The 56,206-nt window shown below is 63.5% G+C and carries 54 protein-coding genes, 1 tRNA gene and 1 pseudogene (2 of these 56 only partly in view); 30 read left to right on the top strand and 26 right to left on the bottom strand.

The features are described from left to right. A protein-coding gene (ypfJ, locus tag JN280_RS16320) for a KPN_02809 family neutral zinc metallopeptidase (RefSeq protein ID WP_202313557.1) crosses the window boundary here: on the bottom strand, positions 1-729 show its 5' portion. It extends 192 nt beyond the left edge of the window; the window shows 729 of its 921 coding nt (coding positions 1-729); its start codon is at positions 727-729; its stop codon lies off the left edge, out of view. Between the two features lie 3 nt (positions 730-732). Between ypfJ and JN280_RS16315 the strand changes: the two genes are divergently transcribed. Continuing rightward, positions 733-960: a hypothetical protein gene (locus tag JN280_RS16315; RefSeq protein WP_202313556.1), complete on the top strand. Its 228-nt coding sequence runs from the start codon at positions 733-735 to the stop codon at positions 958-960. 302 nt (positions 961-1,262) lie between these two features. Here the strand turns inward: JN280_RS16315 and JN280_RS16305 are convergent, their stop codons facing one another. Then, positions 1,263-2,474 (bottom strand): MFS transporter, encoded by a 1,212-nt coding sequence (locus JN280_RS16305; protein ID WP_202313555.1) that lies wholly within the window; start codon positions 2,472-2,474, stop codon positions 1,263-1,265. A gap of 112 nt (positions 2,475-2,586) precedes the next feature. Here JN280_RS16305 and JN280_RS16300 point away from each other — a divergent pair, with 112 nt between their 5' ends. Then, positions 2,587-3,411: an AraC family transcriptional regulator gene (locus tag JN280_RS16300; RefSeq protein ID WP_202313554.1), complete on the top strand. Its 825-nt coding sequence runs from the start codon at positions 2,587-2,589 to the stop codon at positions 3,409-3,411. A gap of 10 nt (positions 3,412-3,421) precedes the next feature. Here JN280_RS16300 and JN280_RS16295 read toward each other — a convergent pair whose 3' ends face one another. Together JN280_RS16295 and JN280_RS16290 are read right to left on the bottom strand one after the other, a co-directional pair. Next, positions 3,422-4,510, bottom strand: coding sequence for an AbrB family transcriptional regulator (locus tag JN280_RS16295; protein WP_202313553.1), 1,089 nt, complete (start codon positions 4,508-4,510; stop codon positions 3,422-3,424). An 85-nt stretch (positions 4,511-4,595) separates the two neighbouring features. Next, positions 4,596-5,375: an SDR family NAD(P)-dependent oxidoreductase gene (locus tag JN280_RS16290; RefSeq protein WP_202313552.1), complete on the bottom strand. Its 780-nt coding sequence runs from the start codon at positions 5,373-5,375 to the stop codon at positions 4,596-4,598. A 218-nt stretch (positions 5,376-5,593) separates the two neighbouring features. Here JN280_RS16290 and JN280_RS16285 point away from each other — a divergent pair, with 218 nt between their 5' ends. Together JN280_RS16285 and JN280_RS16280 are read left to right on the top strand one after the other, a co-directional pair. Beyond that, a complete protein-coding gene (locus JN280_RS16285) occupies positions 5,594-6,712 on the top strand; it encodes a multicopper oxidase domain-containing protein (protein ID WP_202313551.1) in 1,119 nt (372 codons plus the stop codon). After that, a complete protein-coding gene (locus JN280_RS16280) occupies positions 6,709-7,905 on the top strand; it encodes a ZIP family metal transporter (RefSeq protein WP_202313550.1) in 1,197 nt (398 codons plus the stop codon). The genes JN280_RS16285 and JN280_RS16280 overlap by 4 nt, the downstream gene beginning before the upstream one ends. 10 nt (positions 7,906-7,915) lie before the next feature. Here JN280_RS16280 and JN280_RS16275 read toward each other — a convergent pair whose 3' ends face one another. From JN280_RS16275 to JN280_RS16265, 3 genes are all read right to left on the bottom strand, one after another. Then, the gene (locus JN280_RS16275; protein ID WP_202313549.1) at positions 7,916-10,105 is read right to left on the bottom strand and encodes an anthranilate synthase; all 2,190 of its coding nucleotides are present in this window, start codon (positions 10,103-10,105) and stop codon (positions 7,916-7,918) included. A gap of 410 nt (positions 10,106-10,515) precedes the next feature. Next, entirely contained in the window at positions 10,516-11,892 is a 1,377-nt protein-coding gene (locus JN280_RS16270) for an FAD-containing oxidoreductase (RefSeq protein ID WP_202313548.1), read from the bottom strand. Next, positions 11,889-12,353: a DUF4126 domain-containing protein gene (locus tag JN280_RS16265; protein ID WP_202313546.1), complete on the bottom strand. Its 465-nt coding sequence runs from the start codon at positions 12,351-12,353 to the stop codon at positions 11,889-11,891. The genes JN280_RS16270 and JN280_RS16265 overlap by 4 nt, the downstream gene beginning before the upstream one ends. Before the next feature lie 149 nt (positions 12,354-12,502). Between JN280_RS16265 and JN280_RS16260 the strand changes: the two genes are divergently transcribed. The 6 genes from JN280_RS16260 (at position 12,503) to JN280_RS16235 (ending at position 17,217) form a co-directional block, all read left to right on the top strand. Next, a complete protein-coding gene (locus tag JN280_RS16260; RefSeq protein ID WP_202313544.1) occupies positions 12,503-13,216 on the top strand; it encodes a DUF1868 domain-containing protein in 714 nt (237 codons plus the stop codon). 231 nt (positions 13,217-13,447) lie between these two features. Next, on the top strand, positions 13,448-14,221 hold the full coding sequence (locus JN280_RS16255; protein ID WP_202313542.1) for an amino acid ABC transporter substrate-binding protein: 774 nt from the start codon (positions 13,448-13,450) through the stop codon (positions 14,219-14,221). A gap of 174 nt (positions 14,222-14,395) precedes the next feature. After that, positions 14,396-15,076, top strand: coding sequence for an amino acid ABC transporter permease (locus tag JN280_RS16250; RefSeq protein WP_202313540.1), 681 nt, complete (start codon positions 14,396-14,398; stop codon positions 15,074-15,076). Beyond that, positions 15,073-15,846 (top strand): amino acid ABC transporter ATP-binding protein, encoded by a 774-nt coding sequence (locus JN280_RS16245; protein WP_202313538.1) that lies wholly within the window; start codon positions 15,073-15,075, stop codon positions 15,844-15,846. The genes JN280_RS16250 and JN280_RS16245 overlap by 4 nt, the downstream gene beginning before the upstream one ends. Positions 15,847-16,128: 282 nt before the next feature. Then, the gene (gene rnk / locus JN280_RS16240) at positions 16,129-16,542 is read left to right on the top strand and encodes a nucleoside diphosphate kinase regulator (RefSeq protein WP_202313536.1); all 414 of its coding nucleotides are present in this window, start codon (positions 16,129-16,131) and stop codon (positions 16,540-16,542) included. 147 nt (positions 16,543-16,689) lie between these two features. Next, a complete protein-coding gene (locus JN280_RS16235) occupies positions 16,690-17,217 on the top strand; it encodes a nucleoside-diphosphate kinase (protein WP_244743355.1) in 528 nt (175 codons plus the stop codon). Positions 17,218-17,345: 128 nt separating this feature from the next. Here JN280_RS16235 and JN280_RS16230 read toward each other — a convergent pair whose 3' ends face one another. From JN280_RS16230 to JN280_RS16195, 8 genes are all read right to left on the bottom strand, one after another. Beyond that, positions 17,346-17,837 (bottom strand): GNAT family N-acetyltransferase, encoded by a 492-nt coding sequence (locus tag JN280_RS16230; protein WP_202313535.1) that lies wholly within the window; start codon positions 17,835-17,837, stop codon positions 17,346-17,348. Then, the gene (locus JN280_RS16225; protein WP_202313534.1) at positions 17,834-18,124 is read right to left on the bottom strand and encodes a type II toxin-antitoxin system TacA family antitoxin; all 291 of its coding nucleotides are present in this window, start codon (positions 18,122-18,124) and stop codon (positions 17,834-17,836) included. Before JN280_RS16225 ends, JN280_RS16230 begins: the two co-directional genes overlap by 4 nt. Before the next feature lie 253 nt (positions 18,125-18,377). Then, positions 18,378-20,057, bottom strand: coding sequence for a formate--tetrahydrofolate ligase (locus JN280_RS16220; RefSeq protein ID WP_202313533.1), 1,680 nt, complete (start codon positions 20,055-20,057; stop codon positions 18,378-18,380). Positions 20,058-20,289: 232 nt separating this feature from the next. Next, complete coding sequence (locus tag JN280_RS16215; protein ID WP_202313532.1) at positions 20,290-21,465, bottom strand: DUF2333 family protein; 1,176 nt, start codon at positions 21,463-21,465, stop codon at positions 20,290-20,292. Between the two features lie 78 nt (positions 21,466-21,543). Then, the gene (locus tag JN280_RS16210) at positions 21,544-22,836 is read right to left on the bottom strand and encodes a DUF6638 family protein (RefSeq protein WP_202313531.1); all 1,293 of its coding nucleotides are present in this window, start codon (positions 22,834-22,836) and stop codon (positions 21,544-21,546) included. A 69-nt stretch (positions 22,837-22,905) separates the two neighbouring features. Then, the gene (locus JN280_RS16205) at positions 22,906-24,816 is read right to left on the bottom strand and encodes an AAA family ATPase (protein ID WP_202313530.1); all 1,911 of its coding nucleotides are present in this window, start codon (positions 24,814-24,816) and stop codon (positions 22,906-22,908) included. Positions 24,817-24,834: 18 nt separating this feature from the next. Then, positions 24,835-25,980, bottom strand: a complete 1,146-nt coding sequence (locus tag JN280_RS16200) for a hypothetical protein (protein ID WP_202313529.1) — start codon at positions 25,978-25,980, stop codon at positions 24,835-24,837. A 106-nt stretch (positions 25,981-26,086) separates the two neighbouring features. Next, a complete protein-coding gene (locus JN280_RS16195) occupies positions 26,087-27,175 on the bottom strand; it encodes a hypothetical protein (RefSeq protein WP_202313528.1) in 1,089 nt (362 codons plus the stop codon). A gap of 226 nt (positions 27,176-27,401) precedes the next feature. Here JN280_RS16195 and JN280_RS16190 point away from each other — a divergent pair, with 226 nt between their 5' ends. Continuing rightward, the gene (locus JN280_RS16190; protein WP_202313527.1) at positions 27,402-28,601 is read left to right on the top strand and encodes a GGDEF domain-containing protein; all 1,200 of its coding nucleotides are present in this window, start codon (positions 27,402-27,404) and stop codon (positions 28,599-28,601) included. A gap of 49 nt (positions 28,602-28,650) precedes the next feature. Here JN280_RS16190 and JN280_RS16185 read toward each other — a convergent pair whose 3' ends face one another. Continuing rightward, a complete protein-coding gene (locus tag JN280_RS16185; RefSeq protein ID WP_202313525.1) occupies positions 28,651-29,265 on the bottom strand; it encodes a thymidine kinase in 615 nt (204 codons plus the stop codon). 223 nt (positions 29,266-29,488) lie between these two features. On the opposite strand from JN280_RS16185, the gene choX reads away from it, so the two are divergent. The 9 genes from choX (at position 29,489) to JN280_RS16140 (ending at position 37,648) form a co-directional block, all read left to right on the top strand. Continuing rightward, positions 29,489-30,424: a choline ABC transporter substrate-binding protein gene (gene choX / locus JN280_RS16180; protein ID WP_202313523.1), complete on the top strand. Its 936-nt coding sequence runs from the start codon at positions 29,489-29,491 to the stop codon at positions 30,422-30,424. Positions 30,425-30,544: 120 nt separating this feature from the next. Then, positions 30,545-31,399, top strand: coding sequence for a choline ABC transporter permease subunit (gene choW, locus JN280_RS16175; RefSeq protein ID WP_202313521.1), 855 nt, complete (start codon positions 30,545-30,547; stop codon positions 31,397-31,399). Then, the gene (gene choV, locus JN280_RS16170) at positions 31,396-32,577 is read left to right on the top strand and encodes a choline ABC transporter ATP-binding protein (protein ID WP_202313519.1); all 1,182 of its coding nucleotides are present in this window, start codon (positions 31,396-31,398) and stop codon (positions 32,575-32,577) included. Before choW ends, choV begins: the two co-directional genes overlap by 4 nt. A gap of 371 nt (positions 32,578-32,948) precedes the next feature. Beyond that, complete coding sequence (gene clpS / locus JN280_RS16165) at positions 32,949-33,254, top strand: ATP-dependent Clp protease adapter ClpS (RefSeq protein WP_202313517.1); 306 nt, start codon at positions 32,949-32,951, stop codon at positions 33,252-33,254. A gap of 93 nt (positions 33,255-33,347) precedes the next feature. Then, positions 33,348-34,109, top strand: a complete 762-nt coding sequence (locus JN280_RS16160) for a 3-hydroxyacyl-CoA dehydrogenase (protein ID WP_202313516.1) — start codon at positions 33,348-33,350, stop codon at positions 34,107-34,109. Positions 34,110-34,120: 11 nt separating this feature from the next. Beyond that, entirely contained in the window at positions 34,121-35,302 is a 1,182-nt protein-coding gene (locus tag JN280_RS16155) for a CaiB/BaiF CoA transferase family protein (RefSeq protein WP_202313515.1), read from the top strand. Between the two features lie 13 nt (positions 35,303-35,315). Further along, entirely contained in the window at positions 35,316-36,083 is a 768-nt protein-coding gene (locus JN280_RS16150) for a HugZ family pyridoxamine 5'-phosphate oxidase (protein WP_202313514.1), read from the top strand. Between the two features lie 348 nt (positions 36,084-36,431). Beyond that, positions 36,432-36,767: an ArsR/SmtB family transcription factor gene (locus JN280_RS16145; RefSeq protein WP_202313513.1), complete on the top strand. Its 336-nt coding sequence runs from the start codon at positions 36,432-36,434 to the stop codon at positions 36,765-36,767. A gap of 41 nt (positions 36,768-36,808) precedes the next feature. After that, entirely contained in the window at positions 36,809-37,648 is an 840-nt protein-coding gene (locus JN280_RS16140; protein ID WP_202313512.1) for a TrmH family RNA methyltransferase, read from the top strand. An 87-nt stretch (positions 37,649-37,735) separates the two neighbouring features. Here the strand turns inward: JN280_RS16140 and JN280_RS16135 are convergent, their stop codons facing one another. Further along, entirely contained in the window at positions 37,736-38,908 is a 1,173-nt protein-coding gene (locus tag JN280_RS16135; RefSeq protein ID WP_202313511.1) for a hypothetical protein, read from the bottom strand. Between the two features lie 142 nt (positions 38,909-39,050). Continuing rightward, positions 39,051-39,632, bottom strand: coding sequence for a DUF1134 domain-containing protein (locus JN280_RS16130; protein WP_202313510.1), 582 nt, complete (start codon positions 39,630-39,632; stop codon positions 39,051-39,053). Positions 39,633-39,945: 313 nt separating this feature from the next. On the opposite strand from JN280_RS16130, the gene chpT reads away from it, so the two are divergent. Beyond that, positions 39,946-40,575, top strand: a complete 630-nt coding sequence (gene chpT, locus JN280_RS16125) for a histidine phosphotransferase ChpT (RefSeq protein WP_202313509.1) — start codon at positions 39,946-39,948, stop codon at positions 40,573-40,575. Positions 40,576-41,130: 555 nt separating this feature from the next. Continuing rightward, the gene (locus tag JN280_RS16120; protein WP_202313508.1) at positions 41,131-41,499 is read left to right on the top strand and encodes a response regulator; all 369 of its coding nucleotides are present in this window, start codon (positions 41,131-41,133) and stop codon (positions 41,497-41,499) included. Positions 41,500-41,626: 127 nt separating this feature from the next. Here the strand turns inward: JN280_RS16120 and ctrA are convergent, their stop codons facing one another. Beyond that, positions 41,627-42,322, bottom strand: a complete 696-nt coding sequence (ctrA, locus tag JN280_RS16115) for a response regulator transcription factor CtrA (protein WP_202313506.1) — start codon at positions 42,320-42,322, stop codon at positions 41,627-41,629. 456 nt (positions 42,323-42,778) lie between these two features. Here ctrA and JN280_RS16110 point away from each other — a divergent pair, with 456 nt between their 5' ends. Together JN280_RS16110 and JN280_RS16105 are read left to right on the top strand one after the other, a co-directional pair. Beyond that, positions 42,779-43,156 (top strand): flagellar export protein FliJ, encoded by a 378-nt coding sequence (locus JN280_RS16110; RefSeq protein WP_202314801.1) that lies wholly within the window; start codon positions 42,779-42,781, stop codon positions 43,154-43,156. A 126-nt stretch (positions 43,157-43,282) separates the two neighbouring features. Next, positions 43,283-43,726 (top strand): paraquat-inducible protein A, encoded by a 444-nt coding sequence (locus tag JN280_RS16105; protein ID WP_202313505.1) that lies wholly within the window; start codon positions 43,283-43,285, stop codon positions 43,724-43,726. A 309-nt stretch (positions 43,727-44,035) separates the two neighbouring features. Here JN280_RS16105 and sciP read toward each other — a convergent pair whose 3' ends face one another. Continuing rightward, a complete protein-coding gene (gene sciP, locus JN280_RS16100) occupies positions 44,036-44,311 on the bottom strand; it encodes a CtrA inhibitor SciP (protein ID WP_019173843.1) in 276 nt (91 codons plus the stop codon). Between the two features lie 541 nt (positions 44,312-44,852). On the opposite strand from sciP, the gene mnmA reads away from it, so the two are divergent. Beyond that, positions 44,853-46,043, top strand: coding sequence for a tRNA 2-thiouridine(34) synthase MnmA (gene mnmA / locus JN280_RS16095; RefSeq protein ID WP_202313503.1), 1,191 nt, complete (start codon positions 44,853-44,855; stop codon positions 46,041-46,043). Between the two features lie 113 nt (positions 46,044-46,156). Here the strand turns inward: mnmA and JN280_RS16090 are convergent, their stop codons facing one another. Further along, positions 46,157-47,110 carry a Gfo/Idh/MocA family protein gene (locus JN280_RS16090; RefSeq protein ID WP_202313501.1) on the bottom strand — a complete coding sequence of 318 codons (954 nt, stop codon included), beginning with the start codon at positions 47,108-47,110 and terminating at the stop codon, positions 46,157-46,159. 245 nt (positions 47,111-47,355) lie between these two features. Here JN280_RS16090 and JN280_RS16085 point away from each other — a divergent pair. Continuing rightward, a tRNA-Met gene (locus tag JN280_RS16085) sits at positions 47,356-47,432 on the top strand. A gap of 518 nt (positions 47,433-47,950) precedes the next feature. Here JN280_RS16085 and JN280_RS16080 read toward each other — a convergent pair. Beyond that, positions 47,951-48,721: a GGDEF domain-containing protein gene (locus tag JN280_RS16080; RefSeq protein WP_202313499.1), complete on the bottom strand. Its 771-nt coding sequence runs from the start codon at positions 48,719-48,721 to the stop codon at positions 47,951-47,953. A 482-nt stretch (positions 48,722-49,203) separates the two neighbouring features. Between JN280_RS16080 and JN280_RS16075 the strand changes: the two are divergent. Both JN280_RS16075 and JN280_RS16070 read left to right on the top strand, forming a co-directional pair. Beyond that, positions 49,204-49,350, top strand: a pseudogene (locus JN280_RS16075) (SOS response-associated peptidase); the annotation flags it as partial. A 179-nt stretch (positions 49,351-49,529) separates the two neighbouring features. Next, positions 49,530-50,483, top strand: coding sequence for an MBL fold metallo-hydrolase (locus tag JN280_RS16070; protein WP_202313497.1), 954 nt, complete (start codon positions 49,530-49,532; stop codon positions 50,481-50,483). Between the two features lie 216 nt (positions 50,484-50,699). On the opposite strand, the gene JN280_RS16065 is transcribed toward JN280_RS16070, so the two are convergent. The 4 genes from JN280_RS16065 to JN280_RS16050 are packed head-to-tail and all read right to left on the bottom strand — an operon-like array spanning position 50,700 to position 54,742. After that, entirely contained in the window at positions 50,700-51,365 is a 666-nt protein-coding gene (locus JN280_RS16065) for a GntR family transcriptional regulator (RefSeq protein ID WP_244743546.1), read from the bottom strand. A 51-nt stretch (positions 51,366-51,416) separates the two neighbouring features. Next, positions 51,417-52,925 (bottom strand): tripartite tricarboxylate transporter permease, encoded by a 1,509-nt coding sequence (locus JN280_RS16060; protein WP_202313493.1) that lies wholly within the window; start codon positions 52,923-52,925, stop codon positions 51,417-51,419. 36 nt (positions 52,926-52,961) lie between these two features. After that, positions 52,962-53,477, bottom strand: a complete 516-nt coding sequence (locus JN280_RS16055; protein WP_202313491.1) for a tripartite tricarboxylate transporter TctB family protein — start codon at positions 53,475-53,477, stop codon at positions 52,962-52,964. 35 nt (positions 53,478-53,512) lie between these two features. Beyond that, positions 53,513-54,742: a Bug family tripartite tricarboxylate transporter substrate binding protein gene (locus JN280_RS16050; RefSeq protein ID WP_244743353.1), complete on the bottom strand. Its 1,230-nt coding sequence runs from the start codon at positions 54,740-54,742 to the stop codon at positions 53,513-53,515. Between JN280_RS16050 and JN280_RS16045 the strand changes: the two genes are divergently transcribed. Both JN280_RS16045 and JN280_RS16040 read left to right on the top strand, forming a co-directional pair. Further along, positions 54,741-55,874: a pyridoxal phosphate-dependent aminotransferase gene (locus JN280_RS16045; protein WP_202313489.1), complete on the top strand. Its 1,134-nt coding sequence runs from the start codon at positions 54,741-54,743 to the stop codon at positions 55,872-55,874. The genes JN280_RS16050 and JN280_RS16045 overlap by 2 nt on opposite strands. Before the next feature lie 38 nt (positions 55,875-55,912). Beyond that, positions 55,913-56,206, top strand: partial view of an SDR family oxidoreductase gene (locus JN280_RS16040; RefSeq protein WP_202313487.1) — the 5' end (the start) only. Its footprint extends 489 nt past the window's final position; 294 of the gene's 783 nt are visible here — the first part of the coding sequence; its start codon is at positions 55,913-55,915; its stop codon lies beyond the right edge, outside the window.

Genomic DNA, 56,206 nt, shown 5'->3' with positions numbered 1-56,206 from the left:
TTCGAGAAGGCCCTTCTGCGCAGTATAGTGTCCCCAGACGCCGGCGAAGCAGTCGGCCTGGAGTTCGACCCGCATCGACATCTGGTTGGCCTCGACCTCGCTCATGCGCTGCCGCATCTGGTTGAACTTCGGCAGCACGCCGATGAGGTTCTGGACATGATGGCCGACCTCATGCGCGATCACATAGGCCTCCGCGAAATCGCCCGATGCGCCGAACTGCCGGGAGAGTTGGTCGAAGAAAGAGGTGTCGAGATAGACCTTGCGATCGCCGGGGCAATAGAACGGACCCGATGCCGCCGACGCGTAGCCGCACGCCGACGCGATCGAGCCGGAGAAAAGCACCAGCTTGGGCTCCTCATACGTCGCGCCTTCGGCCTTGAAGATACCGTTCCAGACGTCCTCGGTTTCGGCGAGCACCGTCGAAACGAACTGCGTCATCTCGTCGGAAGCCGGCTGGCCGCTGTCCTGCGCGATCTGGCCTCCGCCGCCGGGAACGCCGCCATCTTCAGTCAGAATCTGACGAGGGTCGATGCCGCATTGATACAAAACGAAAATCACCACGGCGAAGACGATGATCGCCGACAGCCCGCCGCCGCCAGCTCGCCCACCGACCGGAATCCGGAACTGGCCCGGACCGCCGCGACCCCGGCCGAACCCGCCCGGCCTGCCGCCGCCCCGGCCGCGGGCATCTTCGATATTGTCACTCTGACGGCGACCTCTCCAGAGCATTGCGTGCTTCTCCCGATGCCAATCCGCCCGACCATCCAGCGCATCGACCTGAAAGTCGAAATCGATCTTCAGAAAGCACGGTGCGCCGATCAAAGATCTGGGGCGAGTGATACTGACAATTATCTGAACGGCTGGCCCAAGTCACAAGGTTTTTGCCGGAAGGCGTGGCACCCGATCGATCCCGGCGAACGTTCCAACGAGGTGGCTGCGGAGCTCAAAGCCGTCCGTTGAGCGCCGGGCATCCTCCGCCCGGCCCCCGGAATTCGGCTGTCAGCCCTTCTGCTTCGGTCTGCCATCTTTGGGGTCGGCACTGCGCGCACGCTCCTCGACGCGCTTTGGCCCTTTTGCAAGCGGGCTACCCTAGGCCGTCTCGATCTTGCGTTCCTCGGCAGCCACACTCTTCTTCAGGCCGCGAGCCGATTCGCGGCCCTTGTCGCCTTGTCCGATAACCATCTTGTCTCTCCCAGAGCCCGCGGGTGGCGCGGGCTTTGGTCAACGCATCGGAAAGCCTGGCGTTCCGGGACCAGGTGACTTCAGCGATACGCGTGGGCATCCTTCATGTTCGGCAGGAAGATCGTGAGCAGGCCGATCAGCGGCAGGAACGAGCAGATCTTGTAGACGAACTCGATGCCCCTGACGTCGGCCACGATGCCGAGCAGGGCCGCGCCCAGCCCGCCCATGCCGAAGGCGAAGCCGAAGAAGATGCCCGCCACCATGCCCACCCGGCCCGGCACCAGTTCTTGGGCGAAGACGACGATCGCAGGGAAGGCGGAGGCCAGGATCAGACCGATGATCGCCGACAACATGCCCGTCCAGAACAGGTCGACGTAAGGCAGCGCCAGGGTGAAGGGCAGCACGCCCAGGATCGAGAACCAGATCACGGTCTTGGCGCCGAAGCGATCACCGATCGGCCCGCCGAGGATGGTACCGACGGCGGCCGCACCCAGCAGGATGAACAGCAAGATCTGCGACTGCTGGACCGTAACGCCGAATTTCTCGATGACATAGAAGGTATAATAGCTGGACAGGCTCGCCATGTAGACATTCTTCGAAAAAGTCAGCAGCGCGAGAACGGCCAGCGCGACGACGACCTTCGGCTTCGCGAAGGGCAAGGCCTTGCTGACCGCCGGCCGCGAGGCCGAGGCGACACGATAGCGGGCGTACCAGCCGCTCACCTGCCACAGGACGACCATGCCCAGCAGCGCCACCAGCGAGAACCAGGACACGCTCGCCTGGCCGCGCGGCACCACGATGAAGGCTGCGAGCAACGGTCCGATCGCCGTGCCCACATTGCCGCCCACCTGGAACAGCGACTGCGCCAGACCATAGCGGCCGCCCGACGCCAATCTGGCGACACGCGAGGATTCCGGGTGGAACACGGCCGAGCCCAAGCCGACGAGCCCCGCACCCGCGAGCAGCAGCAGATAATTGCCGGCGAAGGCGAGCAGCACCAGCCCGACCAGCGTCGACCCCATGCCGACCGGCAGCGAATAGGGCATCGGCCGCTTGTCGGTATAGATGCCGATGACGGGCTGCAGCAGCGATGCCGTGCCCTGGAAGGTTAGCGTGAGAACGCCGATCTGCCAGAAGTCCAGCCCGTAGCCGTCCTTGAGCATGGGATAGAGCGCGGCCAGCAGCGACTGCATCAGATCGTTGAGGAAATGGCAGAAGCTTACCGCCAGGATGATGGCGTAGACCGTGTTGTCCTTGTGGACGCGGATCGATGCGGCGGTGGTGTCGGTCAAGGCGGTCTCCGGGAAGCTCGGCCACGATTGGGCCGGCGCCTCCTATACGCCGCTTGATGTCGACCTGCCTTCGTGGTTTGGTCCAACAGCTTCGCGAGTGGGCCAAACTCCCATGCAAAAGACCGATTTCAGGAACGTATCGGATCCGGAACTGGGTCTGCTCCATGCCCAACGGCTCGCCTGGCTGGAGAAGGTCGAGGGCGCCGTCGTGGCTCTCCCTGGCGAGTATCCTGATGGATATCGCGTGCCGGAGCACCGCCACAGCCGTGCCCAGCTTCTGCATGCGCGCACCGGCGTGGTGAAGATCACCACCGCGGAGGGCCGCTGGATGGTGCCGCCCGACCACGCGATGTGGATCCCGTCAGGCATCGACCATTCGGTGGAGATGCTGGGGGCGGTGGACATGCACTCGGTCTATGTGATCCCCGGCGCCATCGCCGGTCTGCCGGACCGGCTGCGTGTCGTCGGCCTGACCGACCTCGCCGCGAGCCTGATCCTCGAGGCTATGGCATTGCCGCAGGAGGCGCGCCAGTCCGGCCGTGCCGCCCTGGTCATGGGCCTGCTACTCCATGAGATCCCCAATTTGCCGCAGCGCCCCCTCGGTCTCCCCTTCCCTGCCGAACCGCGGCTCGCCGCGCTCTGCCGCCGCTTCATCGAGCACCCGTCGCCGCATGCCACGATCGACGGGTGGGCTGCTTCCATCGGCGTGAGCCGGCGCAGCTTCACCCGCCTGTTCCTGCGCGAGACCGGTTTGAGCCTCTCGACCTGGCGGCAGCAGGCCTGCCTATTTGCCGCACTGCCCCGACTCGCCGAGGGCGAGCCCGTGACCAGCGTGGCGATCGACCTCGGCTATGACAGCGTGCCCGCCTTCACGACCATGTTCCGAAGGATGCTCGGCAAGGCGCCGCGCGACTATTTCAAAGGCGCAAGGCAGTAGGCGATCGACTTCACCCGCCGATCCGCCGCGCCACCAGCCTCGATATGGGCGGCCCGAAGATCAGCACGAACAGGAAGCGCACCATCTGCAGCGCCATGATGAAGGAGATGTTCACGGTATCGGACGCCGCCGCGATGATGGCGACCGAATCCATACCGCCCGGGCTGGTCGCCAGATAGGCGGTCAGCGGGTCGATATCGAGCAGCAGCACGAGCAGCCACGCCAACCCGCCGCAAAAGACCATCAGCGCCAGGATCGACAGCACGATCTGCCGCAGGGCACGGGTCGCGTGGCGCAATATGGCGCGATTGAAATTGAGCCCGATCGACCAGCCGACCAGCGCGTAGCTGATCGCCAGTAGCCATTCCGGCAGTTGCATCGTGATGCCGGCGCCGAGGTGCACCGTCGCACCAAGCATCATGGTGCCCAGGAAATAAGGAGAAGGAAGCCTGAGCAGATAGCCGAGACTGCCGCCCGCCACTGCCACCAGGATCGTCGCGGCGAATGCCGGACCGTCGATATCAGGAAACCAGATAAGAGCCGGCGCCTCGACATCTGACGTGTCGACGAACATGCGCGCGATCAGGGCGGCCGCCACCGAGACGAAGATCACCCTCAGATACTGCATGAAGGCGACGAGGCGCGCGTCGGCGCCGAAAGCATCCGCCATAAGCACCATGGCGGTGGCGGCACCCGGCGCCGATCCCCAGACGGCGGTCGTGCCCGGCAGGACCTTCCAGCGGCTGATCAGATAGCCGAGGAAGCTCGACGCGCAGACGGTCGCGATCACCGCAAGGAGGAAGAGGGGCCAGTCGTCGAGGAAGGCCGACAGGATCTCCGGCTCGATCGAAGCGGCGACGAGGCAGCCCACGATCGTCTGGGCGGCGCCGAAGGCGGGCTGCGGCACGCGCATCCGAGCCCCGTTGGTACCGCAGACGATGGCCGCCATCATGGGACCGACCAGCAAGGCTGCCGGCAGGCGCGCCCCTTCGAGCAGGCCGGCGAACAGTACGGACAAGGCGATCAGCAACGCCCACTGCAACGAAGGCCGCAGCCGTGCGAGCGGTTCGGGGACTGGCGGCTGGGTGGGAGAGTGCATCGGGCGTTCCTGCGGAGCCTTCCCGGTTTAGTCGCTCCGCGCCGCATTTTGAACCCTGCCAGCATCGTCGAAGCGTAGGCCACGCCTACGGCATCAACTGGCCGCCGTTCACCTCGATGATCTGTCCCGTGATGTAGCCGCTCATTGCGGCGGAGGAGAGGAACAGATAGGCGCCGACGCAATCTTCGGCGGTGCCGGCCCTGCCCTGCGGGATCGTAGCGACCATCGCCCTCATCTGCTCATCGGAGGAATAGCGTTCGTGGAACGGCGTGGCGATCACGCCGGGCGCGACCGCATTGACGCGGATGCCGTGGCCGACCACCTCCTTGGCAAGCCCGCGGGTGACGTTCGAGACGAAGGCCTTGGCCGAGCCGTAGAGCCCTGCCCCTCCTCCGGCGCCGTTGCGGGCAGCGATCGAGGACGTATTGATGATGAAGCCGCCGTTCCGCTTCAGCCACGGCAAGGCGACACGGCAGGCGGTGATCACCGACCGTGCATTGAGGTTCATCACCGCATCATACTGGGCGTCGGTCATGTCCGCGTACGCCACGCGACCCAGCATGCCGCCGGCATTGTTGACGAGCCCGTCGAGCCGGCCGAAATGCACCGCGCACTCCTCGACCACGCGCTCGACGTCAGCCGAGACCGAAAAGTCGCCTTGGGTGAGAAACACCTCGCCGCCGTCACTGCGGATCGCCCCGGCCAGTTCCTCGGCCGGGGCCTTGCTCGCATTGTAGTGCAGGCCAACGCGGCAGCCCTGACGGGCATAGGCGCGCACCAGGGCCGCGCCGATCCCGGTCGAGGCTCCCGTGACGAGAACGGCCTTTCCCGCGAGATCGGGGATCGCAAGCATTCCTTCCGGCATCTGTCTCTCCCGTGGCCTGACATCGGAAATTACTTCGTAGCGCATCTCTCGCCCGTGCAGAAATGTCCGAGCCCGGCAGGCGACCAGACCGGGAGCGTCATTTTCGGCCGCCTCCCCGTCGACCCGTGGCCGACCGCGATATTCCGCTTGAAAAAGCCGGGCTTCTGAACGATGATGCAAATCGTTTGCATTTGCAGTAGAAGCCCGGGAAGGAAGCTATGACCGATACGACGGCATGGTTGCAGGGTCAGTTGAGCCGTCGCGCCGTCCTGGCCGGCGGGGTTGTCGCGGCGGGCGGCGCGACATTGGGGGCCGCAAGCGGCCAGGCCGACCATTCGCAGCACGCGACCGACGCAGGCACTCCCGCCCCGAACGCCCATTCCGGCGCCCATGGCGCCATGGTCACCGTCGGGGAGGTCGACAGTGCGGGCAACGGCTTTGATCCGACTGATATGCTCACCGACTGGGATACCGGCACGGTCTCGACACTGCCCGATGGCCGCAGGCTGCGAAGCTGGGAGATCACGGCGGAGGACAAGGAGATCGAGATCGCGCCCGGCGTGATGTTTCCCGCCTGGACCTATAACGGCCGCGTTCCGGGTCCCGCCTTCCGCGCGACCGAAGGTGACCGGCTGCGCTTCACCTTCAGGAACTACGGCTCGCACCCGCATTCCATGCATTTCCACGGCATCCATGCAGCGCGCATGGACGGCGTCCCCGGTGCCGGGCTGATCGGCCCCGGGGAAGAGTTCGTGTACGAATTCGACGCTCGCCCCTTCGGCTGTCATCTCTATCACTGCCACGCGCTGCCGCTGAAGCGGCACCTGCACAAGGGCATGTACGGCGCCTTTGTGGTCGACCCCGATCCGGCCCTTCACGCCGAACACGCCGATATCGCCCGCTCGCGCCTGCTGGGCAGCCCGGAGAACCGCGAGTGGCAGGAACTGGTGATGGTGATGAATGCCTTCGACACGAATTTCGACGGCGAGAACGAATTCTATGCGGCAAACACCATCGCGCACTGCTTCATGAAGGCGCCGATCAGGATTGCGCGAAGCAGGCCGGTCCGCATCTATCTCGTCAACGTCGTCGAGTTCGACCCGATAAACTCCTTTCATCTCCACGGAAACTTCTTCGACTATTTCGATCAGGGCACGACATTGACGCCGACGCTGAGGACGGTCGACCTGATAACGCAATGCCAGGCGCAGCGCGGCATCCTCGAATTCACCTACCGGGATCACGAACCGGGCCTCTATATGTTCCACCCGCACCAGTCGGAGTTCACCGAGCTCGGCTGGGTCGGCATGTTCGACGTGACGGAGGACATGGCATGAGCGGGGCTTCGCAGGCCGGCGACCAGTCGGGTGCAGTGCGGCCCGCCCGCGGGGCGCTCTTATGGGCGGTTCTGCCGCTCGCCGTGCTTGCTTCAGCGATCGTCTGGCTGGTGACGGCCAATCCGCTGGCAATCTCGCGCGACGGTTTGCCGCCCGTCGAGAAACTGACCTTCGAGCGCGTCGTGCTCGACGCCGGCGGCCTTCGCCTTCTGGTCCGCGCCGGCGGCTCGGAGCCGATGACCATCGCCCAGGTCCAGGTCGACGACGCCTATTGGCAGTTCGAACAGGAACCACCGGGACCGATCGCGCGCGGCACTACCGCCTGGGTCAAATTGCCGTTCCCCTGGGTGCAGGGCGACGCCCATGTCGTCAAGGTCGTGACGAAAACCGGGACGACCTTCGAACACGAGATTCCTGTAGCGGTGGCCACGCCGACCGCTGACGGCACAAGCCTTGTCTCGCAAGCACTGCTCGGCGCCTTCGTCGGCATCCTGCCGGTCGCGATCGGCCTGATGTTCTATCCGGCTTTGCGCGGGGTCGGTCGCGACGGGATGAATTTTCTTCTCGCATTGACCGTCGGTCTGCTCGCCTTTCTGTTCGTCGATGCCTTCGAGGATGCGCTGGAGCTTGCCGGCGAGGCAGCGGCGATCTTCCAGGGCCCGACCATGGTCGTGCTCGCCGCGACCGGCAGTTTCCTCCTGCTCATGGCGATCGGCCGCAGGCACGGCGCGCCCACGGGGATGGCGCTCGCCACCTACATCGCCATCGGTATCGGGCTCCACAATTTCGGCGAAGGGCTGGCGATCGGCGCTGCCTTCGCCGCGGGCATGGCCGGCCTCGGGACGTTCCTGGTACTTGGCTTCACCCTGCACAACATCACCGAGGGCATAGGCATCGCCGTACCGCTCCTGAAGAAGCGCCCACCCCTTACGGCCTTCGCTGCCCTGACGATGATCGCCGGCGGTCCGGCGGTCCTCGGCGTGTGGATGGGCAGCCTTGCCTTTGCGCCGCAATGGTCCGCCCTTGCGCTGGCCATCGGTACCGGCGCGATCCTCCAGGTCATCGTCGAAGTGACGGCGCTGCTGCGCCGCGGCAGCGACACGGCGGGCATCCTGGTCTCGCCCGCCGTGCTGGCCGGCCTCACGGCCGGCGTCGGCTTCATGTATCTCACGGCGATGCTGGTGAAGATCTGAGGCCCGTCGGTTAAGCCGCCTTCTCCCTGGCCTTCCGAGGCAGATGCGCGACCACGTTCTCGATCATCCGCATGCCGGCGTTCTGGCCGAGCGTCATGATCGATTCGGGATGGAACTGCACCGCCGCGACCGGATCCTTGCGATGCTCGAAGGCCATGATGACGCCGTCTTCCGTCTCCGCCGTCACCAGAAATTCGTCAGGCAGCCGCACGGGATCGGCAAAGATCGAGTGATAGCGCCCGACCGTCACCTCCTTCGGCAGACCCGAGAAGATCACGCCCGGCTTGGACACGCGGATCCGCGACGGCTTGCCGTGCATGGGGATATGGAGCTGCCTGAGCTCGCCGCCATAGGCCTCTGCCAGCGCCTGCAGGCCGAGGCAGACGCCGAAGATCGGCAGCTCGCGGTCGCGCGCCTTCTTGATCGTGGCGGCGCAATCGAAATCCTTGGGCGTGCCCGGCCCGGGCGAAAGCACCACGAGGTCGGGCCGCAGCCTGTCGAACAGTTCCTCGGCAACCGGCGTGCGCACGGTCGACACCGTCGCGCCCGTCTGCCGGAAATAGTTCGCCAACGTGTGCACGAAGGAATCCTCGTGATCGACGAGCAGGATGTTGACCCCTTCGCCGACGCGGGCCGTCGAGCGTTCGGCGCCGGCAGAATTGCCGGCGCGGGCATCGCGGATGGCGGAAAGCATGGCTGATGCCTTCAGTTCGGTCTCTGCCTCTTCTTCTTGCGGATCGGAATCAAAGAGCAGCGTCGCACCGGCGCGCACCTCCGCGATGCCGTCCTTGATGCGTATGGTCCTGAGCGTCAATCCGGTGTTGAGGTCGCCGTTGAAATGGACCATGCCGATGGCTCCGCCATACCAGGCGCGGGGGCTCTTCTCGTTCTGCTCTATGAAGCGCATGGCCCACAGTTTGGGCGCCCCGGTCACAGTGACGGCCCAGGCATGCGACAGGAAAGCGTCGAACGCGTCCATGCCTTCGCGCAGCCGGCCCTCTATGTGGTCGACCGTGTGGATGAGGCGCGAATACATCTCGATCTGGCGTCGGCCGATGACGCGCACCGTGCCCGGCTCGCAGACCCTCGACTTGTCGTTGCGGTCGACATCCGAGCACATCGTCAGCTCGGACTCGTCCTTCTTGGAGTTCAGGAGCTTGAGGATCTGCTCCGAATCCGAGATCGCATCGTCGCCGCGCTTGATCGTGCCGGAGATCGGACAGGTCTCGACACGGCGCCCATTGACCCGCACGAACATCTCAGGCGACGCGCCGATAAGATATTCGCCTTCGCCGAGATTGATGAAGAAGGAATAGGGCGACGGGTTGATCGCCTTCAGGCGGCGCGAGATCTCCGAGGGCGGCGTCTCGCAGCGCTCGTAGAACATCTGCCCCGGCACCACTTCGAACAGGTCGCCGCGGCGGAAACTCTCCTTCGCCCGCTCGACCAGCTTCGCATATTCGCCGGGCTCATGGTCGCCGCGCGGCGGGATGCGGTCCGACGCCCGGAACGGCTCCTCGCTGCGTTCGCGCGGCAGGCCCTCGGTCGAGAAGCCCTGCCCGGCATAGTCGTACCGGTCGGTCCAGGCCTTGGCTGAGTAGTGGTCGACGACCAGGATCTCGTCGGGGAGGAACAGGACCAGGTCGCGCTGGCTTTCCTTGCGCTCGAGCACGCGCTCGACCGGATCGAACTGGAATGCGAGATCGTAGCCGAAGGCGCCGTAGAGGCCGAGATTGTTGTCGTTCTCTGTGTGGAAAAGCCCGGTGACAGCTCGCAGCACGGTGAAGACCGAGGGCACGCGGCTGCGCTCCTCCTCGGTGAAGACCCGCCCCGGCTCGGCGAGCTCGGGCCGCAGCAGGCGCGCCGAACTCTCCTCGATGGTCACCTCGGCGAGCGGCTTCAGCGCAGCGACGATCGGCGCCAGCAGGGCCTCGCCGCGCGCGTTGAGCGCCTCGAGCCGCATCGACCGGCCTTTGGCGGATATGGCGAGCGGCGGATCGATGATGGCCGTGTCCCAACGCGTATAGCGGCCCGGAAACTCATAGTTGGAGGAGAAGACCGCCCCGCGCCGGCTGTTCAGCCCGTCGAGATAAGCCTCGATCGCGCCGTGGTAAGGCACCTCGTGACGCTGCCTCGTGATCTCTATGCCTCCCGACGTCACGAAACGTTCGGCGCCGTCTTCCAGGATTTCGACCGTCATTCCCGTCTCCCTGTCTCGCCGCGGGCGGTCCGGAGGCATCGTGCAAAACAAAAAGGCCGCCCGGACTTCTCCTGCGGCCATCTGCAACTTTCGCGCACGCGCGTTCGAGGGGCCGCTGTCAGCTGGCCCGCCACCACTTGTTGATGTTCGAAAGCGCGATCATGGCTGGAATGCATAGCGACGAATGAGCGGCCACGCAACTGGATTCGCAGCACCAGCCCCGAGGGGCGACAATACCGGAACTCGCCTGGCATGACCGGCGGGTTGCCCTTGGATGCCCCGCCTTGCCGCAGCCTCCGTTCCTGCGCGGGCAGGTCGCAGGCCGGCCTTCAGGCTCCGACCAAAGTGCCGCCTGATGGCACTGCGCGCCGGGCAGCGGCATGAGCCTGCCGTTTTGCCGCCAGGCTCGCCTATTGCAGCGGCTTCAGTTCCCCGGCGATGGTCGGCAGCAGCTCCGCGACATTCGGATGGATATGGACCGCCCGCCGCAAGGTCTCATAGGGCGCCTTGGCGTACATCAGGTCGAGCACGCAATGCACCGCTTCGTCGCCGCCCGGTCCGAGCACGGTACAGCCGAGGATCTCCTGGCTGTCTGCATCGACGACGATCCGCATGAAGCCCTGCGTCTCGCCCTTCTCCACGGCCCGGCCGACGCGGGTCATGGGCCTCTCCCCGACCAGCACCCGCCGGCCTGATTTGCGTGCCTCGGCCACCGTCATCCCGGCCCGGCCAAGCGGCGGGTCGACGTAAAGCGCATAGGCGGTGATGCGGTCGCTCACCTTGCGCGCATCGCCGTCGAGCAGGTTGGCGGACACGATCTCGAAATCATTGTAGGAGGTGTGGGTGAAGGCGCCCTTGCCGTTGCAGTCGCCCATTGCCCAGATGCCCGGCACATTGGTCCGCAACTGGTCGTCGACCAGGACAAATCCCCTGCCGTCGGTCTTCACGCCCGCCTTGTCGAGGCCGAGGTCGTCCGTATTGGGCTGCCGGCCGAGTGCCAGCAACACATGCGACCCCGCAACCGGCGCCACGCCCTGCCGGAACGAGACGGCCGTCCCGTCATCCCTTCTTTCGAAGCCTATCCCATCAGCACCGACGTGGACGGCGATCCCCTCCTTCTCCAATACGCCCTTGATCGCCTCGGAGACATCTTCATCCTCACGGGTAACCAGCCGCGGTCCTTTCTCGATCACCGTCACGGCGCTGCCGAAACGGCGGAACATCTGCGCGAACTCCAGCGCGACATAGCTGCCGCCGACCACGACCAGATGGCGCGGCAGGACGTCCAGATCCATCATCGATGAGTTGGTCAGATAGTCGATCCCGCCCACTCCCGGCAGGTCCGGCACCGACGCGCGCCCGCCGACATTGAGGAAGATCTTGTCGGCCGACAGCAATTCGTCGCCGACGCGGACCTCCCGGTCGCTCTCGAAACGGGCATGCCCCCGGTAAAGGGTACAGTTCGCCATGCCCGCGATCCAGCCTTCGAGACCCGTGCGCGCGTCGTTCGATACCTTGTCCTTGCGTGCCTTGACGGCCTTCATGTCGATACCGACGCCGCCCGCCAGCACCACCCCGTAATCCGAGGCGCGTCGAGCGAGATGAGCGGCATAAGCGCTCGCCACCATCGCCTTGGTCGGCATGCAGCCCGTATTGACGCAGGTGCCCCCGACCAGCTTGCGCTCGATCAGCGCGACGCGCATGCCAGCATCGTTCAGCCGGCCGGCGAGCGAAGGGCCAGCCTGACCGGCGCCGATGATGATGGCGTCATAGGACCAGGCGGTCATGACACGGCTCCGACGATCACGATCGCCGCGGCGATCGCCACCACGTCCTCGATGAGCGCTGCCGGCAGGTCCTTGCCGAAGGCGGCGGCGAGCCGGTTCCTCACCTCCGCGCCACCATAGGTGCCCATCACCGCGCCAACGACGCCGGCGATCAGAGCACCGATGGTCAGTCCGGCAGCGGCGCCGATCACCGCGCCGCTCAGCGCACCGGTGACGATGCGCGCGCCGAACTGCTGCGGCACCTTTCGGCTCGGCGTCGACGGCAGTTGGTCGGTGATCAGTTCGGCAATGGCCGCGATGGAAAGGATGGCCACGGCGATCCAATGGCTCATGAAGGCGGCCCAGGTTCCAGCCACTGGCAGCCACCCGAGATAGGCGCCCCAGCTCACCGCGGCGGGTGCGGTCATGGCCCGGAGACCGGCGACAATACCTATGAGAAGTGCAATCAGATAAAGCGACATGTCCGTCCCCTCGGGCACCGCGATGCGCGGGCCTCCGGAAAGGATCGTCCTTCATCGCGGGCGGCAGTGCAAGGGCAACTCACGCTTGTCACAGGCCCTTCATGCCCCGCAGCTACCCAGCCGGGCGCAATCGCCAACCGGATGGAATCATGGCTTACGAGACGAACGACGCCTTCGCCGAGAACTTCACCGAGATCGGCAAGGACGCGCCGCCACGCTATCTCGGCATCCGCTTCGACGCGACCGGCACGTTCATGCCGACGCCGGGCAACACGGTCGTGAGCCACGTGGTTCCGGGCTCGCGCACCGAAGCGGCGCTGGCCCGCGTCCGCCAGGGCCTGATGGACCTGCCCTATGGCGACCGTTTCGCCTATACGCCCGTCTCCAGCCACCACATGACCGTCTTCCAGGGCATCATCGAGGGCCGGCGCAAGCCGGACTACTGGCCCGAGGGCGTCGCGCTGGACGCAGCCGTGGAGCAGACGACATCCCTGTTCCTCGACCGCCTGTCGAGCTTTCCTCGAGGGGACCCGTTCCACATGAAGGTCGTCTCGGTCACCCCGCTCGGCCTCGTCCTGGAGGGCGCAACCGAGCGCGACGAATACACGGTGCGCGCGCTCCGCGACGATCTGGTCGGGCCATTCGGCTATCGCCATCCTGACCACGACAGCTACACCTTCCACATCACCATGGCCTATCCCAAGGCCTGGCTGCCGGCCGGCGCCGAAGCGGCCTATCTGCCGGCGCTCGCCGCGCTCAAGGACAGCCTTGCCCAGGAGATCGACATGGTGGAGCTCGGCGCTCCCGCCTTCTGCGAGTTCACCGACATGACCGAGTTCCGTCCGCTGAAATTCCTTTCCTGAGCTTGGGGCCAAGTGCAACGGCGGCCTCTCTTTCCACGGAAGAGGCCAAGATGCCCAGAGATTGGAATTTTCTTCCGGGCTTCTGGATTTCACGAGATAAAGTTTTTCATCCGGACAGCATTGCGGTCGCGGCCCGCCTTGTTCACATCGGGCGCGGGACTAGATTCCGGGCAGTCGGGCCGCTCGGCCCGAATCCCGCGAAGAGATTCTGCGAAAGACGGAAAAGATACGATGAACTGGTTCAAATCGCTGCTGGCCGCCGCCGCCATCCAGGCGCTCGCCATCCTGCCCGGCCACGCCGGCTCAAACCTCGACGAGATCAAGTCGGCCGGCGTGCTGCGGATCGGCACCGAAGGTACCTATGCGCCCTTCACCTACCACGACCAGAGCGGGGCACTGGTCGGCTTCGACGTCGAGATCGGCCGCGAGGTCGCCAAGCGGCTGGGGGTCAAGGCCGAATTCCTGGAGGGCAAATGGGACGGCCTGATCGCCGGCCTCGACGCCAACCGCTACGACACGGTCATCAACCAGGTCGGCATCACCGAGGCGCGCAAGCAGAAGTACGACTTCTCCGAACCCTATATCGCATCGAAGGCCGTGCTGATCGTGCGCGGCGACAATGATGCGATCAAGGATTTCGCCGATCTGAAGGGCAAGAAGTCGGCCCAGTCGCTGTCCAGCAACTTCGGCAAGATCGCCGAGGCCTCGGGCGCCGAGCTCGTCGGCACCGATGGCTTCGACCAGTCGATACAGCTTGTGCTCAACGGCCGCGCCGACGCCACGATCAACGACAGCCTGTCCTTTTACGACTTCAAGAAGCAGAAGCCTGACGCCGATGTGAAGATCGCCGCCCAGCAGGAGAATGCCGACTATTCCGGCATCATCATCCGTAAGGGCGAGCCCGAGTTGCTGGCCGCGATCAACGAAGCGCTCAAGGTCATCAAGGACGACGGCACCTACCAGAAGATCGCCGACAAATATTTCGGCCAGGATGTCTCGAAGTAAGAAACCTCCGCATTCTCAAACCGAAGTTGCGCGCCGTTTTCATTCCTGCCGGGGTTCCGGCAGGAATGAAGCGGTGCAAACTGCTGTTCCGACAAGCGACGCGGCGTTGCGGTGAGCCGGCCACCGGCTTAGCGTCGCCAACCAGACGAATTCGACCGACCGGAGGGGGTGTCCGTGCCGCACTGGCTGCAACTGATGCTGGATTCGCTCGGCCCGCTGTTGTGGGCAGGGTTGCGTTTCACCGTGCCGCTGACCCTGCTTTCCTTCGCGTTCGGGCTGACCGTCGGGCTGGCGGTGGCGCTCATCCGCCTCTTCGGCCCCGCGCCGCTTGCGGCCGCCATGCGCTTTTATGTGTGGATCATCCGCGGCACTCCGCTGCTCGTCCAGCTCTTCCTGATCTTCTACGGCCTTCCCAGCGCCGGCATCGTGCTCGACGCCTTCCCGGCGGCGTTGATCGGCTTCACCCTGAACATCGGAGCCTATTCGTCCGAGATCATCCGGGCGGCGATCTCATCCGTCGTCAGGGGGCAATGGGAAGCCTCCTATTCGATCGGCATGTCCTGGAGCCAGACGATGCGGCGGACAATCCTGCCGCAGGCGGCGCGCGTGGCGGTGCCGCCCCTCTCCAACACCTTCATCTCGCTGGTCAAGGACACCTCGCTTGCCGCTGCCATCACCGTGCCGGAGCTGTTCCAGGCCGCCCAGCGCATCGTCGCCACCACCTATGAGCCGCTGATCCTCTATGTCGAGGCGGCACTGATCTACCTCGCCTTGAGCTCGGTGCTGTCTGCTCTGCAGTCGCGGCTCGAAGAACGGCTCGGGCGTTATGGCGGCTTCATGGAGGCGCGCGCATGATCGGCCTCACCCGCCTCGAGAAGCGCTTCGGCGATCATGTGGTCTTGAACGACATCACGCTGGAGATGGCCGAAGGCAGCGTGACCGCGCTGATCGGCCCCTCCGGCGGCGGCAAGAGCACCTTGCTGCGCTGCATCAACCTGCTTGAGATTCCGACCACGGGCCAGGTGCGGATCGGCGACGACGCCCTCGATTTCCACCCGGGGCAACGGGTCGGCTGGGCGTCCATCCAGCGGCTTCGCCGCCAGACCGGCATGGTGTTCCAGAGCTTCCAGCTCTTCCCGCACCGTACCGCCCTCGGCAACGTCATGGAAAGCCTCGTCACAGTGCTGCGCTGGCCGCAGGAGCGGGCGCGCCAGCGGGCCATGGAACTGCTCGACAAGGTCGGACTGGCGCACAAGGCCGACGCCTGGCCGGCAACCCTTTCCGGCGGCCAGCAACAGCGCGTCGCCATTGCCCGGGCGCTGGCGCCCTCCCCACGCGTCCTGCTCTGCGACGAGCCGACCTCGGCGCTCGATCCGGAGCTCTCGGGAGAAGTCGTGGACGTTCTCGCCCGGCTGGCGCAGGAGGGCACCACAATGGTGATGGCCACCCACGACTTGAGGCTCGCCTCGCGCATCGCCCAGGAAGTCGTCTTTCTCGACGCCGGCACCGTGGTTGAAAAAGCCCCCGCCACCAGGATCTTCTCGACGCCGGAGCGGGAGCGCACCCGCCGTTTTATCGCCTCGCTGACGCACCGCGAAACGGAAAGCGGAAACGGCGCCTTGTAGATGAGGGCGAACACGGCGTGCTTGACATGTAGCCTCGTGTGAACCACCTTCAGGGCATGACGACGTTCCACAAGAACCACGCTCTTTTCCGGGTCTGCCCCATCGCGGGACTGTAACCCCCGGTTCGGCGCCGCGCGCCCGAACCGCGGGCGAAACCATCTTACGACCTGAACGTTTTCCGGGCTGACGCCCAAGACCGTTCGCAGCGCGCCTCCATCACAGCAGAATCAAACGCCCATGGCGCCGATCGACGGCCCGGGGCAAGCACAGGACTATTCACACATGACTGCCAAATCCCGGCGCAAGCCGGCAATCACCATTTCGCGAACCGAGCACGAGCGCCTTCTGGCGCTGGCGACCGCGCTGGCAGAACGCAATGCCGAACTCTCCGAGATCATGTTCACCGAGCTCGACAGGGCACGGGTCGTCGCCGACGGCAGCGTGGGCGACGCCGTGGTGCGCATCGGCTCGCAGGTGACCTACCAGCCCGACGCCGACACGCCGCGCACCGTCACTCTCGTCTATCCAGGCGACGCCGACATCGACCAGGGCAAGATCTCGGTCGTGACGCCGGTCGGCATAGCCCTGATCGGCCTCTCCACGGGCCAGTCCATCAGCTGGACGGCGCGAGACGGCCGCAAGCACGAGCTCATTGTTATCGAGGTTCGCCAGCCGACCGAGGCGGCACTGCCGTGAACCGTCTCCTTCTCCATGCGGGAAGCCTGATCACGGGATAGTCGCCCCTGCGGACCACGCCGAAACACTCGGCGCCGCAGGGGGCAACCTGATCAGGACAATCTTGCGACCGGCAGCCGCTGCGATGGGCTGCCGCTGGAGATCGACATGTTGGAACGCTGCCTTCTCACCACGAAGGATTTCACCATCCTTGAAGTCATGCTCGACCGGCGCTTGCGCTCGGACGCGGCGCTGGTGCCGCTGATCCGCAGGAAGCTCGACAATGCCGTTGTCGTGTTCCGCGACGACATTCCCGCCGACGTCGTCACGCTCAACAGCCGCGTGAGGTACCGCATCGGCGCGCGGGAACCGGAGACCAGGATCGTCAGCCATGACGAACTGCGCGGGCTGGTCGGCTTCACCCTGCCGATCACCCATCCGCGCGGGCTCGCCTTGCTCGGCCTCGGCATTGGCGGGTCGATCACGATCCCCACGGCCGGCGGCGGAACGGAAACGCTCCATGTCGAAAAGGTGCTGTTCCAGCCGGAAGGGGCGGGACGGGCGCTCGACAGCTCGCGGCGGGCAGGACGCAAGCTGCGGCTGGTCTATGACGCGGATGCGCTACCGAGCGCCATGGTGACGGCGGATCCAGGGGATGGCCCCTGCCCCGACGATCCGGGACCGGCCGCGGCCTGACCATGCGCGACCGTGCGGTTCGGACGCCGCGAGGGGGAATCGGCATGGGCGCTCGTCATGACCGCGCCCTGCCACCCCACTCCGCCATGGGGATGGCCGCCGAACATCGCGCAGGAACGATGCCGGCACTACAAGCCTTTCAAATCCTTGATGAGCGCGAACAGATGCAACGGATCAGTGGGCGATTCCACGAAATCGAACCGCTGATAGAAGGAGCGCGCCTGTTCGTTCTTGGCATGAACCGCGATAGCCCTGATGCCGACGATGTCCGCGGCTTGCAACGTGCGTAGAACGGCGTCGCGCAGCAGACCCGCGCCGATACTCCTGCCCTGCCAACCGACGCTGACGCCAAGGCGGGCCAAAAGCATCACGGGCACCGGATGGCGCGCAAGGCCCATGGTCAGACGATCCGGCGCGTCACCGTAGCCGACCTCGCCAACGACCAGGGTATGAAAGCCTATGACGGCGTCATCGGCCAACCCCACATAGGTTTGCGAAGCGTTGGCCTGCTGATTGGGCAGCGCGAAACGGACAAGGAACCGGTTCAGCAGTTCCTCGCCGCAATCAAACGCATCGACGGCATGGCGACGATGGAGTTTTTCAATGCGGAACTCCGTCACGAAGGGCTGTTGCCGGAGAAGATGCTCGGCTCGTTCAGCAGATTGCGCAGGTGCGGCATGTCGCGCGGCGGCGCATCGAGGGCTGCGATGAAAGTTTCCCACTGTTCGGGGTTGAGCAAGAACACACGGCGGTCGGCCAGCGCCTCCTCGGCACGGCCGAGAGCGCTTTTGAGCACGAAGTCAGTCAGTGAACGGCGCTCGGCCTGCGCGGCGGCGGCCAGCACACGTTTCGCCTCGGGGGTCAGGCGGATATCGAGTTTTTCGGTGCGGGTCGTGCGTGGAGCCATAACTATTACCTCTTGGCTTCAGCCTACCACATCGCGCCAGACATTGTCATGACAGTTCTTTGCAGCCGGGCGCCGTAGGCCGGAAGCTCCCTGAACCGAGGTTGCGGCCATACTGCGAAGGGAATCTGCTGCACATCTGAGAACGCTGACGGGCACCTTATCCTGCTGCACCCATCGGAGACATCATGCCCAACGACAAAGCGCGGCGCATCGCAAGACACGCAGCGCTTCGCAGGCTTTCGAAATCGAAGGGTCAGAACAGCCCTTCGATGAAGCCCTGCTCGTTGAGGAAGATCTTCTCCGACGACGGCGTCTTGGGCAGGCCGGGCATGGTCATGATCTCACCGCAGATCGCCACGATGAACCCGGCACCCGCAGACAGCCGGACTTCGCGCACCGGTACGACGTGGCCTGTCGGCGCGCCGCGCAGGTTGGGATCGGTCGAGAAGGAATACTGCGTCTTGGCCATGCAGACCGGCAGCTTGCCGTAGCCCTGCTGCTCCCAGGCATGAAGCTGATCGCGCACGCTCTTGTCGGCGATCGCTTCCGATCCGCGATAGATGCGCTTGACGATGGTATCGATCTTGTCGAACAGTTTCATGTCGTCCGGGTAGAGCGGGGCGAACTGCGAGGCTCCGCCTTCTGCCAGCGCGACGACCTTGCGCGACAGCGCCTCGATGCCTTCGGATCCCCTGGCCCAGTGCTGGCACAGGATCGCCTCCTCGCCGGAAGCCGCGACGAAATCCTTGATGGCCTGGAGCTCGGCGTCGGTGTCGGAGATGAAGTGGTTGATCGCCACCACCGCCGGCACTCCGAACTGCTTCACATTCTCGATATGACGGCCGAGATTGGCGCAGCCCTTCCGGACCGCCTCGACATTCTCCTTGCCGAGTTCCTCCTTCTTCACGCCGCCATGCATCTTCATGGCCCTGACGGTGGCCACGATCACCGCGGCCGCCGGCTTCAGGCCGGCCTTGCGGCACTTGATGTCGAAGAATTTCTCGGCGCCCAGATCGGCGCCGAAACCGGCCTCCGTCACCACATAATCGGCGAGCTTCAGCGCCGTCGTGGTGGCGACCACCGAATTGCAGCCATGGGCGATGTTGGCAAAGGGGCCGCCATGCACGAAGGCCGGATTGTTCTCCAGCGTCTGGACCAGATTGGGCTGCATGGCGTCCTTCAGCAGCACCGCCATCGCGCCGTCCGCCTTGAGGTCGCGGGCATAGACGGGCGATTTGTCGCGCCGGTAGGCCACGATGATGTCGCCCAGCCGCCTCTGCAGGTCCTTGAGGTCGGTCGACAGGCACAGGATCGCCATCACCTCGGACGCCACGGTGATGTCGAAACCGGCCTCGCGCGGATAGCCGTTGGCGACGCCGCCCAGCGAACTGATGATCTCGCGCAGCGCCCGGTCGTTCATGTCCATCACCCGGCGCCAGGTGACGCGGCGCGTGTCGATGCCGAGCTCGTTGCCCCAATAGATGTGGTTATCGATGAGCGCCGACAGAAGATTGTGCGCCGTTGTGATGGCATGGAAGTCGCCGGTGAAATGGAGGTTCATATCCTCCATCGGCACGACCTGGGCATAGCCGCCGCCAGCGGCACCGCCCTTGACGCCGAAGTTCGGGCCGAGCGAGGCCTCGCGGATGCAGACGACCGCCTTCTTGCCGATACGGTTCAGCCCGTCGCCGAGGCCGACGGTTGTCGTCGTCTTGCCCTCGCCGGCCGGCGTCGGGTTGATCGCCGTCACCAGGATCAGCTTGCCCGATCTGTTTTCCTGCACCGAGCGGATGAATTCGGCCGACACCTTCGCCTTGTCGTGGCCGTAAGGCAGAAGATGCTCGGACGGGATACCGAGCTTTGCGCCGACCTCCATGATCGGCTTCTTCTTTGCGGCGCGCGCGATCTCGATGTCGGATTTTACGTCGGCCATGCGGCTCCCCCGAAATTCGGTTGTGGCGTGAAGCGGCGGATCGTCCGCCTGGGTTCCGGCGCGCATAGAAGCGCGAGAGGCCTCCGCCCCGCCGTCTCAAAACAGCCGCCCGATGCGCGAAAAGCGACAGCGGCCGTCATATTCCTCGCCGGCACCAACGGACAGTTGCGCGTGGAGCGGCGCCGCCTTCAGGCTGAAGCCGGACGCGGTTCGGCTACGGTCCCAGCCGCCTTTACCTGTCGAGCACCGAGCGGATCTCGACGATCTGCGAACGCGCCCTGAGAAGGTTGAATCCCATCGTGGCCAGATGCGAGGGAAAGATGAAGCTCGATTCGTTGCCGTTGGAGATGATCCAGGGCTGCATGTTGAGCGCATCGCGCATCTGCGTCTGCATCGTATCCCACAGCGCGGTCAGATTGCGCTCGCGAATGATCCCGGAAAAATCAAACCGGGTGGCCTGGAGAATGCCGTAGTAGGCATAGAGTTGGCCATAGGCGAACCAGAAGCGGTCATCGGCGCGGGGGTCGAACCAGCCGGCATCGGATGCGTCTATCTGTCCACGCAGAATGTCGGTGGTAGAGCCCATGTCGCCGGCGATGCGGTCGAGGAACTGCAGCAGATTGTCGGCGCGAGCGTCGAATGTCGCCTGGCATTTTTCGAGGCTGACGTTGAAGGCGTTCAGTCTTCCGATGGCTTCGCGATAGACGCTGGGCGTCGGACGGGTCGGACCGCGCAGGCCGATATACCAGGCGGTCTCGTCCCAGGCCAGCGCGGTGCGCGCATCCTGCAGGTTCTGATCGATCCGCGACGTGCCGCGTGTGCGGCCGAGTGTATCGACGAGCTCTGTCGTCGTGCGCCGCATGACCTGGTTGATCCCCAGCTGGAACGCCGCCTTGTTGTCGAAGAAAGGAGTGTTGCGCCAGGGAACTCCGAAAAGACCGAGCTTCGAAACCAGCATGGACGAGATCCAGGCGTTCTGGTTGACGTTGAAGTCGACCAGGAAAGCCGAGACGGCTGCGATCTCGGAGCGCTTGCAGCTCTGCGGCGCGGCCTGCGCCGTGGTGCCACCGGTATCGTTCGAAGCAGTGCCCTGGCCGCCGGCCGCGGCCGAGATCGGATCGCCAGCCAGCACGTTGGCTGCCTGGGGCGCGACGGCGTCCTGCGAAGTCCTGGTCGGATAGTCCGGATCGAAATCGTTCCAGAACTGCGTGACGTAGAAGAAATAGCCGTAGAGGCCGATGATCCACAGAACGACCAGGCCGACGATGCCCCTGAGGATCCAGCCTCGCTGCATGTACCAGCGGCCCAGCCACATGAAAGGCCAAAGTATGATGCCGATCACGAAGCCGATGCCACGGCCGATCCAGTGGAAGATCCGGGTGACGAAATTCACGATCGGGTCCAGCACGGCAGCTCCCCTCAAGACTCGGCACCACAGCGGCGCCCGAAGTTCATGCAATATTTCCTCGTGGCGTGGAAGCCGCGTTCAATCCTTGTCGGCCAGGCCGTAGAGGCGCCTGCGGAATGCCTCCTTGTCCTTGAGATAGGTTGACTTGAGGATATCGACGGCGTCCGCGCGCCAGACGTCGTTGGCGGCCTCATAGTCCGTGTAGAAGCCCTGCTTGTTGAAGACGTAACGCGAAACGAAATCCGAAGGCACGAAATCGGAGATCAGGCGGTTGGTCAGCCAGGCATCGGCATGGTCGGGCTTGGCGCGCACCACGAGGAAACGATGCTGAGGCAACACCTCCTCGACCCTCATATGTCCGAGCTGGGCGATCTCGCGCTTGGCGAGATTGAGGAATGGGAAATTGCCGTCGCGGTTGATCAGGTCGGCATGGCTATGGATCCAGGCCTGCAACCATACCTTGTCGGCCTTGCCGATGTCGCGATTGGGCTCGCTGCGATGGATCAGGTCGCGGATCACCATCTCGGCCCGATGCTCAAGATAGCCCGAGGTCTCGATCCACGAGGCGCGCGGCAGCTCGATCCGGCCGGTCGAGGCGAGGAAGCGGAACACCCGGTCCGCATCGCGGATCGACAGATAGCTCACCTGCCACGGCCGCGAACGGCGGAAGCCGGGCGCCGAGGGGTCGCCGATGACAGTCGTGATATCCGGGTCGATGAACACGTAGAGCCCACCGAAATGACTGGTCCAGAAGGCGTTGTGGCGGAAGATCACCTGGTCCGGCACCAGCGCGTTCTCGCGGATGTCGCCACATATCTTCGCCAGCTCGACCATGCGTTCCAACATGGCGTCGTCCCGCCACGCATCGGGCTCCTGCTTCAGCCGGTCGACCAGCGCGCCGAGTTCGGCGGCCTTGCCGACCACATCCTCGGCCGACAGCACTTTGAACTCCACCTGGTTGATCGACAGAAGATCCTCGACAATCTCCACCCGCTGAACGGAATCCTCGATCTCGCCGTAGATGACATCCTTGATCGTCAGCGCGTCAATCGTCCGGCTGTTGCGGGAGAAGAATTCATAGACGAGCTGCGAGGTATTGGAAAAAGCCGTGTGCACGACAGGCAGATCGATCTGCGCCGGTGTGAGGATGATGAAGCGCCGGTTGATCTCGCCGGGGTCGAGGTAGTTGAAGTCGCCAAGTTCCTCGGCCACCTGTGGGGAGAACCCGGTGCGGTCGATGTCGAAGGCCTCCAGCCTGGTCGGCTTCAGCCCGAAGGCCTTGAGCGCCTTGTTGTAGCGCTCGATCAGATGCGGCTCCTCGATGCGCAGCAGCCGCCCGTAGATCAGCTCGTTGTCGCGCAGGAGGTCCATCAGTTGAACCCTGCCTCGCTCGCGGGACGCCTGTCCTTCTCCCCGTTTACGGGGAGAAGGGAGCTATCATCACGCATTCCACAGCCCCTTCGCCTTGAGTTCCTCGATCTCCTTGACCGCGCGCTCCCGAAGCCTCGCGTCGCGGACCAGCTTCGACACTGCCGCGTCGTCGGACCGGTCGGAATAGCGGAACTCCGAATCGGCGTACCGGTTGATCTCCTGCATCACCATGTCCATCGAGAAGGGCCCGCGCAGTTCCTCGACCATGGCTTTCTTCTCGTCATAGGGCTTGTGCATGAATGTTTCGGGCCTCTCGAACCAGTCGTCGGGAAGCTCGATGTCCATGGCCCGCATCTTGATCGCATCGGTGACGTTCTTGATGGCGCGGCCGGTGAAGCGCGGCTCGGCCTGCTTGATCATGTGGAGATAGGCGCCGACATCGGCCAGCGTCCTCGGCTCGCCCTTCTCTTTCATGAAGCGGTCATGGACCTTCATGAGCCCATCCTCCTGCGGCCTGGCGTGACCTTCATAGGCCTCGGCCACCGCTCTCTGGATCTGCTGGGCTGCATAGAGGTCGTGCTCGCCCAGCGGAATCTTGTGGTTCTTGCCGGCGAGCAGCACGAAGATGTCGATGTAGTCGTCCTCTGTCTGCGGTCCGTCGACCAGCCAGCGCGCGCCGGCCCGCTGGCGTAACGCGTCGTCGACATTCTCCGGGTAGTTGGAGAACATGCCGAAGGAGCAGTTGCCGCGGATCACGGTCATGGCACCCGAGAAGGCCGACATCAGCACGCCGGTGATTTCATGCTGGCCGGCGGATGCGCGATCGTCGGAACGCTTGGCCGCCACCTGATCGACGTCGTCGACCGTGCCGAAGCCGATCGCGCGCGGATTGAGCACATTGTCGATGAACTGCCGGCAGTTCTGCCCCGACTTGCCCTGATAGGACGATATCTGCTCGACGCCGAAATTCTCGTAGAAGAAGGGATAGGAGGCGACCTGACAATAGTCGTTGACCAGCCCTGCGATCATCTGGATGAGCGTCGTCTTGCCCGTACCCGGCGCGCCGTCGCCGATGAAGGTGAACAGGAAGCCGCCAAGCTCTACGAACGGATTCATCTGACGGTCGAAGTCGTAGGCCATCAGCATCTTTGCAAGCTTGATCGACTGGTATTTGGCGATGTGGTTGCCGACGACCTCTTGCGGTTTCTTGAAGGTCATCGTCAGGGGCTTCGATTTCCTGCCCGGCGCGACGTCGAAGCCGTCGAGCGTGAAATCGTCGGCATCGATGCGGATATGCGTGTCCTCGAACGCGCCCAGCCCGTCGAACCGGCCCTTGCGCGTCAGCAGCCCGTCGATGGCGATACGGGCCAGAGTGCGCGTGCGCATCAGCAGGTCGGCGTCGTCCCTGGCGCCCGCCAGCACCCGGTCGAGCCCTGCGACCATCGATTTCACCGCATCCTGGGGCGTGTCGAACAGGAAATCCGGCTCGGCGATGTCGTTTGGCGGTTCGCCGTCGCTGTCGATCAACTGCAGGAGGTAGGCCGCAAGGCTGAAGGCCGCGACATAGCCGGAGGCCGAAAGCAACTTCTTGAAATGCGTCGCCTCCTCGCCCTCCAGCGGCGCCCGCGCGTTCCGCGCCTGCAGGCTTTCGAGGTCGCTGGAACGGACGAACACCTCCGCCACGGCGAGCGCGATCTGGATGCCCCGGCGGACCCGATAGAGCAATGTGTGCTGCGGGATCGACAGGAGCTGGTCGTCGGGCCGGATCGCTGCGACCGTCTTCGTCAGCTCGACCTCGCGCGTCTTGCGCACCGACCCTGTCGACACGGTCGAGACGAAGCGGCGCCCCGTGCCGGCGAGCGGCGTCGCGGACTGGCCGGAAGCATCCTCCAGCACGACCATGCGCGTGATGAGGCTCTGGGCCGTGGCGCGATGCTTTTCGATGTCGGCTTCGGGAATGGTCGTCAGGCCGGTGTCCATGCGTTCTCCCCAATCGCCTCACACATCCGAGATCACCTGTCCCTTCGACAGGATATGCACCTTGTATCCGGCAAAGACCTTCTCGGCCTCGCCGGCGGCATAGAGCGCCTGATAGGCCTCATGCGGCACCAGCGCATGCTTCTCGTAGGACGAGACGCCCTGTCGCGCCGCCACGAGGTCGTCGGTGTTGATGTAGAATTCCTGGCTCGACTGCTCGCGGGAGAACAGCCCTCTGCGCCCCGGCTTCTCGGCCTTGGAATAGACCTCCTGGATGGTCCAAGTCAGCAGCCAGGCGTTCTCAGCCTTGCGCACCTTGGACAGCACGTCCGCCACGGTGGAATTATGTTCCGTGATGCCGGCCGTATAGAACGGACCCAGCACGACCCGGCGCAACTGCTTGGGATGCAGCGTCTCGAAATCCTTGTCGAGATTGACCGCTATGGTGGCGGGCGAAAGCGTGTAGGCCGAGTTCTTCTCGGTGAAGTCGTCGAAACGGTGGGCGAGATCAGGATTGAGCAAGCCGTCGACCGGCAGCGGGATCCTGACCGTCTTGTTGAACTTGCCTTCACGATCGACCAGTTGCGCCACCATCTCCTCGGAGGAATCCTCCACCGTCGCCATATAGATCAGCGGCAGATTGGCTGTGCCGTCGAACGTCGCCCAATGCACCAGATAGAAGGGCCGCTGGTTCTTGGGATTGACCGAAACCTTCGCGGTCTGGGCGAGCGTGAATGGGCCGAAGGCCTCGCCCTCCTTGACCGCCTCCAGATAGAGCCGCTCGGCCATGGACTTCTGGAGGGCCGACGGGAACGCCTTGTGGCGCAGGATGAAGTCGGCCATCTCGGCCCGGATCTCGTCGGGACGTGGGATCCCGGCCAGGCGCTCTGCCGCCGTCCGCCGGTCGTTCTCCAGCTCGAGCACGTTCTGAAAGACGGGAAAGCCGCTCTCGGCGCGCGAGATCCTGAAGCTTTCCATGAATCCGAGACGGTTGCGCCAGCAGGAGAACGAGCTCTCCAGCCGTCCTATGTATTCGGCGACGATCCGGGCGACGATGCCATGCTGGTAGAGCGGCGAGCGATCGTCGCGCATGAAGATATCGAGGCCGCTCAGCGCCGCCGCAATGGCATCGAAATAGCGCGTCGCCGCATCCGTTTCCGCGCTCATCGGCCGGACCTCGTACCGGTGCAGTCGGCGGGTAGGACGACGTGCCCAAGGTCGGATGAGAGGTACATCACACCTACCGTACCGCAATCATTCCTGATATTTCGTCTCAGCTCTGCACATAGTCCGAAGCGTTGTGCTTGCGCAGCACTTCGTCGAAGCGCCGGGCAAAGGCCTCGTCGGCCAGCTTCTTGCGGCGCTGGATATCCCCGCTTGCGACCATGTTCTTCTCGTGCATCTCGAGCAGGTCGCCGATATGCTTCTGGGCGGCCGCACCGATACCCGCCATCGTCTCCTCGGCGGTGGTGTCGACCTTGCTGCCCAGCGTATTGATCTTGTGCGCGACATCCTGCTGGGCGGCGGTCTTAAGGCTGTCCTCGAGCGCCTTGTAGAGAACGATGCGCTGCTCGGTGTCGATGGTGAGCTTGTTGATCAGCGTATTCTGCGCCGCGATCTGATTGTTCAGCGAATCGACGAAGGTCTGGAACATCGACGTATAGCGTTCGAGCGTCTGGCTTTCGGCGAGCAGTTCCTGCTCTTTCGCCTGGCGTTCATTGTATTCCGTGGCGAGCTTGGACCGGTCGGCCTCCATCTGGGTCCGCTCGGTCTGGCTGGTCGACGCGGCTATCTTGTTCTCGATGTCGAGCAGCATCGGGTTCAGCTCCTCGATGCGCTTTTGTGTGCCGGTGAGGTTCTCGATCGTTGCCTTGCGGCGCTCGATGACCTGCGCGAGGCTCGCTTCGGAGGTCTTGTAGCGGTCGTCGAGGATCTGTTTCTGCGCCTTCAGGATGCCGACGATGGTGTCGGACTTCGACAGCAACTCCTGCAGATTGCCGGCCAGCGACATGTTGCGCACGCGCTCCGTGCGCATGCGCTGCTTGCTCTGGTCCGAGAACATGCCGACAAAGGTCTCCCAGCCGGTGAAGCTCTTCATGCTCTCGAATTCGGCGCCAAAGACGTTGGTGGCGTCTTCCAGCCCGATGATCAGGTCGGCGATGTTGGCTTCCATCACCTTCTGCTGCTTGATGACGTCCTCGATACGGGCGTTCTCGATGTCGAAATCGGCCGAGCCGATCTTCTTGTCCGTCTTGGCGAACTGGTCGAGAAGGGTGCCGGACTGCTCGATCTTGGAGCGCATGTCCTGGACGACTTTCTTGGTCTTCTCGATCTCGGCATCAAATTTCTGCAAAGTCGCCATGGTGCCCTCCGGTTTCACCGTCACATCGGTTCGCGAATATATGTGTGGGATAAAGCGAATTAAAGACGAAACAACGACGTCATCGGCGGACGCGGAACTGTCCGATAGGCATGGAAAGCAGCCGTCGGCGGTCGGGCAAAGCCTCGACCCTTAACGATTCCTTTCATGTTTTCTTGATGCTCATGGGCTAGCGACAGTGAGGGAGGATCGTGCTGCGCAAGGTGCCATGAAACTCGATTTCCCGACCCTTTATCTGGTCATCCTGCTCAACTCCCTGACACTGACCGTGATCTGGGGCGCCATCGTCTATGACTATCGGAACTTTCCGGCCGCCCGGCACTGGCTCGTCTCGTGCGTTCTCAGCACGCTCGGCGGCGGCTTGCTGGCCCTCCAGGGCGACGGCTTCAACTTTGCACTCGCCGCTTCGGGCAACGCACTTGTCATCTTCAGCTTCGGCCTCGTCTGGGTCGGGGTGAGACGCTTCTACGGCAAGGACGGCGGTCTTTTCACCAGTGCCGCGGTGGCGTTGGCGAGCGTCGTGGTGCTCGCCCTCGTCCGCGACAGCTCCGAGGCGCGCAATGTCGTCTATGCGACCGCCCAGATCACGCTTGTATCATTTGCCATGTTCCACCTCGCCTTCCGCGAGAAGCAGAGCCTCGGCACGATGGTGGCCGCACTGGCCATGCTCGCCGGGATCGTCGGCCAGGGCGCGGAGGCAGTGATGAACCTGATGCGCATCGCCGGATCCCTTTCCGACGAGGGATACTACAGCGTTGCCGCCATCTGCCTGCTCACCATCATATTCAGCGGCGTCGTCTGGAACTTCGGCTTCGTGCTGCTGGCCATCGACCGGCTGCGCAGCGATCTCGCTCTGCTCGCGGTCGTCGACGAGCTGACGGGCGTGCCGAACCGCCGCCGCTTCATGGAGAACGCGGCCATCGAGGAGAAGCGCGCGCGCCGCACCGGCCGGCCCTTCTCGATCCTCCTGCTCGACCTCGACAACTTCAAGTCCATCAATGACAGCTACGGCCATGCAGCGGGCGACGCCAGCCTGAAGCATTTTGTCGATCTGGCCGCCAAGAACCTGCCCGAAGTGGCCACCCTGGCGCGGCTCGGCGGCGACGAGTTCGGTGTGCTCCTGCCGGAAACCGGCGCGGGCGGCGCCGGCGCGCTTGCCAACGACCTCGTCCGCACCTTCAGGGCCGAAGGCTTCCACTGGAAGGGACAGCCGGTTCCCTTGACCGCCAGCATCGGCGTCGCCGAATGGTCCGGCGCGGAGAAGTCCGGCGTCGCAAGCGTCATCGAAAACGCCGATACCGCGCTCTATGAGACCAAGAAACGCGGCCGCAACGGCTATTCGGTGTTTCGCTCCGGCCAGCCGGGCGCGAAGTCGCCGGCCATATTGAGCGTGCTTCCGAAGTCATGAAACATCGGCCTGAACTTCTTGCAAAGCACGATCGCGACGCGCCTGGGGGCTATTGGCGGGCGAATCCGATGAAGTCCTCCGGGGCGACCCGGCCCATCTCCTCCTCCCAGTGTCGGCGGCAGAGCGAAACATAGGCCTCCTTGCCGATCGACACCTGGGCGCCCTGCTTGGCGACCTTGCCGTCCGCGCCCAGCCGGACCACCATCGTCGCCTTGCGGCCGCAGCGGCAGATCGTACGCACCTCGCGCAGTTCGTCGGCGAGCGCCAGCAAGGCGTGTGAGCCGGAGAACAGCTTGCCTTGGAAATCGGTCCTGAGCCCATAACACATCACGGGGATCCCGAGCCGGTCGGCGACCCGGGCGAGCTGCCACACCTGCTCTTCCTCCAAAAACTGCGCTTCGTCGACGAAGACGCAGTGCACGGTCTCATGCTTCTGGCGCTCGGCGATCCGGGAAAACAGGTCGTCGCCGTCGCGAAACATCTCGGCCTCGGCCTCCAGGCCGATTCGCGAGGAGATGTAGCCCACCGTGTCGTCCTTCCGGTAATGGCCGGCCACGAACAGCATGGTCGTCATGCCCCGCTCCCGGTAGTTGTAGGAAGCCTGGAGGAGCATGGTCGTCTTGCCGGCGTCCATGGTGGCGTAGTGGAAATAGAGCTTGGCCATCCCCCCTTTAAGCGGATTGCCGTGACCGCCGGGAGAGGCGCCGCGGCGGCTTCCACACCAAATCTGGCTGACGCAAGGTCAAAAAGCGGCATTCTTGTCGCATCCTGCAAAGCACGCGGCGCGCTATGCGGCTTGAAACAATGACGAAATGGTGTTTGGCTCGTTGGACAAGGCGCAAGGAAATACTAGACGCCGGTCGCCGATGAACAATGGGAGATTATCGATGTCGCACATGAAAACCATCGCCGCGGGGCTCGGCCTGACGGCGCTCCTTGCGGCGGGACCAGCTTTCGCCGGAGATCCGGAAAGCTGCAGGACGGTGCGGCTCTCGGACGTGGGCTGGACCGATATCCAGGCTACGACGGGCGTGGCCTCGGTGCTCCTGACCGCGCTCGGCTACGAGCCGGAGGTCATCCAGCTCTCGGTTCCCGTCACCTACGCCTCGCTGAAGAACAACGATCTCGACGTCTTCCTCGGCAACTGGATGCCGTCGATGACCAACGACATCAAGGACTATGCCGCGGAGGGTTCGGTCGAGACCGTCGCCAAGAATCTCGACGGCGCGGGCTACGGGCTCGTCGTCCCCAACTATGTCGCCGAGGGCGGCGTCAAGACGCTCACGGACCTCGGCAAGTTCAAGGACAAGTTCGACGGCAAGATCTACGGCATCGAAGCAGGCAATGACGGCAACCGCATCATCCTCGACATGATCTCCAAGCCGGAGAACAACCTTACCGGCTTCGAGCTGGTGGAATCTTCCGAGGCCGGCATGCTGACCCAGGCCGAGCAATCGATGAAGGACAATGAGTGGATCGCCTTCCTCGGCTGGACCCCCCATCCGGTGATGGGCGAGATGAAGATCACCTATCTTGACGGCATGGGCGATTCAGGCTTCGGCGCCGCTACCGTCCACACCAATGTGCGCAAGGGCTATCTCACCGAATGCCCGAATGTCGGCAAGTTCATCGCCAACCTGAAGTTCGACCTGTCCATGGAGAACACCATGATGGACGCCATCCTCAAGGGCGGCGATGCCAACACGGTCGCCAGCGACTGGCTCAAGGCCCATCCGGATGCCGCCGCCCCCTGGCTCGAGGGTGTGACCACCTTCGACGGCGGCGATGCGGCGGCTGCTGTGAAGGCCGCGCTGGAGGGCTGATCCCGGCAGGCTCGCGCATAGCGTGACGACCAAGGGGCGGCCGGGTCGAACAGGCTGCCCCTTGTTTTTTGACATTCCGGAGAAGACCGCCCGCCGGCACGGCGCATATGCGAGGGGAACATGGATCCGATTTCGAAACTGCTGGTGGCCTACAAGATTCCAATCGGGGCCTGGGGCAAGGCGTTCTTCACCTTCCTGACAGACAACTTCAACGCCCTGTTCCGGGGCTTCTCCGGGAGCCTCAACTTCATTCTGGACGGGCTCGTCGATACTCTCCTCCTGCTGCCGCCCGTCCTGATCGTGGCGCTGATCACTCTCCTGGCCTGGTATCTTCAGCGCTCGAGGGCGCTCGCCGCCGGCGTCGCGATCGGTCTACTCTTCATCGTCAATCAGGGGCTCTGGAAGCAGACCGTCGAGACGCTGGTTCTGGTGGTCGCCGCGTCGGCCGCCTCGATGCTGATCGGCGTGCCGCTCGGCATCTGGGCCGCGCACAAGCCCAGGGTCTACCGGGTCATGCTCCCGGTGCTCGATCTGATGCAGACCCTACCGACCTTCGTCTACCTGATCCCGGTCCTCACCTTGTTCGGGCTCGGAAACGCTCCCGGCCTCATCGTCACCATCATCTTCGTCATCCCGTCAGCGGTGCGGCTGACCCATCTCGGCATAACCTCTGTGCCCAAGACGATCATCGAGGCCGGTGAATCCTTCGGCGCCACCAGGCGACAGTTGCTTTGGAAGGTCGAACTGCCGGCCGCACTTCCAACCATCATGGCCGGCCTCACCCAGTGCATCATGCTGTCGCTGTCGATGGTGGTCTTCGCCGCGCTCATCGGCGCCGGCGGCCTCGGCACCGAAATCAACCGGGCGCTGGGTTCGCGCAGGATCGATCTCGGTCTCGAGGCGGGTCTTGCCATCGTGGTGCTCGCCATCGTGCTCGACCGGATGACCCGCATCGGCGTGGGAGGCAAGAAATGAACGTCGCCGTCGATTTCAAGAATGTCGACATCGTTTTCGGCCCGGATTCCGCCGACGCGCTGGCCCTGGTCGACAAGGGGGCGACACGCGCGGAGATCCTCGAGAAAACGGGCAATGTGCTGGGCTGCGCCGGCGCAAGTCTGACGATACGGGAAGGCGAGATCTCCGTCCTGATGGGACTGTCGGGTTCCGGCAAGTCGACGCTGCTGCGCGCCGTCAACAGGCTCAACGTCGTCAGCCGCGGCCAGGTCCTGGTCAGGGACGGAGACGCCATGGTCGACGTCGTGTCCTGCAACGATGCCACGCTGCGGCGGCTTCGCCAGCATCAGGTCGCCATGGTGTTTCAGCAGTTCGCCCTCCTGCCATGGCGCACGGTCGAGGAGAATGTCGGCTTCGGGCTGGAACTCGCCGGCGTTCCGGAGACCGAACGCAGGGAGCGTGTCCACCGGCAGCTCAAGCTGGTCGGCCTCGACCAGTGGGCGCGCAAATACGCTCATGAGCTCTCGGGCGGCATGCAGCAGCGCGTCGGTCTTGCCCGCGCCTTCGCCACCGAAGCACCGATCCTCCTGATGGACGAGCCCTTCTCGGCTCTCGACCCTCTGATCCGGACGAAGCTGCAGGACGAGCTTCTGCAGCTTCAGGCGTCGCTCAGGAAGACCATCATTTTCGTCTCCCACGACCTGGAGGAAGCCCTCAAGATCGGTAGCCATATCACCATCATGGAGGGCGGCAGGATCGTTCAGACCGGCGCGCCGGAGGACATCGTGCTGCGCCCGGCCAACGATTACGTCCGCGACTTCATTGCCAACGTCAATCCGCTCTCCGTGCTGACCGCCTGGAACGTGATGCGCGACCGCCGCGACCTGGAGACTGCCGGCGAAGGCTGGGTCTGGCTGGACCGGCGCAAGACGACGCGCTTCCGCCTCGACGCCGACGGGCTGGTCGAGGCGGCCGAGCGCAACGGCAGGCCGGTGATCTGGGGCTCCTGCGACGAGATCGAGCAGCTCTCCGAGGATGCGCCCCATGTGTTCTGGGCGAAGCCCGGCACCTCCCTGAAGATCGTCATGCTGGCAATGCACCGATCGCAGACCGCGCCGGTCGCTCTGTTCGACGAACAGTCGCGCTTCGTCGGCGCCATCGGCATCAGGGACGTGTTGAGCGCGGTTTTGAGGCGGTAGAGTTCCATCAGCCCCTGGAAGCGCAAGGCAGGCAGGCGGTTTTCTTCCAGTGGCCGCTGCCCGGCCCCTGAAATTACCGGCGAGCACGACCGGCGTGCCGTGCTTGGCGTCGAGCTTGATGAATCCGGGCTGCCGAGCAGTTTGAATGGTTCGTCGCGCGACAGCACCAGTTCGAGCCCGGCCGTCGTCCATGGCAATGCTGTCCGGTGCAGCGAATCACATTGCGCCGGAATCCCCTCGACACACCTGCTTCGGGGTTCCAAGATCGACCGTAGATCGAGACATCGGTCTCGCGCGACAGAGGGCCTGGCCGACGCCGCAGGGATCAGAGCCGGCCGAAGGCGCTCGCTCGTTCACTGTCGGAGGATAGAATGCCCGACACCGCTTTGAAACCGCGCACCAAATCCAGGCTGAAGACCGAACGGCCGAAGCTGCACAAGGTCATCCTCGTCAACGACGACTTCACGCCGCGAGAATTCGTGGTGCGGGTGCTCAAGGCCGAATTCCGCATGACCGCGGACCAGGCTTACAAGGTGATGATCACCGCGCACCGGCGTGGCGTCTGCGTGGTTGCCGTCTACGCCAAGGACATCGCCGAGACCAAGGCGACGCGCGCCACGGACGCCGGCCGCGCCGCCGGCTTCCCTCTGCTGTTCACAACCGAGCCCGAAGAGTAGGGCAGCGCTGTTTTCCGGTGCTTGCACCGCCCTCGCCGCGCGCCTACGATAGTGCGAATTTGTTCTAGTTCATAACATTTGGAGGACTACACCATGAACCCATCCGGCATCGTGGCGATCGTGACCGGCGGCGGCTCCGGCCTCGGCGAGGCCACCGCGCGGGCGCTCGCGGCCAAGGGCGCCAGGCTCGCACTGTTCGACGTCGGCATGGACCGGGCCGAAAAAGTCGCCGGCGAGATCGGCGGCATCGCGGTCAAGTGCGACGTGTCCAGCGCCGAGGGCGGCAAGGCTGCCTTCGCCGAAGCCGCCGAAAGGCTCGGACCGGCGCGTATCCTGGTCAACTGCGCCGGCATCGCCATCGCCATGAAGACGGTAGGCAAGGACGGGCCGCACCCGCTCGACCTCTATCGCAAGGTGCTCGAGGTCAATCTGCTCGGCACCTTCAACATGATCCGGCTGTTTGCCGCCCGCGCCCAGAACCTCGACCCCCTCGATGGCGGCGAGCGCGGCGTCATCGTCAACACGGCTTCCGTGGCGGCCTTCGACGGCCAGATCGGCCAGGTCGCCTATTCTTCCTCGAAGGGGGGCGTGGTTGGCATGACGCTGCCCGTCGCGCGCGACCTCGCCCGCTCGGGCATCCGCGTCTGCACCATCGCGCCGGGCATCTTCCGCACGCCGATGATGGACGGCCTGCCGAAGGAGGCCCAGGATTCTCTCGGCCACCAGGTTCCCTTCCCGCCACGCCTCGGCGAGCCCAGCGAATATGCCGCGCTTGCCTGCCACATCGTCGAGAACCAGATGCTCAACGGCGAAACGATCCGCCTCGACGGCGCGATCCGCATGGCCCCGAAGTAAGGCTCGACGCCATGACGGAAGGAGGAAAGACGGGCCCGCTCGCCGGGCTGACCGTCATCGAGATGGCCGGCATCGGCCCGGTGCCGCTGGCCGGGCTGATCTTGTCGGAACTCGGCGCCGAAGTCATCCGCGTCGAGCGGCTGAATGCCGGCATCCCTTTCCTCCCCACCCCGCCCGAATTCGATCTCGACCGGCACGGACGCGGCGTGCTCGAGATCGATCTCAAGCGGCCCGAGGCGATCGAACTGCTGCTCAGGCTCATCGGAAAAGCCGACATCCTGGTCGAGGGTTATCGTCCAGGCGTGATGGAACGCCTCGGGCTCGGGCCGGACATCACATTCGCTCGCAATCCCGGTCTCATCTATGGCCGCATGACCGGCTTCGGCCAGGACGGGCCGCTCGCCGCCCGCGCCGGCCACGACCTGACCTATCTCGCCTATTCGGGCGTGCTGCATGCCATCGGCCCGCGCGACGGCAAGCCGGTGCCGCCGCTCAATCTTGCGGCGGACTATGGCGGCGGCACCATGTTCCTGCTACTCGGGGTGCTCGCGGCTTTGTTCGAGCGTCAGAAGTCGGGCAAGGGCCAGGTGGTCGACGCGGCCATGGTCGAAGGCGCCTCGATGCTCGCCGCACCGTTCTTCGCCTTCCTCGCCGCGGGCTTCTGGAAGGACAGGCGCGGCGTCAACCTGCTCGATTCGGGCGCCCCGTTCTACGACACCTATCAGACCGAGGACGGAAGGCACGTCGCCGTGGCCTGCCTCGAGCCGCAATTCTTCGCCGAGTTCGCACGGCTCCTGCCGCTCGAGGAGCGGTTCGCCGCCGCGCAATATGACAGGCGGCTGTGGGACGACATGCGAGCAGCGATCGCTGCCCGCATCGGCGAGCGCACTCGTGACGAGTGGGCCACTCTTTTCGAAGGAACCGATGCCTGCGTGGCGCCGGTGCTGTCGCTCGAAGAGGCCCCGAACCATCCCCACAACCGTGCGCGCGGCACCCATCGGCAGGCCGGAACGCTCGTCCGGCCTGCGCCTGCCCCGCGTTTCTCGCGCACGCCTGCCCAGCTCTCGGAGCCCGGCGGCGGGCGGGCCGATCCGGCGGAGTTGCTCGCGCGCTTCGGCATCGACAAGTCCGACACCGAGGCTCTTCTCATGTCGGGTGTCGTCGGGAATAAGCTGACCGCACCAATCAGGTAATTTGGGGTCGGGCATGGCGGAAGCGAAGAAGGATGTGATCCGGGAAACCGACGCTGAAGCGATCCGTCTCGCCAGGACGCTGATCCGCCGCGCCCGCTACGGCGCGCTCGCCGTGCTCGATCCGGCCGACGGCGCTCCGCTCGCGAGCCGCGTGGCGGTCGCCACCGACCTGGACGGCACGCCGATCATCCTCGTCTCGGCGCTCTCCGCCCACACCGCGGCACTGGCCGCTGATTCCCGATGCTCGCTTCTCGTCGGCGAACCGGGCAAGGGCGATCCGCTGGCGCATCCGCGCATCACCCTTTCCTGCACGGCCGTGCGCCTGGAACGCGGAACGCCGGACCAGGCGCGTGTCGAGCGGCGCTATCTCAACCGCCAGCCCAAGGCGAAGCTTTACGCCGGCTTCCCTGATTTTTCCTATTTCAGGCTCGAACCGCGGAAGGCCAGCCTCAATGGCGGCTTCGGCAAGGCCTATCTGCTGGACCGTTCCGATCTTGTCGTCGAAGGCGCCGCGACCGAAGAGCTGGCGGAGCGGGAACAGGGCGCCGTCGACCATATGAATGCCGACCATCTCGATGCGATCGCGGTTTATGCCAGGCAATTCGCCAAGGCCTCCGGCGACGGCTGGATCATCACCGGCCTCGACGCCGAGGGCATCGATATCGCCAGCGGCGACGAAACCCAGCGCGTCTTTTTTCCCGAGCCGCTCGCCTCGGCGGCGGACCTGCGCAAAGTGCTCGTCGAACTCGCCCGCAGCGGACGCGAACAGGAGCAGCGCTGAAGCATGGCTGTCGAAAGTGGGAACCGGTTTCGGGACAAAGAAATGCGCCAAATCTAGAACCTACAGCGTGCCTCCCGGACCCGAGAGCGGGTTCCGGTTTCCGGACAAATCCGACGCTGCAACAAATGGATCGAGCTGCGTGGAACCATCTGGACGTGCAATGGACGCCCTATCGCTTTGAATTTGCTATTGGCCCGACACGCGATGGTTGAATCTGCCTTTAAGGTCCTGGAAAGTTATACTAGTTAGAAATGTAGCCTGATTCACCGTCACGAACGAATCGGAGCCTACCGACTGGCGCTATCGCCCCCAATAGCGGCCGGCGGCGCTGGAGTGAGCGGGGGTAACATGGTTTCGAAGAAGCTTGTCGATAATATCGAGGCCGCTGCGGCGCTCCTCGACCTCCTCGGCAACGACAAGCGCCTGACTATCGTCAGTTACCTCGTCGAGGGCGAAATGTCGGTCGGTGCGATCGCGGAGAAAGTGGAACTCAGCCAATCGGCGCTTTCCCAGCATCTCGCCAAGCTGCGCAAGCTGGATCTGGTGCAGACACGGCGCGACCGCCAGATGATCTACTATTCCTGCCGTTCGGAGGCCGTCCGCAGCTTGCTCGCCACGCTCGACGAGATCTTCGGGACAGGCAAGCCCGTTGAACGGCCGCTGTTGCGCAAGAGCGGAACCTGAACCGGCTTGCCTTCACGCCGCAACCACGGCAAGCGAAGGGCATGACCGGAAGCAACGAAAGACAGGTTGGAATAGCTGGCTCCGATGCCGTCCGGATCGACGATCCGGACGATCCGCGTGTCGCACCCTACAGGAACATCCGCGAACGTGATCTCGTGGGTCGTGAAGGCCGCTTCGTCGCCGAGGGCAAAGTCGTCCTCGACGTGCTTTTCCGTGCGCAGCGTTTTACGGTCGAATCTGTTTTGGTGCTCGAGAACCGGCTGGAGGGACTGCGCCGCGTCTTGAGCTCGGCGCCGGCTGATCTGCCTGTCTATGTCGCCTCCAGGGCGGTGATGGACGCGATCGCAGGCTTCCATATCCACCGCGGCATCCTGGCGATCGGCCGGCGCGGGGACACGCAGTCCGCGGACGACTTGCTCGCCGGTCTGCCGCCCCGGGCGCTCGTCGTGATGCTCGTCGGCATCTCCAACCATGACAATGTCGGCGCGATCTTCCGCAACGCCGCCGCCTTCGGTGCGGATGCCGTGCTGCTCGACGCCACGAGCTGCGACCCGCTCTACCGCAAGGCAATCAGGGTGTCGGTCGGCGCGGCGCTGAAAGTCCCCTTCGCGGCCGGGCCGGATGCCGAAAGCACACTTGCGCTTCTGGCACGCCACGCCTTCGTGCCGGTCGCCCTATCGCCGCGCGGCAGAGACGACATCCGCACCCTCGCCCGGCCCGAACGTGTCGCGCTGGTCCTCGGCACCGAAGGGGAAGGCCTGCCCGAAGCCTTGATGGCCAGGATGCGGACCGCACGGATCGCCATGGCGCCTGGTTTCGACAGCCTCAACGTGGCTGCCGCTTCGGCGATCGCGCTGCACGAACTGTGGGAAGGACAGTAGCTGTCCGGGAATTGGCACAGGCGGGTCGCGTGGATCCAACGACATCCATCCACGCCCACCCGATGTGTCGACACCCAGTGCCTTCCGTCAGTTCGGCGAAACGGCCTTCTGCAGCGCCGCAACCCGCTCGGCGAGGCTGGTGATCTTGTCGTGCTGATCCGGCCGCGGCTCGTCTTGCCGGGCGGCCAACGCGACACGGATCGGCGAGTCCGGCCCTTCCTGGGCAGCCGTCATATTGACCATCTCGGCGGCGAGTTCGTGGATGTCCTCACGCAGTTGCGCGTTTTCGCGAAGCTCCTCTTCCGGCTCTTCGCCCCGCCCCTGCGCGGCGAGATCGGTCCGGAGCCTGCGGTTGCTGCGGGTCAGCGCCATCAGCCGCGCTTCGAGACGGTCGCGGTCCTCCTTGAGCTTCTCGACCATCGTCCGGGCATCCTCGCCGCCGACGCTGGAGAGGGCCGACTGCCGCGCTTCGCCTGAAGGATTGACACCATCCTCCGCCGCATCGCCCTTGCGCCGCCGCGCCAGTTCTCTTTCGCGACGGTCGAGTCGCTCCTCATGATCGGCAAGGCTCGTCATCAATCGCTCCACCTTCTTCTCGAGGTCGCCGACTTTCTTCGTCTCGACCTTCAGCGCCTCACGTGCCTTCCTGCCTTCGGCCGCAGCCTCCAGCATGCGCCGCTCGTGGTCTTTGGTCTGCTTGCGCATGGCCGACATATCGAGGTTCAGCCTGTCGACGTCGCTCTCGCGCGCGACCAGCTCGATCTGACGGTTGCTGGAGACGAGCATCGCCTCGTCATACATGCGGCCGAGCTTCTCGAACTCGAGCGCGCGCTGCTCGAGCAGTCGCTCGGCCTCGGCCAGGCGGTCCGCCAACTCCCGGATCCTGTCCTCGCGACGTTCCAGCTCTGCGCCGAGCTCGGCGTTCCTGGCCTCGCTCTGCGCCATCGCCTTCTGCGTATCGGCGGTGCCGGCATCGAGCCGCCGCATCTCTGCGCGGCCGCGCTCGATCTCGATCATCTGCGCAGTGGCCTTGTCGCCGAGCGACTTGAGGTTCATCTCGAGCCGGCGCGTCGACATCGCGAACTCGGCCCGCAGGCGGTCCCTGTCCGCCTGTATCTCCGCGGCGGAGAGCGGGACAGTTGCCTCGATGCGGCGTTTCGTCAGCATCTCGGCCCGCCGCCAGAACGCCGGCGCGATCATCAGCGCAATGAATCCCGCGCACAGGAAGCCGAGAACGAAGAAGAGTATCGACTGGATCACACGCGACTATCCGTTGCAGCGGCAGGCATTCCTATGTGCCATATCGCCGTGACGCGAATCCAGTACCGACTTGGGATGTCTCCCGCTCGGTCCGGATCGTTTCGGTGCGCAGGCTTGCCCGCGCGCCGCCCGGCTCTCGGGCTCAGAACGGGTTCCAGGTCGGGCGCTCCGTCAGCTTCAGATAGCCGACATTGACGCCGAGCCGCGCGCCCACGCCTGTGCGCACCGGCACGAGCAGCACATTGCCGTTGCGCATGACCTCGAACCCCAGGCCCGCGACCACATAGGCCGAGCCCGCCACGCCCGGGTAGCGGTTGTACAGGCTGGAGACATCATCGAGGTTGTAGACGAGGATCATCGTGCGCGAGCCCGTGCCGCCGAAATCCCAGCCGAGAGAGGGCCCCTGCCAGAATACCTTATGGTCGCCCGCATTCTTGGTGTAGAGCGTTCCTTCGCCGTAGGTGAGGCCGCCGACGAAGGCGCCCGATCCTTCCTCGCCGAGCACGTAGCCGTTAGGCAGGCCGTAGGAGGCGAAGATTTTCTCGATCACCGTGCCGAGCCCGCCGGAGGTGGCGCCGAAAAAGCGGTGACCCGAATCGACGATTTCCTGCGCCGTGTATTCCTGGGCGCGCGACGCGCCGGCCGACATCACCATGAAGGCGAGGGAAAACAACGACGCTGCGATCAGCCGGACAAGGCTCCGGTCTTCTAGTCTGCAAAACATGCTTCCTGTCTCCGTACGGGAGCACATCTGCCGACGCCCGGCCCCTTCCGCTCTTGCTGGCGGTTCGGTGCCTCTTACGGGCAAGCTATGCCGTAATCCTTTTTCAACCATTAAGCTTTCACATGAAGATGGCGGATCGATGGTCGTCAGCACGCGCCGCCCCCGCGTTTGTGGCCTCTTGCGAGGCTCGGGATGGGTTTTCTTGCTGACGGAACAGCCACTGTGTAAACGAATCCCGACCAGAACGAGCGTGATTCGCACCTGCCGTGAGACGTTCCTCCAGGGCAGGCAAAGACGATCCGGAGACCCCTGAATGGCCGACCTTTTCACGCTTTCGGCACCCGATCTCGCCGCGCTTCTGTGCAGCCGGGTGTGCCATGACATCATCTCTCCGGTCGGCGCCATCAACAACGGCCTCGAGCTGCTCGACGAGGGCGGCGCCGACGAGGATGCGATGAACCTCATCCGCACCAGCGCCCGCAATGCCTCTGCCCGCCTGCAATTCGCCCGTATCGCGTTCGGCGCGGCCGGCTCGGCCGGCATGCTGATCGACACCGGCGACGCCGAAGCCGTGACCGCCGCCTTCATCCGCAACGAGAAGCCGGAACTCGTCTGGAACGGCCAGCGCGCGCTGCTGCCGAAGAACAAGGTCAAGCTGCTGCTCAACTTGGTGCTGATCGCCATCGGGGCCATTCCGCGCGGCGGCAAGATCACCGTGACGCTCGACGACGTCGAGACCGAGCCGAAGTTCACGCTGGCCGCCGCCGGCCCGATGGTCCGTGTTCCACCGAAATTCCTGGAGCTGCATTCCGGCCACAAGCCGGACGAGCCTATCGATGCCCATGCCGTTCAGCCCTATTACACGCTGCTGCTTGCCCGCGATGCCGGCATGACCATCTCGATCCGCGCGACACCCGAGGAGATCGTGCTGTCCGCGGCCTGAAGCATGTCTCCGGACGGTGCTGGTATGGACGGCTCCCCGGCTGCATCGGATGAGGTCAATGAGACCTCGAGCAAGTTTGCAGCGATCTCGGGAAAAAGTCATGCGCCAGGTCAGGGACTTGCAGCCTCTAGCCTGAACTTTACCCCCCGATTCGCAGGAAAGATGAGTCAATTGAATCTCTTAACTTCATTTCCGGCGCGAAAATGTAGTCAGTTCTGACTACAGTGAGATTTTAGAAGTCAAGCCGAAAACGTTTGCTATAATGGCTTTGCATCAGAGTTTTCTGGGATATCAGCTCGGTTTTCTCATATGCGACTGTAGTCAGAGCTACTAACGGCGATTTTTCGAATGATGAATCGTTTCAATGGGATACGCTCCAAGGCGACCTAAAGTTCGGTCTAGCGTGAACACGCGACGCGCTGTGGACGGCCCGGGCGCGGCGCCAAAATCCCTGTCGCTACAAGTTTAGCCAACGCGTTTCCCGGTTTTTTAGATCGCTCCCCTAAGGTTCGCGGCGAGATCCGGGAATGGATTGGTCAGGTCAGGGGGCCGGTCATGAAACGCTGCATGTTCGTCGACGATTCGAGCGTGATCAGGAAGGTCGCCAAGCGCATCCTGAACGGGCCCGACATGCTGGTGATCGAAACGGGCAACGGCCAGGACGCGCTCGACATGTGCGCGGCCGACATGCCCGACATCATCGTGGTGGACGGCGCCCTGCCCGACATGAGCGCGGAAGACTTCATCCGCCGCGTCCGCGCCCTGCCCGGCCATGTCAGGCCGCAGATCGCGGTCAGCCTTGTCGAGGTCGACATCGGTGCCATCATGCGTGCCAAGCGCGCCGGTGCGCAGGGCTATCTGCTGAAGCCGTTCAACCGGCCGCAATTGCTGGAGCGCTTCCGCCAGTTCGATCTGGCTGCCTGACCAGAGGAGACAACGCGAGCGTTGATCCGCTTGTCGGCGCTCGTGCCGTCTTCTCCGGAAGCCGAGTTTGCAGACGCGAGACCCCGCTTGCAGCCCGGTCTCGTCGTCTGCGGCAATGGATTGGTCGTCAGGCGCTGGCGCGGATGTCTTCCGGCTCGCGCAGCACATAGCCGCGGCCCCACACCGTCTCGATATAGTTCTGGCCGCCCGACGAAGCGTCCAGCTTCTTCCTGAGCTTGCAGATGAAGACGTCGATGATCTTCAGCTCCGGCTCGTCCATGCCGCCATAGAGGTGGTTGAGGAACATTTCCTTGGTGAGCGTGGTGCCCTTGCGCAGCGACAGCAGCTCCAGCATCTGATATTCCTTGCCGGTGAGGTGCACGCGCTGTCCGCCGACCTCGACCGTCTTGGCATCGAGATTCACGATCAGGTCGCCGGTGGCGATGACCGACTGGGCATGCCCCTTGGAGCGGCGAACGATGGCGTGGATGCGCGCGACCAGTTCGTCCTTGTGGAATGGCTTGGTCATGTAGTCGTCGGCGCCGAAGCCGAGGCCGCGCACCTTGTCCTCGATGCCCGCCATGCCCGACAGGATCAGGATCGGGGTCTTGACCTTCGAGAGGCGAAGGGTCCGCAAGACTTCGTAGCCCGACATGTCGGGGAGATTCAGGTCGAGCAGGATGATGTCGTAGTCATAGAGCTTCCCGAGGTCGACGCCCTCTTCGCCCAGGTCCGTCGTATAGACGTTGAAGCTTTCCGACTTCAGCATCAGCTCGATGCTCTGTGCGGTTGCACTGTCGTCTTCAATCAGCAGAACGCGCATTTTATCCCCTTTCCTGCTGCCGCACCGGATGCGGGCATTCCGGCGCCGGAGCAGTGATTGCCTGAATCGGAGGCTGCCACCGAATGGTTAACAAAATCTGATTCCGCTTGGCAAGCGATATCGGATCTTTTCAGCTTTTCGGCACACCCTCTTGAATCTAAACATTTATCGCACAGAAATTCCACTCACGCGACACATTAACAAACTCTTCTAAGCGACTCCACGGACTCGCTAGTTCGGGTCGAAGTTTGCGTGCTCCGTGAAGCTGGAATTTTTACCGTGCCTTAAGTCCTGACGCGTATGATTAACAATGCCCGTAAACGAATGGTTACCGACGGCCGAAATCTTTAGGGAATTGTTTCCTTTGAGGCCGGGGGATGGGCGGCGGAGCGGACCTTTCCGGGACGGGGCGGGTTGGGCCAGCTCCATGTAATGCGTATTCGGGAGTAGCGAGTGATGAAGCCACGTGAGAACCTCGTCAGGCTGAAGCAGTTTCAGGCCAACGAGAAACGCCGACAGCTGGCGCAACTGGACATGATGATCGCCGAATTCGACCGGATGGCGAACGAACTGGAGATGCAGATCGGCGCCGAGGAGAAGAAAGCCGGCATCACCGATATCAATCATTTTGCCTATCCGACCTTCGCGAAGGCGGCCCGCCTGCGCCGCGACAATCTCAAGAACTCCCAGCACGACCTTATGGAACAGAGGAAGACGGCCGAGACGCTGCTCGCCGAGGCCGAAGCCGAGCTTTCCAAGGCCGAGATGCTGGAATCGCGCGACGCGCGCATGCGAGACGCCGAAGGCGAAGGCCGCAGCGCCATGATCGGCTGATCCCGGGGCCCTCCTCCCGGCGCTTCCTTCCCGGGGGGCGCTTTCCCGCGGGGCGCTTGCGTCCCCCGGCGGCCATCGCGGTCGAATGGGGCTTCCCCGCAATCATGGCCTTCGCCAAGATGGGCGATGCGCCGTCTTCTGCCTCTCCTGATCTTCGCCGCGACCGTCAGTTTCACGCTCGGCGTCGTCTTGCCGCTGATTCGCGTGGAGCGGCTCTTCCTCTTCACCGACGAGCCGTCGCTCGCCGCGATGGTCTACGGGCTGTGGGCAGGCGGCGACGTGCTGCTGGCGGCGATCGTCGGCCTGTTCTCCGTCGCATTTCCGGCCCTGAAGCTGGGCCTCCTGCATGTCGCCGCCTATGACGGGGCCGCGGGACATCGTCTGGTGCCGGGCTGGTTCAGGGCGCTGGCGCGCTGGTCGATGCTGGACGTCGTTCTGGTCGCCCTGGTGATCTTCGCCGCCAAGACGAGCGGCCTGGCGACGGCATCCACCCAGCCAGGGCTCTGGTTCTTCGCCGCGTCGGTGATTCTCACGGCTGCGGCCTCGGCCCTGGCGAAGGCTGAAGACTAAAGCATGTCTCCCGAAAGTGAGCCGCGGTTTCGCGGATAAAGACATGCGCAAAATCATCAAGCTGCTTCGATGCGGCGCTTTCCGGGAGATCCATCCCGATACTGGCGTGACCGGGCGGCTCGCATTCGAGACGCGGTTGCATCACGGAAGGATCCCCGGGGAGTACCTGCCGGTTGTGCTCCGGGACAGCAGCGCGAGGAGCGGCTTCCCATCCTGAACGGGCCCGTCTGGTTGATGCAACATACGGGCGAAACGAAACGAGGGCGCAAGTGCTGCGCCCTCGTTTCGTTTGATGCGTGGCAAGAAACGTCAGTGGCGGTATTGCTGGATCCTGGTGGTACGCAGGCCGGCCAGACCGTATTCGTCGATCGACGCCTGCCAGGAGAGGAATTCCTCGGTGGTCAGCTTGTAGCGCTGACAGGCCTCGTCGAGGCTGAGCAGACCGCCGCGCACCGCGGCAACGACTTCCGCCTTGCGCCGGATCACCCAGCGCCTGGTGTTGGAGGGCGGCAAGTCGGCAATTGTGAGCGGGCTGCCGTCGGGCCCGATCACATATTTGACACGCGGTCTAACCAGATCGGTCATCGTACTCTCTACGCTACTCAAAGACCTAATCGAACCGAGATTAGCCGGACAGCTTTAAAAAAGACCTAAACAACTCATACACGCTCTGGTGGCCGGGTTTACCTTTTGTTTGCCATGACCTTGTTTGCCATGACCGGGCGCCCGGCAAGGACGGGCTGCAGGCCCGGCAACGGCGGTGACGAATACCAAAGGTCGATAACACCGACGTTTGGAGCGCGCGACTGCGCCGCCCGCGCCCGCCAGAGCGCCGGGCGTCCACCAGGACGCGCAAAGGACGATCTGCCACTTGTCGAGTGCCGCATCGTGCTTTCCGAAAATCGAGCACGATTTTCGGGCCGATGCGGTAGCGCGAACGACAAGCGGCCCGAATGGGCCGCGCCGGCGACTGAGGTAAGTTGGATGCGTGAGCATCCACCGGGCCTGGATGTGCCAACATGCGGGCTCATTGAAGGAGCCCGGCCGCGGTGGTGTTGGCACTTTGCTTGACCTATATTGGCATCATTGGCATGAAGCGCCGTTATCGAGCATCGGAAACCGACCCATGAACAGCCTGGATCTGCCGGCACGTCCCGAAGACACCCGCGTCGTCGTGGCCATGTCAGGCGGCGTCGATTCCTCCGTGGTGGCCGGCATCCTCAAGCGCGAGGGCTATTCGGTCGTCGGTGTGACGCTGCAGCTTTATGATCACGGCGCGGCCACCCACCGCACCGGCTCGTGCTGCGCCGGCCAGGACATCGCCGATGCCAGGCGCGTCGCCGAAACGCTCGGCATTCCCCATTACGTGCTCGACTATGAGGAGCGTTTCCGCAAGGCGGTGATCGACCCGTTCGCCGAGAGCTATGTCTCCGGCGAGACTCCCATTCCCTGCGTCTCCTGCAACCAGACCGTCAAGTTCGCCGATCTCTTGGAGACCGCGCGCGACCTCGGCGCCGACGCGCTGGCGACGGGCCACTACATCCGCTCGCGCTCCAACGGCGCGCATCGCGCGCTCTACCGGCCGGTCGACAGCGACCGCGACCAGAGCTACTTCCTGTTCGCCACGACCCAGGAGCAGATCGACTATCTGCGCTTTCCGCTCGGCGGCATGTCGAAGCCCGACGTGCGCCGGATCGCCGAGGAGATGGGCCTGACCGTCGCGGCCAAGGCCGACAGCCAGGACATATGCTTCGTGCCGCAGGGCAGATATACCGACATCATCGCCAAGCTGAAGCCGGAAGCCGCCTCGCCCGGCGAGATCGTCCATATCGACGGCCGCGTGCTCGGCCGGCATGACGGCATCCTTCGCTATACGATCGGCCAGCGCCGCGGCATCGGCATCGCGTCGGGCGAGCCGCTCTACGTCGTCCATCTCGATGCCGAGAGGGCGCGTGTCATCGTCGGCCCGCGCGAGGCGCTGGAGACCCACAAGATCTACCTGCGCGGCGTCAACTGGCTGGGCGACGCCGCCCTGTCCGACTTGTCCGAGGAAGGGCTCGAGCTTTATGCCAAGGTGCGCTCGACCCGGCCGCCACGGCCGGCCGTGCTCCATCACCATGCCGGCAAGATCTGGGTCGAACTCGCCCAGGGCGAATCCGGTATAGCGCCAGGCCAGGCCTGCGTGCTCTATTCCGATGACGGCAACGACGCTCGCGTCTTCGGCGGCGGCTTCATCGAGCGGTCGGAGCGCGGCGCCGAGGCCGAAGCCATGCTGACACGGCTGGCGGCGATGCCCGCACAGGTGCCGGCGGAATGAGCGAATAGCGAATAGTGAGTAGCGAATAGGGAAAGAAGAGGAGCTGTCGAGGCGGATACGCCTCGTCGGTCGTTCCCTATTCGCTACTCACTATTCGCTATTCGCTCAATTTCTCAATCATGAACTATCGTCCCGGCGGTCAGGATCTGCAGCACACGGATCGCTTCCTCGCCATCGGTGCGTGGCTCGGCGCGCGTCTCGATGCATTCCAGGAAATGCTGAAGTTCGCGGGTCAGCGGCATGCCCTGCTCGACCGGCACATAGGACGGCTCGTTCTGGGTGAAGGCCCATTGTCCGCTATCCTGCCAGACCTCGTGCCGATAGACGGCGAGCTTGCGCTCCCAGGGTTCGACGTCGTCGAACACCGCCATCGCCTTGGTGCCGACGACAGTCAGGCGGCGCTCGCGATAGGGATTGAGCCGCGACGCGAAGAGGTGGCCGCGCATCCCGTTGGGAAAGCGCATATGCAGATGGGCGAAATCGCTGAGATGGTCGAGGAGTGCCGCCCCCTCGCCCCTGATCTCGACAGGCGCGGTTCCGGTGATGGCCAGGATCATCGACAGGTCATGCGGCGCAAGGTCCCACAGCGCGTCGTTCTCGGTGTGGAACTTGCCGAGCCCGAGCCGGTGGGAATGAACGTAGCGCACCTCGCCGAGTTCGCCTTGGTCGATGAGTTCCTTGAGCTTCTCGAAGGCCGGATGGAAGCGCAGCACGTGGCCGACCATGAACACGCGATGGTTTGTCCTGGCGGCGGCGACGGAGCGTTCGGCATCGGCGACGGTGAGGGCGATCGGCTTCTCCACCAGCACGTCCTTGCCGTGCTCGACCGCGGCGATCGCGAATTCGGCATGGAACTGCGGCGGCAGCGCGAGCACGATGGCGTCGACATCGTCGCGACGGATCAGTTCGTCGGGCGCGATGGCCAGGCATTCCTGCTCGCTGGCGAAGCCTTCCGCGCGCGCGCCATTGGCGTCCGAAACCGCGTAGAGGGCGCCCAGCGACTTCAAGGTGCGGATGTGGTTGCTGCCCCAGTATCCGCAACCAAGGACAGCGATGCGCGCTTTCATGAAGCCAGATCTCGAAAATTCGTGGCGGAGACATAACGGCGGGGGCGCGCGAACTCAACCCCGGGAACCATCGCCAAGCCGCGACAATTGCGGCCTTGCGTCGGCAAAGGGCTTTGCCGGGCAATTGCCGCGGCGAGCGTTAAGTTCCGCGCTTGACAGTATCGGCCTGCCAACCTTATATCCGCGCGTCCTTGGCGACCAACCCGGCCGATGCGCTTCGCCGACGATCGGGAAAGGCCAACCGGGGCGGAGTAGCTCAGTAGGTTAGAGCAGAGGAATCATAATCCTTGTGTCGGGGGTTCGAATCCCTCCTCCGCTACCATCCATTTTCGCTAACCGTTCTCCCGCGCCGCTTACAACGGTTTAAAAGCCCGGGAAACGTGGGGTTTTCGCCACAGACCTGTTTACCTCCCATCCGCCGGATACCCCCAATTTTCGTTCTCTTGTGGCCCGAAATTCTCCGGACCTGTTGACTGTTTGTCGCTTAGACGAACGTGTGGCCCGTATGTTTCGAGTCGTTGGTGCATATCCGTCAAGAAGCGGGCCTGCCACGTATTCAACCGGCCGCTTGTCAGGGCTTATCCTGCTCTTTGATTCACTGATTTCCTCGATGGAAAAGATCATCGGATTGTTACCACCGTCATGTCGCCCCCTGGCGAAAACAACGCGACGATAGAATAGAGCAGGAATGAATTCACAACATGGGTTCGGTAATCCGCGCAACCATCCTGGCAGGCTGCTCAGCGCGCCTGCTGACCTGCTATCGGTGCTCGGTCAAGTATTCTCTGCCCTTTCGGTTGCCCGGGGCAGACAATACCAGCTCGCAAGGAGACGTTCAGATCAATGAATCTGAATTTGCTTATCAGAGCCTGCAGACGCGTGCTGGATTTCCACGCGATTGCGGCCGCCGCGTTTCGCCGCGTAGAGCAACTGATCGGCGTGGCGATAGAGTTCGCTGAAGGAAGCATTCCGATCAAAAGTGACGCCGCCGACGCTCACGGAGAGCTTGCAGGATTTTCCGTTGAGGTTCAGTTCAGTGGCTGAAACCTCGACCCTGATACGCTCTGCGATCCTGCCTACGCGCTCGGGACTGACGCCGGGCAAAAAGACGCTGAACTCTTCTCCGCCAATTCGGCCGACGAAGTCGGGGTCGCGCAATGTGCCCTTGATCGTGCGTGCGATGGCCTTGAGCGCTTCATCACCGCAATCGTGACCGAACACGTCATTGATGTTTTTGAAGTGATCGACGTCGATAATCAGAAGCGCGCCGTGGTGGTCAGCCTTCTGGTCGGCGATACGGTCAAGGTAGCGGTCCACCATGGCGGTGAAGGCCCGCCGGTTCAGGCAAGAGGTGAGGGAATCGGTGGAGGCGACGATCATCAGCTCGCGATGCGCAATGGCAAGCTCACGTTGCTTACTGAGGAGGTAGAAAAAGAAAGGAGGGGCAAGAATAAGGGGGATGATCAGGTTGTTGAGGGGCTTTTCGCCCCATCTCCATGTGCCTGTCTCAAAGGAATAGCTGTCGATTGCAAACGCCACGGCGATGCAGCAGAGCGTTCCGAGAAAGCTCAGCAGCACCACTCGTCCCCAGCCGAAGGCAGAAAAGTCCATTCCTTGCTCCAGCGCAGGCCTGAAGGAACAAACCCTCGCTTGGGCGTCGCAAAGGATACGCCCGCCACTATTCTCAAGTGCCGGGCGCCTAAACCCTGTCAGGCCCGCTGCATCAATTAAGCTATCCGGAAACCTCTTGCGCTGACAGAACTCCGCAGGGAATGATCCCCAACAAACCGCCTGCGGAGGGAATCTCTCGTCGTGTGTGTCATTGCGGCCACAGTTTAAGCGCGCCGCACAGTCCTTCTCTGCTTGCGTAGCCTCGTGCTTGCCTGTCGAGCCGGCGATAGACCGCTCGATAGCCTCTTCGCCATGCAGACTTCCTAACCAGTGTAGACTGGTTTCCCCACCGCAATACCCATCCTTCCCAGAAAACAGCAAAGCACAAATGACGGTCACGGTCGAATTAGAGACAATCGAACCTGTAGAGATCTTTTGCAGCGCAACAAAAGCCGAGATCCTGCTTGGTGATCTTCACCACGCAAGAGATCGACACCTGGTTACGCGCGCCGTGGTCCGAGGCCAAGGCCCTGCAGCGGCCTCTCCCCGACGATCAGCTCGTGATCATCGACAAGCCGGCCACACAGATCAAATACCCGGCCGCCGCGGCGCAAGGTTCGTTGTTGTAGCAGGTTGATCGTCAAGAGCATGACCATCCGCTGCAGCGTGCGGACATAGCTCCCTGGGCGACCGGCATAGCAACGATCGATCTGTCAGGTAGGCCAGATTTGATTTTCTCGAACCTCTTTTCGGGAATAGCTTCCACTACGGTGCGTTAGTGTGAGGGCAGGGGCTCGAGGAGGTTACCATGGCAATCGCTACTGAAGAATTGCTCCACCTGCTGAACCGACGCCGCTTCCTGGCAGGCAGTACCGCGCTGGCAGCGGTGCCTCTGATGTCTTGGAAAGCTCTGGCACAGTCGGCCGCGCCTTTCGTTTTCAAGCAGGGAGACGCGGAGATTACCGTGGTCAGCGATGGAGAGTTGGCATTGCCACTCAACGTCATGGCTGTCGATGCCTCACCCGAACAGCTTGCCGAAATTGCCAAGCACATGGGCTGGCCGGCAGATACCGCCAAGCCGCACGCGAACGTCCCAGTAATAAAAATTGCGAACGACGTGATTGTCGTGGACAACGGCTCCGGCAACAAGTTTCAGCCGACCGCCGGGAAGCTTGCCGAGAACCTTTCGGCAGCTGGGATCGATCCTGCATCGGTGACAAAGGTCGTCTTTAGCCATGCCCATCCGGACCATATCTGGGGGACATCAAAAGTGGATGGGACGCTGCTCTTTCCGAACGCGGCCTATTATGTCGGGGAGACGGAGTGGAATTTCTGGACCGATCCGGGGCTACTTGCAAAAATGCCAGCAGAGATGGGCGATTTCGTCAAGGGCGCGCAGCGCGACCTCGCAGCGGTGAAGGACAAGGTGACGATGGTCAAGGGAGGACAGGAAGTGGCTCCCGGGCTCACCGTCCTCGATACGCCCGGCCATACGCCCGGCCATATCTCTCTGGAGCTAGCCGGAGGCGAGGGTCTGATCATGCCCGTCGATGTGATGGTCAATCCGATCGTTTCGTTCGAGCACCCCGAATGGAAGTTCGGGTTTGACGCCGATCACGATCAGGCAGTGAAGAATCGCAAAGCGCTGGCCGATCGTGCTGCAGCAGACAAGCTGAAGATGCTTGGATTCCACTGGCCTTATCCAGGCGTTGGCTTCGCCGAAAAGAATGGGACGGCGCATCGTTTTGTCGCGGCGAACTGAGCCTGCCGGGTTCCTGGTTCCGGCAGCCGTTCGCGCTTGGCGTGCATCGCTCGCGCGATAGCGCAAGTTTTTTGCTCGGGCGCCTCTATCGCCAGATCTTGGTATTGACGCAGAAAAGCCCGCGCCTGGTGCAAGTCAGACGCGGGCCGTTGCGGCGGGCCATTGGGCGGGAGGCTTGTTGCCGCCGCGCAGATGGGGAGGGAATAATCCCGCATGTCAGCCCATCATGGCTTCCTTTTCAGAGGCCATCAGATGCAGGAGATCGCTCAGGCCATCGCCGAGCAGATTGACATGATCACGCATCATCTGGGCTGCGGTCTCTCCGTCACTGGCAAGGATCGCCTCGATAATGTTGCCATGCTCGGTGATCGAAGCCTTCATGCGGCCGGGCTGATGCGTGACGTAGCGGCGGTAGGGAGCCGTAAGCGCACGTACGGTTCCCATCTGTTCTTTGAGAATCCGGTTGTGAGAAGCTTCCAGAACCAGCGCGTGAAAACGGAGATTCTCGATATAGAAGCCTTCCGCATCATTGGCCTCAACGAGCGCCGAGCACCGTTCATGGCATTCGACGAGTTGCTCGCGCTGGTTGGGACGTATGCGCCGGGCCGCCTGACGGGCAGCCATACTCTCCATTTCGGCAATCACGAAGAACGCGTCTAGCAGATCGGGAACCGAGAGCTGGGCCACACGTGCGCCCTGCCGGCCACGCTGGCTGACAAGGCCATGGGCCGCCAACCATTGCAGCGCCTCGCGCACCGGCGTACGCGACACGCCGAAATGCTCGGCAAGGGAACGTTCATCCAGACGGGCGCCTGGTGAGCGCTCTCCGCGAACGATCTGATCTTCGAGGCGGCGAGCAATTTCGCTCGCCTGGGAAGTCATATCGGTCACCGTTCACTCCACCCTGTCGGATACAGCAAGAGCAACAAATCGCTACTCTCCTGCGTCGGCGCTTACCCGTTTCGGGCGCAACGCCACGAAAACTGGATACAGCACCGCCGCGAGCGAGAGCAAGAGCATAGCCAAAGCGATGGGGCGCTCCACGAATACCATCCAGCTGCCGTCGCTCACAATCAGAGAGCGGCGCAGGTTTTCCTCCAGAATGGGTCCAAGGATCAGGCCGAATGCCAGCGGAGCCACCGGGATCTCCAGCTTGTACATGACGAAACCGATTACTGAGAAGGCGATCATCACGCCCACATCCGCCACGTTGTTGCGGATGGTGAAGGAGCCGATCACACACAGAAGAATGATCGCCGCCACGAGAATGTGGCGCGGCGCCTGCATCAGCCGGACGAACTGCTGCATGAGCAGCAAGCCCATCGCCGCTGTCAGGAGTATGGCCAGGAACAGCCCCACATAGACGGAAGCGACGAAGTCCGCGTGTTCTACAAAAAGCTGCGGCCCTGGCCTCAGACCATGGATCAAAAGCGCGCCCATCAGCACCGCCGTCATGGTGTCGCCGGGAATGCCAAGAGTCATCATCGGAACGAGCGCACCACCGACGGCGGCGTTGTTGGATGCCTCCGGCGCTACGATCCCGTCGGGAATGCCTTTCCCAAAATCCTTGCCTCGCGGGGAAAGGCGCTGTTCCTGCGCATAGGAAACCGCGACCGCGATGGCAGACCCTGCAGCCGGTATGGCGCCAACGGCGATTCCGATGCCCGAGCCGCGCAGAACCGCCTTCCAGAGACGGCGCATTTCCTTCCATGGCGGCACGACACGGCCAATACGACGCGCCACCGTTGCTCCGCTTTGCGAGGCGACATTCAGGTTTCGCATGATCTCGGCGATGCCGAAGAGACCGATGGTCACCGGCACGAGGTTGATGCCGTTTTGCAGCCAGCTGGTGCCGAAATCGAAGCGCGGGATATCCGTGAGGCTGTCGAAACCGACCATTCCGCAGATCAGCCCGATGCAGCCGCTGAGGATGCCCAGGAAAGTGGCGCCGGGAGTGGAATAGGCAAGCAAGGTCAGGCCAAAGACCGTGGCCATGGCGAATTCCGGGCTGCGAAACTGCATCGCGGCTCCCGCGACGATCGGAGCAATCAGGATCAGGGCGACGAGGCCGATCACGCCGCCGAGGGTGGAAGCGCCAAGCGCATAGAAGAGTGCCTCGCCCGCCCTGCCCGAGCGCGCCATGGGATATCCGTCAAGTTGCGTGACAATCGCTCCAGGCGTGCCTGGAATGTTGATCAGGATCGCGGAAATGGAACCGCCGAACACGCTTGCCGAAAACACGGCGATCAAGAAGATGATCGCCCCCAACGGGGTGAGCGAAAAGGAGATGGGCAGCAGGATCGCCAGCGCCATGGTTGAAGAGATACCTGGCAGGCAGCCGAACACGATGCCCAGCGCGGTGCCCGCGGCGCCGAGAAACAGCATGTGGGGATCGGAGAAGATATTAGCGAATTGGCTTGCGAATTCAAAGAACACGGCCACGAGCCCCCTTCCATTTCCGGTTTTGGCGCTGCTGTCTCAGCGTAGCGGCACGCCAATCCAATAGATGAAGAGCGCATATGTTAGCGAGGTGCATACGAGAACGCCGACAACGATCGACAAAAGTGCCGATCCGGGCGCGGCTCGGAGCTGGTTGCGGCTGAGCGCAGCCATCAGAAGTCCGGAATAGAGCATTGTGGCCGGAACGAAGCCGATCGCCCAGACGAGCGGCAGGTAGGCCGCAAGCGAAAGGCACAAAAGCGCCGGTGCGACCGAGCCACGCAGGATCGCTCCCCAATCGATGGGAAGTGGTCCTCCCGATTTGACGCGCTCAACGAGGCCCATACCGGCCAGAACGAGCGCCCCCAGGGTCAGCACGGAAAGAACGATCGCCGGGAGAAGCCCCGGCCCCGGATCGAGGCCGAAATCCTCTCCAAGCTGGGCGTTCCCGAGATGACCATACCACCCGAAGCCGGCCCACAGGCCGAAGAAGATCCCGCCCCCCAGATGCAGGCGCGTCTTGCGCGAGCCTGCGTTTTCCGTCGAGTCGATCATGACTGTCTCCCTGTGGGGCCAGCGCCTGGCATAGCCTATTTCTCGCGGACCTTCACAAGACCGGCTTCTACCAGGATCGGATAGAGTTCGGCGTCGGATTTCTTCACGAACTCGGTCGTCTCCGCCGCGTCCATAGGCGTGATGACAAATCCCATCTTCTTGGCGGCGTCCTGAAATTCCGGATCGTTGGTCGTGTCGGCCAGCATCTTTTCCAATGCCGCCTTGTGTTCCTCGGGAATGCCCTTCGGAACGTAAAGCGCACGCCAGTCGCCGGCGACGAGGTCGACGCCGAGCTCCTGGAAGGTAGGCACATCCGGCGCCATGAAATGGCGTTCGGTGCTCATCACGCCAAGGATCTTCACCTCGCCGGATTTGTGCTGGTCGATCAGTTGGTGCACCGGAAGCGTGGCGGAATTGACCTCACCCGACAGGATCGCGGCCACGGTCGGCGCGTAACCCTGATAGGGAACCTTGGAGAGCTTCACGCCCGTCTCGGCTTCGAGAAGGGCGGCGGCGATGTGCGAAACGCCGCCAGGGGCGTCATTGCCATTCTTGACGCTGCCGGACGCTTCCTTGAGCTTGGCAATGAACTCATCCACCGAGTTCACGCCGAGATCGGAGCGCACCTCGAGCGCTGCGGGATCTGGACCGAAGAATGCCAGGTAATCGATGTCGTCGATGGCGTTCGCGTTCTGGTTCACATACTGGCTGGAGATGATGCTCGCCCCCAATATGCCGATCGTATAGCCGTCCGGCTTGGCGTCGGCCACATGACGCACCCCGGTCGCGCCGCCCGCGCCATCCACATTGATGACAGCGATCGGAACATTCACGTGCTTCTTGGCATATTCGGCGACCAGGCGACCGGCTCGATCCATGCCGCCACCGGCCGGCCAGTTGACCACCAGCGTGATCGGCCCGGAGGGGAAATCCTGTGCTGCTGCCGGAGCCGAGAGGGCCGCTGCGCCGAGTGCGAGGCCAAGGCCGAGCGCACCGAGGATAGATGGAATTCGCATGTCGTTCTCCATTTGAAAAGCCGGCTTTGCCGAACTTGATGTTTTGCCGATGTCCGGGAGAGACACCGGTCCCCTTTTTGATTTTGCGGCGTCATGATTATCGATTTTGGCGTACCAAGCAATAAACTCTTGAAAAAAAATCGCACTAATGAAATCTTTTGGCATGCCAAATAGCGAATTTGGGATACCAAATAGCGCGGAGGCACAGAAGAACGAACGCACAGAGGGCGCGAGGAGACCGGCAGGCATGCGTGATTTCGAGCTTAGAAACAGCCACTTCGACCGGCTGGTCAACAACGGCGACCTTCGATGGATGGGCCAGAACACCAATCATCATCCCGCGCACAAATCGGTAATCCAGGCGATGATCGACGCGCTGCGAGGCGAAGAGTTCCACGCTTACGCGCCGCCTCTCGGTCTTGAAGAACTGCGCAATCTCATCCTTGAGGACATTGGTCTTAACGGGATGTCGACGCTCGTCACCGACGGCGCCGTGCAGGGTCTGTATCATGTCTGCCGTATGCTTTGCGGTCCGGGAGACGAGTTCCTTACTACCGATCCGACCTGGGCGTGGCCGATGAAGTTCGCCAAGGCCGCCGGCGCTTCGGTCGTGCAGGTTCCGATTTACGGTCCCGAATTCAACTATCGGCTGGCTCCCGAAAGGCTTGCCGCCGCCATCACGGAGCGAACGAAAGTCATCTACCTCGTCGACCCGAACAACCCGCTCGGCTGCGCGGCGACCGAAGAGGAAATCCGCGTCATCGCGGACATCGCGCGCAAGGCCGGCTGCTGGCTGATCCAGGACTGCACCTATCGCGATTTCGCGCACAGCCACACGCTGGCCGCGCAGTTCTATCCCGAACGCACGATCACGGTCTGGAGCTTCTCAAAGTGGCTGGGATTTGCAGGCCTGCGCGTGGGGGCGCTTGTCGCCTCCCCCGACACGATCGAGATGCTGGCCGATGGGCCCCCCAACAATCTTGGTTCAAGCATCATCGCACAGCGCGGCGCAATTGCCGGCCTGAAGGTGAAGAAGGAGTGGTTTCCCGAGGTCCTCGCGGAACTGCGCAAGAACCAGGAGATGGTCCGTCAGGCGGCCGAGGCGATACCCGGCCTCTCGGTTCCGGTCTACCCCTCCAGCGGCAATTTCCTGGTCATCGAATGCAAGGAAGCCGGCGTACGGCCGGAAGCGATCTGCGCGGTGATGGACCGCCACAACATGATGATCCGGCATGGCCGCTATCACACCCAGGCTTTTGGCGACCAGTTCATCAAGGTCAGCGTTTCGGTTCCGACCGGGTGGGTGGAAGAATTCTGCGCTCTGCTGCCGAAGGCCGTGGAAGAAGCCCGCGGAATGAACGAAGACGTCAAGCTGTTTTGAGCACCTTTACCTGAAAGAACAAGAAGGAGGAATTTTCCATGGATCTTCGTATGGCCGGCAAGACGGCACTCGTCACTGGCGCTTCGCAGGGCATTGGCGAGGGGCTTGCCTACACTCTGGCCGCAGAGGGCGTGAACCTGCACCTGACGGCGCGCAGCGCCGATCGTCTCGAGCAACTCGCTCGCGAGATCACCCGCAAGCACGATGTCGCAGTCCATGTGCACCCCATGGATATCACCGAGAAAGGCGCATGCGAACGCCTGGTGGATGCAGCGGGCGACATCGACATCCTCGTCAACAATGCCGGCGTCATCCCGAGCGGCACCATGTAT

Origin of the sequence: Mesorhizobium sp. L-8-10 (assembly GCF_016756635.1) — a bacterium.
Lineage (GTDB): Bacteria > Pseudomonadota > Alphaproteobacteria > Rhizobiales > Rhizobiaceae.
The sequence above is the reverse complement of the archived record's forward strand: the minus strand, read 5'-3'. Positions and strand labels throughout refer to the sequence as shown.

Excerpts from the sequence above, each read along its gene's own strand:
- JN280_RS16300 (WP_202313554.1), top strand. The coding sequence starts at position 2,587 with ATGCAAAAGACCGATTTCAGGAACGTATCGGATCCGGAACTGGGTCTG.
- JN280_RS16295 (WP_202313553.1), bottom strand. The coding sequence starts at position 4,510 with ATGCACTCTCCCACCCAGCCGCCAGTCCCCGAACCGCTCGCACGGCTG.
- JN280_RS16290 (WP_202313552.1), bottom strand. The coding sequence starts at position 5,375 with ATGCCGGAAGGAATGCTTGCGATCCCCGATCTCGCGGGAAAGGCCGTT.
- JN280_RS16285 (WP_202313551.1), top strand. The coding sequence starts at position 5,594 with ATGACCGATACGACGGCATGGTTGCAGGGTCAGTTGAGCCGTCGCGCC.
- JN280_RS16280 (WP_202313550.1), top strand. The coding sequence starts at position 6,709 with ATGAGCGGGGCTTCGCAGGCCGGCGACCAGTCGGGTGCAGTGCGGCCC.
- JN280_RS16275 (WP_202313549.1), bottom strand. The coding sequence starts at position 10,105 with ATGACGGTCGAAATCCTGGAAGACGGCGCCGAACGTTTCGTGACGTCG.
- JN280_RS16270 (WP_202313548.1), bottom strand. The coding sequence starts at position 11,892 with ATGACCGCCTGGTCCTATGACGCCATCATCATCGGCGCCGGTCAGGCT.
- JN280_RS16265 (WP_202313546.1), bottom strand. The coding sequence starts at position 12,353 with ATGTCGCTTTATCTGATTGCACTTCTCATAGGTATTGTCGCCGGTCTC.
- JN280_RS16260 (WP_202313544.1), top strand. The coding sequence starts at position 12,503 with ATGGCTTACGAGACGAACGACGCCTTCGCCGAGAACTTCACCGAGATC.
- JN280_RS16255 (WP_202313542.1), top strand. The coding sequence starts at position 13,448 with ATGAACTGGTTCAAATCGCTGCTGGCCGCCGCCGCCATCCAGGCGCTC.
- JN280_RS16245 (WP_202313538.1), top strand. The coding sequence starts at position 15,073 with ATGATCGGCCTCACCCGCCTCGAGAAGCGCTTCGGCGATCATGTGGTC.
- rnk (WP_202313536.1), top strand. The coding sequence starts at position 16,129 with ATGACTGCCAAATCCCGGCGCAAGCCGGCAATCACCATTTCGCGAACC.
- JN280_RS16235 (WP_244743355.1), top strand. The coding sequence starts at position 16,690 with ATGTTGGAACGCTGCCTTCTCACCACGAAGGATTTCACCATCCTTGAA.
- JN280_RS16225 (WP_202313534.1), bottom strand. The coding sequence starts at position 18,124 with ATGGCTCCACGCACGACCCGCACCGAAAAACTCGATATCCGCCTGACC.
- JN280_RS16220 (WP_202313533.1), bottom strand. The coding sequence starts at position 20,057 with ATGGCCGACGTAAAATCCGACATCGAGATCGCGCGCGCCGCAAAGAAG.
- JN280_RS16210 (WP_202313531.1), bottom strand. The coding sequence starts at position 22,836 with ATGGACCTCCTGCGCGACAACGAGCTGATCTACGGGCGGCTGCTGCGC.
- JN280_RS16205 (WP_202313530.1), bottom strand. The coding sequence starts at position 24,816 with ATGGACACCGGCCTGACGACCATTCCCGAAGCCGACATCGAAAAGCAT.
- JN280_RS16200 (WP_202313529.1), bottom strand. The coding sequence starts at position 25,980 with ATGAGCGCGGAAACGGATGCGGCGACGCGCTATTTCGATGCCATTGCG.
- JN280_RS16195 (WP_202313528.1), bottom strand. The coding sequence starts at position 27,175 with ATGGCGACTTTGCAGAAATTTGATGCCGAGATCGAGAAGACCAAGAAA.
- JN280_RS16190 (WP_202313527.1), top strand. The coding sequence starts at position 27,402 with ATGAAACTCGATTTCCCGACCCTTTATCTGGTCATCCTGCTCAACTCC.
- JN280_RS16185 (WP_202313525.1), bottom strand. The coding sequence starts at position 29,265 with ATGGCCAAGCTCTATTTCCACTACGCCACCATGGACGCCGGCAAGACG.
- choX (WP_202313523.1), top strand. The coding sequence starts at position 29,489 with ATGTCGCACATGAAAACCATCGCCGCGGGGCTCGGCCTGACGGCGCTC.
- choW (WP_202313521.1), top strand. The coding sequence starts at position 30,545 with ATGGATCCGATTTCGAAACTGCTGGTGGCCTACAAGATTCCAATCGGG.
- choV (WP_202313519.1), top strand. The coding sequence starts at position 31,396 with ATGAACGTCGCCGTCGATTTCAAGAATGTCGACATCGTTTTCGGCCCG.
- clpS (WP_202313517.1), top strand. The coding sequence starts at position 32,949 with ATGCCCGACACCGCTTTGAAACCGCGCACCAAATCCAGGCTGAAGACC.
- JN280_RS16160 (WP_202313516.1), top strand. The coding sequence starts at position 33,348 with ATGAACCCATCCGGCATCGTGGCGATCGTGACCGGCGGCGGCTCCGGC.
- JN280_RS16155 (WP_202313515.1), top strand. The coding sequence starts at position 34,121 with ATGACGGAAGGAGGAAAGACGGGCCCGCTCGCCGGGCTGACCGTCATC.
- JN280_RS16150 (WP_202313514.1), top strand. The coding sequence starts at position 35,316 with ATGGCGGAAGCGAAGAAGGATGTGATCCGGGAAACCGACGCTGAAGCG.
- JN280_RS16145 (WP_202313513.1), top strand. The coding sequence starts at position 36,432 with ATGGTTTCGAAGAAGCTTGTCGATAATATCGAGGCCGCTGCGGCGCTC.
- JN280_RS16140 (WP_202313512.1), top strand. The coding sequence starts at position 36,809 with ATGACCGGAAGCAACGAAAGACAGGTTGGAATAGCTGGCTCCGATGCC.
- JN280_RS16130 (WP_202313510.1), bottom strand. The coding sequence starts at position 39,632 with ATGTTTTGCAGACTAGAAGACCGGAGCCTTGTCCGGCTGATCGCAGCG.
- chpT (WP_202313509.1), top strand. The coding sequence starts at position 39,946 with ATGGCCGACCTTTTCACGCTTTCGGCACCCGATCTCGCCGCGCTTCTG.
- JN280_RS16120 (WP_202313508.1), top strand. The coding sequence starts at position 41,131 with ATGAAACGCTGCATGTTCGTCGACGATTCGAGCGTGATCAGGAAGGTC.
- ctrA (WP_202313506.1), bottom strand. The coding sequence starts at position 42,322 with ATGCGCGTTCTGCTGATTGAAGACGACAGTGCAACCGCACAGAGCATC.
- JN280_RS16110 (WP_202314801.1), top strand. The coding sequence starts at position 42,779 with ATGAAGCCACGTGAGAACCTCGTCAGGCTGAAGCAGTTTCAGGCCAAC.
- JN280_RS16105 (WP_202313505.1), top strand. The coding sequence starts at position 43,283 with ATGCGCCGTCTTCTGCCTCTCCTGATCTTCGCCGCGACCGTCAGTTTC.
- sciP (WP_019173843.1), bottom strand. The coding sequence starts at position 44,311 with ATGACCGATCTGGTTAGACCGCGTGTCAAATATGTGATCGGGCCCGAC.
- mnmA (WP_202313503.1), top strand. The coding sequence starts at position 44,853 with ATGAACAGCCTGGATCTGCCGGCACGTCCCGAAGACACCCGCGTCGTC.
- JN280_RS16090 (WP_202313501.1), bottom strand. The coding sequence starts at position 47,110 with ATGAAAGCGCGCATCGCTGTCCTTGGTTGCGGATACTGGGGCAGCAAC.
- JN280_RS16080 (WP_202313499.1), bottom strand. The coding sequence starts at position 48,721 with ATGGACTTTTCTGCCTTCGGCTGGGGACGAGTGGTGCTGCTGAGCTTT.
- JN280_RS16070 (WP_202313497.1), top strand. The coding sequence starts at position 49,530 with ATGGCAATCGCTACTGAAGAATTGCTCCACCTGCTGAACCGACGCCGC.
- JN280_RS16065 (WP_244743546.1), bottom strand. The coding sequence starts at position 51,365 with ATGACTTCCCAGGCGAGCGAAATTGCTCGCCGCCTCGAAGATCAGATC.
- JN280_RS16055 (WP_202313491.1), bottom strand. The coding sequence starts at position 53,477 with ATGATCGACTCGACGGAAAACGCAGGCTCGCGCAAGACGCGCCTGCAT.
- JN280_RS16045 (WP_202313489.1), top strand. The coding sequence starts at position 54,741 with ATGCGTGATTTCGAGCTTAGAAACAGCCACTTCGACCGGCTGGTCAAC.
- JN280_RS16050 (WP_244743353.1), bottom strand. The coding sequence starts at position 54,742 with ATGCCTGCCGGTCTCCTCGCGCCCTCTGTGCGTTCGTTCTTCTGTGCC.